Annotated in this window: 52 protein-coding genes and 2 tRNA genes (1 of these 54 only partly in view); 33 read left to right on the top strand and 21 right to left on the bottom strand. The window is 66.9% G+C overall.

Annotation, left to right across the window (positions count from 1 at the left end; all coding sequences use genetic code 11):
- Both A5733_RS06335 and glpK read right to left on the bottom strand, forming a co-directional pair.
- Positions 1-1224 carry the 5' portion of a glycerol-3-phosphate dehydrogenase/oxidase gene (locus A5733_RS06335; protein ID WP_076239497.1) on the bottom strand. Its footprint begins 507 nt before the window's first position, so the window shows 1224 of its 1731 coding nt (coding positions 1-1224); its start codon is at positions 1222-1224; its stop codon lies off the left edge, out of view.
- A gap of 56 nt (positions 1225-1280) precedes the next feature.
- A complete protein-coding gene (glpK, locus tag A5733_RS06330) occupies positions 1281-2795 on the bottom strand; it encodes a glycerol kinase GlpK (protein ID WP_076239496.1) in 1515 nt (504 codons plus the stop codon).
- A 235-nt stretch (positions 2796-3030) separates the two neighbouring features.
- Here glpK and A5733_RS06325 point away from each other — a divergent pair, with 235 nt between their 5' ends.
- From A5733_RS06325 to ligA, 4 genes are all read left to right on the top strand, one after another.
- Positions 3031-4377, top strand: a complete 1347-nt coding sequence (locus A5733_RS06325) for an MFS transporter (protein WP_083666030.1) — start codon at positions 3031-3033, stop codon at positions 4375-4377.
- A 71-nt stretch (positions 4378-4448) separates the two neighbouring features.
- Positions 4449-5861 (top strand): FAD-dependent oxidoreductase, encoded by a 1413-nt coding sequence (locus A5733_RS06320; protein WP_076239495.1) that lies wholly within the window; start codon positions 4449-4451, stop codon positions 5859-5861.
- Between the two features lie 122 nt (positions 5862-5983).
- The gene (locus A5733_RS06315; protein WP_076239494.1) at positions 5984-6760 is read left to right on the top strand and encodes an IclR family transcriptional regulator; all 777 of its coding nucleotides are present in this window, start codon (positions 5984-5986) and stop codon (positions 6758-6760) included.
- A 98-nt stretch (positions 6761-6858) separates the two neighbouring features.
- Complete coding sequence (ligA, locus tag A5733_RS06310; protein WP_198938745.1) at positions 6859-8934, top strand: NAD-dependent DNA ligase LigA; 2076 nt, start codon at positions 6859-6861, stop codon at positions 8932-8934.
- 7 nt (positions 8935-8941) lie between these two features.
- Here ligA and A5733_RS06305 read toward each other — a convergent pair whose 3' ends face one another.
- The gene (locus A5733_RS06305; RefSeq protein ID WP_076239626.1) at positions 8942-9601 is read right to left on the bottom strand and encodes an amino acid-binding protein; all 660 of its coding nucleotides are present in this window, start codon (positions 9599-9601) and stop codon (positions 8942-8944) included.
- Between the two features lie 128 nt (positions 9602-9729).
- Here A5733_RS06305 and gatC point away from each other — a divergent pair, with 128 nt between their 5' ends.
- The 4 genes from gatC to gatB all read left to right on the top strand — a co-directional run bounded on the left by gatC (position 9730) and on the right by gatB (position 14216).
- The gene (gene gatC, locus A5733_RS06300) at positions 9730-10029 is read left to right on the top strand and encodes an Asp-tRNA(Asn)/Glu-tRNA(Gln) amidotransferase subunit GatC (protein WP_076239492.1); all 300 of its coding nucleotides are present in this window, start codon (positions 9730-9732) and stop codon (positions 10027-10029) included.
- 4 nt (positions 10030-10033) lie between these two features.
- Entirely contained in the window at positions 10034-11515 is a 1482-nt protein-coding gene (gene gatA / locus A5733_RS06295) for an Asp-tRNA(Asn)/Glu-tRNA(Gln) amidotransferase subunit GatA (protein ID WP_076239491.1), read from the top strand.
- A gap of 54 nt (positions 11516-11569) precedes the next feature.
- On the top strand, positions 11570-12601 hold the full coding sequence (locus A5733_RS06290) for an ATP-dependent 6-phosphofructokinase (protein WP_076198361.1): 1032 nt from the start codon (positions 11570-11572) through the stop codon (positions 12599-12601).
- Between the two features lie 103 nt (positions 12602-12704).
- Positions 12705-14216: an Asp-tRNA(Asn)/Glu-tRNA(Gln) amidotransferase subunit GatB gene (gene gatB, locus A5733_RS06285; protein WP_067771539.1), complete on the top strand. Its 1512-nt coding sequence runs from the start codon at positions 12705-12707 to the stop codon at positions 14214-14216.
- A gap of 18 nt (positions 14217-14234) precedes the next feature.
- Here the strand turns inward: gatB and A5733_RS06280 are convergent, their stop codons facing one another.
- Together A5733_RS06280 and A5733_RS06275 are read right to left on the bottom strand one after the other, a co-directional pair.
- Positions 14235-14864 carry a TetR/AcrR family transcriptional regulator gene (locus tag A5733_RS06280; RefSeq protein ID WP_076239490.1) on the bottom strand — a complete coding sequence of 210 codons (630 nt, stop codon included), beginning with the start codon at positions 14862-14864 and terminating at the stop codon, positions 14235-14237.
- 131 nt (positions 14865-14995) lie between these two features.
- Entirely contained in the window at positions 14996-16117 is a 1122-nt protein-coding gene (locus A5733_RS06275) for a PQQ-dependent sugar dehydrogenase (protein WP_198938740.1), read from the bottom strand.
- A 134-nt stretch (positions 16118-16251) separates the two neighbouring features.
- Here A5733_RS06275 and A5733_RS06270 point away from each other — a divergent pair, with 134 nt between their 5' ends.
- On the top strand, positions 16252-17097 hold the full coding sequence (locus A5733_RS06270) for a DoxX family protein (RefSeq protein WP_067771535.1): 846 nt from the start codon (positions 16252-16254) through the stop codon (positions 17095-17097).
- Between the two features lie 3 nt (positions 17098-17100).
- Here the strand turns inward: A5733_RS06270 and A5733_RS06265 are convergent, their stop codons facing one another.
- Entirely contained in the window at positions 17101-17442 is a 342-nt protein-coding gene (locus tag A5733_RS06265) for a PH domain-containing protein (RefSeq protein ID WP_142253831.1), read from the bottom strand.
- Positions 17443-17812: 370 nt separating this feature from the next.
- On the opposite strand from A5733_RS06265, the gene A5733_RS06260 reads away from it, so the two are divergent.
- The 3 genes from A5733_RS06260 (at position 17813) to ilvC (ending at position 21257) form a co-directional block, all read left to right on the top strand.
- Complete coding sequence (locus A5733_RS06260) at positions 17813-19675, top strand: acetolactate synthase large subunit (RefSeq protein ID WP_076239489.1); 1863 nt, start codon at positions 17813-17815, stop codon at positions 19673-19675.
- The gene (ilvN, locus tag A5733_RS06255) at positions 19675-20190 is read left to right on the top strand and encodes an acetolactate synthase small subunit (protein ID WP_067771528.1); all 516 of its coding nucleotides are present in this window, start codon (positions 19675-19677) and stop codon (positions 20188-20190) included. The genes A5733_RS06260 and ilvN overlap by 1 nt, the downstream gene beginning before the upstream one ends.
- A gap of 65 nt (positions 20191-20255) precedes the next feature.
- Positions 20256-21257: a ketol-acid reductoisomerase gene (gene ilvC, locus A5733_RS06250; protein WP_197508326.1), complete on the top strand. Its 1002-nt coding sequence runs from the start codon at positions 20256-20258 to the stop codon at positions 21255-21257.
- Between the two features lie 77 nt (positions 21258-21334).
- On the opposite strand, the gene A5733_RS06245 is transcribed toward ilvC, so the two are convergent.
- The 3 genes from A5733_RS06245 to A5733_RS06235 form a co-directional block, all read right to left on the bottom strand.
- The gene (locus A5733_RS06245; protein ID WP_142253830.1) at positions 21335-21700 is read right to left on the bottom strand and encodes a hypothetical protein; all 366 of its coding nucleotides are present in this window, start codon (positions 21698-21700) and stop codon (positions 21335-21337) included.
- 69 nt (positions 21701-21769) lie between these two features.
- Positions 21770-22381, bottom strand: coding sequence for an NAD(P)H:quinone oxidoreductase (gene wrbA, locus A5733_RS06240; RefSeq protein ID WP_076239487.1), 612 nt, complete (start codon positions 22379-22381; stop codon positions 21770-21772).
- On the bottom strand, positions 22378-23808 hold the full coding sequence (locus A5733_RS06235) for an NAD(P)/FAD-dependent oxidoreductase (protein ID WP_076239624.1): 1431 nt from the start codon (positions 23806-23808) through the stop codon (positions 22378-22380). Before A5733_RS06235 ends, wrbA begins: the two co-directional genes overlap by 4 nt.
- Positions 23809-23868: 60 nt before the next feature.
- On the opposite strand from A5733_RS06235, the gene serA reads away from it, so the two are divergent.
- From serA to A5733_RS06220, 3 genes are all read left to right on the top strand, one after another.
- Positions 23869-25455 carry a phosphoglycerate dehydrogenase gene (serA, locus tag A5733_RS06230; protein ID WP_067771515.1) on the top strand — a complete coding sequence of 529 codons (1587 nt, stop codon included), beginning with the start codon at positions 23869-23871 and terminating at the stop codon, positions 25453-25455.
- The gene (locus A5733_RS06225; RefSeq protein WP_067771513.1) at positions 25452-26462 is read left to right on the top strand and encodes a 3-isopropylmalate dehydrogenase; all 1011 of its coding nucleotides are present in this window, start codon (positions 25452-25454) and stop codon (positions 26460-26462) included. Before serA ends, A5733_RS06225 begins: the two co-directional genes overlap by 4 nt.
- Positions 26463-26524: 62 nt before the next feature.
- Positions 26525-27109, top strand: coding sequence for a hypothetical protein (locus A5733_RS06220; protein ID WP_369830910.1), 585 nt, complete (start codon positions 26525-26527; stop codon positions 27107-27109).
- 40 nt (positions 27110-27149) lie between these two features.
- Here A5733_RS06220 and A5733_RS06215 read toward each other — a convergent pair whose 3' ends face one another.
- Together A5733_RS06215 and A5733_RS06210 are read right to left on the bottom strand one after the other, a co-directional pair.
- Entirely contained in the window at positions 27150-29009 is a 1860-nt protein-coding gene (locus tag A5733_RS06215; protein ID WP_142253829.1) for a hypothetical protein, read from the bottom strand.
- A gap of 285 nt (positions 29010-29294) precedes the next feature.
- A complete protein-coding gene (locus A5733_RS06210) occupies positions 29295-30485 on the bottom strand; it encodes an MFS transporter (RefSeq protein ID WP_067773303.1) in 1191 nt (396 codons plus the stop codon).
- Between the two features lie 86 nt (positions 30486-30571).
- Here A5733_RS06210 and A5733_RS06205 point away from each other — a divergent pair, with 86 nt between their 5' ends.
- The 5 genes from A5733_RS06205 (at position 30572) to A5733_RS06185 (ending at position 34416) form a co-directional block, all read left to right on the top strand.
- The gene (locus A5733_RS06205) at positions 30572-31750 is read left to right on the top strand and encodes a S9 family peptidase (RefSeq protein WP_142253828.1); all 1179 of its coding nucleotides are present in this window, start codon (positions 30572-30574) and stop codon (positions 31748-31750) included.
- Positions 31751-31809: 59 nt separating this feature from the next.
- Positions 31810-32586, top strand: a complete 777-nt coding sequence (locus A5733_RS06200; RefSeq protein WP_067773304.1) for a fumarylacetoacetate hydrolase family protein — start codon at positions 31810-31812, stop codon at positions 32584-32586.
- Positions 32587-32595: 9 nt separating this feature from the next.
- Positions 32596-34062 (top strand): glutamate--tRNA ligase, encoded by a 1467-nt coding sequence (gene gltX, locus A5733_RS06195; protein ID WP_076239485.1) that lies wholly within the window; start codon positions 32596-32598, stop codon positions 34060-34062.
- A gap of 138 nt (positions 34063-34200) precedes the next feature.
- Positions 34201-34275: transfer RNA gene (locus tag A5733_RS06190), tRNA-Gln, on the top strand.
- A gap of 68 nt (positions 34276-34343) precedes the next feature.
- A tRNA-Glu gene (locus A5733_RS06185) sits at positions 34344-34416 on the top strand.
- A 179-nt stretch (positions 34417-34595) separates the two neighbouring features.
- Here A5733_RS06185 and A5733_RS06180 read toward each other — a convergent pair.
- Entirely contained in the window at positions 34596-35297 is a 702-nt protein-coding gene (locus A5733_RS06180; protein ID WP_067773307.1) for an IclR family transcriptional regulator, read from the bottom strand.
- 118 nt (positions 35298-35415) lie between these two features.
- Here A5733_RS06180 and leuC point away from each other — a divergent pair, with 118 nt between their 5' ends.
- The 3 genes from leuC (at position 35416) to A5733_RS06165 (ending at position 38280) form a co-directional block, all read left to right on the top strand.
- On the top strand, positions 35416-36870 hold the full coding sequence (leuC, locus tag A5733_RS06175) for a 3-isopropylmalate dehydratase large subunit (RefSeq protein ID WP_076239484.1): 1455 nt from the start codon (positions 35416-35418) through the stop codon (positions 36868-36870).
- A 13-nt stretch (positions 36871-36883) separates the two neighbouring features.
- On the top strand, positions 36884-37477 hold the full coding sequence (gene leuD, locus A5733_RS06170; protein ID WP_067773311.1) for a 3-isopropylmalate dehydratase small subunit: 594 nt from the start codon (positions 36884-36886) through the stop codon (positions 37475-37477).
- A gap of 215 nt (positions 37478-37692) precedes the next feature.
- On the top strand, positions 37693-38280 hold the full coding sequence (locus A5733_RS06165; protein WP_067773313.1) for an HU family DNA-binding protein: 588 nt from the start codon (positions 37693-37695) through the stop codon (positions 38278-38280).
- A 74-nt stretch (positions 38281-38354) separates the two neighbouring features.
- On the opposite strand, the gene A5733_RS06160 is transcribed toward A5733_RS06165, so the two are convergent.
- The 3 genes from A5733_RS06160 to cofC are packed head-to-tail and all read right to left on the bottom strand — an operon-like array spanning position 38355 to position 42304.
- On the bottom strand, positions 38355-39371 hold the full coding sequence (locus A5733_RS06160; protein ID WP_369830912.1) for an NUDIX domain-containing protein: 1017 nt from the start codon (positions 39369-39371) through the stop codon (positions 38355-38357).
- Positions 39372-39403: 32 nt separating this feature from the next.
- Positions 39404-41611: an RNA degradosome polyphosphate kinase gene (locus A5733_RS06155; RefSeq protein ID WP_076239483.1), complete on the bottom strand. Its 2208-nt coding sequence runs from the start codon at positions 41609-41611 to the stop codon at positions 39404-39406.
- 27 nt (positions 41612-41638) lie between these two features.
- Complete coding sequence (gene cofC, locus A5733_RS06150) at positions 41639-42304, bottom strand: 2-phospho-L-lactate guanylyltransferase (RefSeq protein WP_067773316.1); 666 nt, start codon at positions 42302-42304, stop codon at positions 41639-41641.
- 82 nt (positions 42305-42386) lie between these two features.
- On the opposite strand from cofC, the gene A5733_RS06145 reads away from it, so the two are divergent.
- The 3 genes from A5733_RS06145 (at position 42387) to A5733_RS06135 (ending at position 45670) form a co-directional block, all read left to right on the top strand.
- Positions 42387-43367 carry an NAD(P)H-dependent glycerol-3-phosphate dehydrogenase gene (locus tag A5733_RS06145; RefSeq protein WP_076239482.1) on the top strand — a complete coding sequence of 327 codons (981 nt, stop codon included), beginning with the start codon at positions 42387-42389 and terminating at the stop codon, positions 43365-43367.
- A 13-nt stretch (positions 43368-43380) separates the two neighbouring features.
- A complete protein-coding gene (locus tag A5733_RS06140) occupies positions 43381-44487 on the top strand; it encodes a cystathionine gamma-lyase (RefSeq protein WP_076239481.1) in 1107 nt (368 codons plus the stop codon).
- Between the two features lie 61 nt (positions 44488-44548).
- On the top strand, positions 44549-45670 hold the full coding sequence (locus A5733_RS06135; RefSeq protein WP_067773322.1) for a D-alanine--D-alanine ligase family protein: 1122 nt from the start codon (positions 44549-44551) through the stop codon (positions 45668-45670).
- 4 nt (positions 45671-45674) lie between these two features.
- On the opposite strand, the gene A5733_RS06130 is transcribed toward A5733_RS06135, so the two are convergent.
- Together A5733_RS06130 and A5733_RS06125 are read right to left on the bottom strand one after the other, a co-directional pair.
- Positions 45675-46253 (bottom strand): DUF3515 domain-containing protein, encoded by a 579-nt coding sequence (locus A5733_RS06130; protein WP_076239480.1) that lies wholly within the window; start codon positions 46251-46253, stop codon positions 45675-45677.
- A 10-nt stretch (positions 46254-46263) separates the two neighbouring features.
- The gene (locus A5733_RS06125) at positions 46264-46506 is read right to left on the bottom strand and encodes an Lrp/AsnC ligand binding domain-containing protein (protein WP_067773328.1); all 243 of its coding nucleotides are present in this window, start codon (positions 46504-46506) and stop codon (positions 46264-46266) included.
- Positions 46507-46614: 108 nt separating this feature from the next.
- On the opposite strand from A5733_RS06125, the gene A5733_RS06120 reads away from it, so the two are divergent.
- A complete protein-coding gene (locus A5733_RS06120) occupies positions 46615-47586 on the top strand; it encodes a thiamine-phosphate kinase (RefSeq protein ID WP_076239479.1) in 972 nt (323 codons plus the stop codon).
- An 84-nt stretch (positions 47587-47670) separates the two neighbouring features.
- Positions 47671-48378 carry a uracil-DNA glycosylase gene (locus A5733_RS06115; RefSeq protein ID WP_076239478.1) on the top strand — a complete coding sequence of 236 codons (708 nt, stop codon included), beginning with the start codon at positions 47671-47673 and terminating at the stop codon, positions 48376-48378.
- A gap of 6 nt (positions 48379-48384) precedes the next feature.
- Here A5733_RS06115 and A5733_RS27435 read toward each other — a convergent pair whose 3' ends face one another.
- Both A5733_RS27435 and rpmB read right to left on the bottom strand, forming a co-directional pair.
- Positions 48385-48546, bottom strand: coding sequence for a hypothetical protein (locus A5733_RS27435; protein WP_158070588.1), 162 nt, complete (start codon positions 48544-48546; stop codon positions 48385-48387).
- Between the two features lie 150 nt (positions 48547-48696).
- The gene (gene rpmB / locus A5733_RS06105) at positions 48697-48891 is read right to left on the bottom strand and encodes a 50S ribosomal protein L28 (RefSeq protein WP_003881125.1); all 195 of its coding nucleotides are present in this window, start codon (positions 48889-48891) and stop codon (positions 48697-48699) included.
- A gap of 259 nt (positions 48892-49150) precedes the next feature.
- On the opposite strand from rpmB, the gene A5733_RS06100 reads away from it, so the two are divergent.
- Genes A5733_RS06100 through A5733_RS06090 form a run of 3 tightly spaced genes read left to right on the top strand, consistent with a single transcriptional unit; the run spans position 49151 to position 53744 of the window.
- Positions 49151-50791: a DAK2 domain-containing protein gene (locus A5733_RS06100; protein WP_076239476.1), complete on the top strand. Its 1641-nt coding sequence runs from the start codon at positions 49151-49153 to the stop codon at positions 50789-50791.
- On the top strand, positions 50791-53040 hold the full coding sequence (gene recG, locus A5733_RS06095; RefSeq protein WP_076239475.1) for an ATP-dependent DNA helicase RecG: 2250 nt from the start codon (positions 50791-50793) through the stop codon (positions 53038-53040). The genes A5733_RS06100 and recG overlap by 1 nt, the downstream gene beginning before the upstream one ends.
- Positions 53037-53744, top strand: coding sequence for an HNH endonuclease family protein (locus tag A5733_RS06090; protein WP_076239474.1), 708 nt, complete (start codon positions 53037-53039; stop codon positions 53742-53744). Before recG ends, A5733_RS06090 begins: the two co-directional genes overlap by 4 nt.
- Before the next feature lie 11 nt (positions 53745-53755).
- On the opposite strand, the gene A5733_RS06085 is transcribed toward A5733_RS06090, so the two are convergent.
- Positions 53756-54598, bottom strand: coding sequence for an aldo/keto reductase (locus tag A5733_RS06085; protein ID WP_076239473.1), 843 nt, complete (start codon positions 54596-54598; stop codon positions 53756-53758).
- Positions 54599-54603: 5 nt separating this feature from the next.
- Positions 54604-55431, bottom strand: a complete 828-nt coding sequence (locus A5733_RS06080; RefSeq protein WP_076239472.1) for an aldo/keto reductase — start codon at positions 55429-55431, stop codon at positions 54604-54606.
- 13 nt (positions 55432-55444) lie between these two features.
- Here A5733_RS06080 and A5733_RS06075 point away from each other — a divergent pair, with 13 nt between their 5' ends.
- Both A5733_RS06075 and A5733_RS06070 read left to right on the top strand, forming a co-directional pair.
- The gene (locus A5733_RS06075) at positions 55445-56581 is read left to right on the top strand and encodes an alpha/beta hydrolase (RefSeq protein ID WP_083666022.1); all 1137 of its coding nucleotides are present in this window, start codon (positions 55445-55447) and stop codon (positions 56579-56581) included.
- Between the two features lie 27 nt (positions 56582-56608).
- On the top strand, positions 56609-57429 hold an 821-nt coding region (locus tag A5733_RS06070), incomplete at its 3' end, for a DsbA family protein (RefSeq protein ID WP_142253827.1).

The following is a 57429-nucleotide window of genomic DNA, read 5'->3' as shown; positions in this document are numbered from 1 at the left end:
CCGTTCAGTGCGCGACTCCTCGCAGTTGCGGTCGCGCAGGGCCTCATCCACCGCATCCTTCGCCATCACCCGGTAGGTCGTGTACTTGCCGCCCGCAACGACGACCAGCCCGTCGGCCGGACTCACGACGGCATGTTCCCGCGACAGCTTGGTGGTTTCATCCGAGCGCCCGGCCAGTAGCGGGCGCAATCCCGCGTAGACGCCCACGATGTCGTCCCGAGTGATGGGGTTCTCCAGCAGTCTGTTCACCTGCGCGAGGATGTAGGCGATATCGGAGGCGGTGGCGGCGGGATGGGCGAGATCCAGGTCCCAGCCGGTGTCGGTCGTGCCGATCAACCAGTGCTGTTCGCTCCACGGGCAGGGGATCACGAACAGCAGACTTTTCTCGGTTTCGGTGATGATGCCGACGTGGGAGTCGATGGCCGCACGCGGAACGACGATGTGCACGCCCTTGGAGGCCTTTACCTGGAATTGCCCCTGCTTCCCGAGGGCTTTTTGCGTCTCGTCGGTCCAGGCCCCGGTGGCGTTGATCGTTGCCTTGGCGCGGATCTCGATCTCGCTGTCGCTCTCCAGATCGACCACGCGGGCACCGACGACCCGGTTGTGCTCCTCAAGAAATCCGATCACCCGGGCGCTGTTGGCGCACAGTGCCCCGTAACTGGCCGCGGTTCTGGTGACCATCATGGTGTGCCGCGCATCGTCGAGGTGACCCTCGTAGAAGCTCACACCGCCACGGACGGCGCCGCGCTTTCCGCCGGGAAACGCCTGCGCTGTCTTTCGCTTTCCCAAGTGCCGGTGGTGGGCGGGTACGCCGCGGCCGGCGCCGAGCACGTCGTACACGCCGACTCCCGCCCCCACCCACGCCCGATCCCGCGCCACCCGGGTCAGCGGGTAGAGGAACTCCACCGGCCGAGCCAGGTGGGGCGCGAGAGTTTCCAGGATCAGCGACCGCTCCCGCAGGGCCTCGAAGACCAGAGCGAAGTCGAGCTGCTTGAGATAGCGCAAGCCGCCGTGGACGAGTTTCGACGACCGGCTGGATGTTCCCGACGCATAATCGCGCGCCTCGACCAGACCGACGGTCAGCCCGCGGGTCACTGCGTCGAGCGCCGCTCCCGCACCGACCACACCGGCGCCGATGACCAGGACGTCGAGTTCGGTATTGGCCATGGCGGCCAGTGCGTCCCGACGGTATTGCGGACTGAGGGCGACGGGGGACAGTGACATCAGTGCATCCGTTTCTTGAGAAGGGTTGGCAGGCAGGGGCTTGCTGGGCCGCTGGGTCAGTCGAGTTCGACCCAGTCCAACGCACGGTCGACGGCTTTGCGCCAGCCTCGGTGGCCGCGTTCGCGCTCGGCGTCGTCCCAGCGGGGATGCCAGCGCTGGCTTTCATGCCAGTTCTGACGCAGGTCGTCGGTGGTCTCCCAGAAACCCACTGCCAGGCCGGCGGCGTAGGCTGCGCCCAGGGCGGTGGTCTCGGAAACCACCGGCCGGCTCACCGGCACTCCAAGCACATCCGCCTGGATCTGCATGCACAGATGGTTTGCGGTCACTCCACCGTCGACGCGGAGGACCTCGAGCCGTACCCCGGAATCCTGGTACATCGCGTCGGCTACGTCGCGGCTCTGATAGCAGATCGCCTCGAGGGTGGCGCGGGCAATGTGGGCATTGGTGTGGTATCGGGTGAGGCCCGCGATGGTGCCCCGGGCGTCCGAACGCCAGTACGGTGCGAACAGGCCGGAAAACGCAGGGACGAAATACAACCCGGCCGAATCACTGACCTGCGCCGCCAGCGACTCGCTGTGTTCGGCACCCGAGATGATGCCCAACTGGTCGCGCAGCCACTGCACCGCTGACCCGGTGACCGCGATCGATCCCTCCAGCGCATAACACGGGGGGTCGTCACCGAATTGGTAGCACACCGTGGTGATCAGCCCGTGTTCTGAACGAACCAGCTGTCCGCCGGTGTTGAGCAACAGGAAGTTGCCGGTTCCGTAGGTATTCTTGGCGTCGCCCGCCGACAGGCACAGTTGGCCGATCATGGCGGCCTGCTGGTCGCCCACGGTCGCGGCGATCGGCAGCGCGGCGCCCAGCGGGCCATGGGATGTGGTGTAGCCGTAGAGGTCTGGAGCGGACGACGGCCGAATCTGCGGCAGCATCTGGCGAGGAACCCCGAACAGTGCCAGCAGTTCGTCGTCCCAGTCCAGGGTCTGCAGATCCATCAGCATCGTCCGGCTGGCGTTGGTCACGTCGGTGGCGTGGACACCGCCGTCGACGCCACCGGTCAGATTCCACAGCAGCCAGGAGTCGATGGTTCCGAACAGTGCGTCGCCGCGGTCCGCGGCGGCGCGTAGACCGTCGACGTTGTCTAGGAGCCAGGCCAGCTTGCCTCCGGAAAAGTATGTCGCCGGTGGCAGACCGGCCTTGTGCCGGATGGTGTCCCCCGCGGAGGCGCTGAGTCCCGCGACGACCCGGTCGGTGCGCGTGTCCTGCCAGACGATGGCGTGGTGGTAGGGCCGTCCGGTGCGCCGGTTCCACACCACGGTGGTTTCGCGTTGGTTGGCGATGCCCAGCGCCGCGAGGTCGGACGAGATCAGGCCGTGTTCATTCAGCGCGGTCTGGAGGGCGGAGGCGGTCCGCTCCCAGATCTCCACCGGATTATGTTCGACCCAACCGGGTTTGGGCATTATCTGGAGGTGTTCGAGTTGGCTGTGGGCGACTACCCGGCCACCGTGATCGAAGATCATGAACCGGGTACTGGTGGTGCCCTGGTCGATTGCGCCGACGAAATCGGGCATGAGGCAAGTCCTTCCGTGATCGGTGGACGGTTCGCAGGGACGTGAGATTCGGCCGAATGCCGAGAGGTCGGCCGTGGTCCCAGCGATCAGACATTTGTGCTGGTGAATTCGCCAAAGTCGTTGACACCGTTTTCACCACGCGATTACAGTAACTTGCATCCCGATTATCGGGATGAAATTCCAATAATCGGAATATCGTCTCCTGTCCTCAACGTGGAGAAGGGTGGACATCCTGATGGAGTCAGCCGGGCCCGTTACAGCCCACGAGGTCGAATCGTCGCCGATAAAACGGGTAGCGACCGCAAGTCTGATCGGTACCACGATCGAGTGGTACGACTTCTACATATACGGAGCGGCCTCGGCGACGGTCGTCGGCGGACTTTTCTTCCCCGACTTCTCCCCGCTGGCAGGTACTTTGGCTGCATTCAGCACATTCGCTGTCGGTTTCATCGCCCGCCCGTTGGGCGGGGTCTTCTTCGGCCATTTCGGCGACCGGATCGGCCGCAAGCGGATGCTGATCCTGAGCCTGCTCATCATGGGTCTGGCCACGTTCGCCATCGGATTACTTCCCACGTTCGACTCGATCGGCGTATGGGCGCCCATCGCCTTGGTGGCGTTGCGATTCATCCAGGGCTTCGCCGTCGGTGGTGAGTGGGGTGGCGCGGTGATCATGGCCGTCGAGCACGCACCACCGAACCGACGCGGGTTCTACGGCAGCTGGCCGCAGATGGGCGTGCCCATCGGCCTGCTGATGTCCACTGGCTTGTTCGCCTTGTTCTCGTCCATGCCGTCCGATGACTTCGAGTCCTGGGGATGGCGAGTTCCGTTCTTGCTCAGCATCTTCCTGGTGGCCGTGGGCTTGTTCATCCGGTTGCGGGTGGTCGAGACACCGGTGTTCGCCGAAGTGCAGAAGGCCGGAACTGTGGCGAAAGTGCCGTTCCTGGAGATGATCCGCTCCGACCTGCGCAACGTTGTGCTGGCGGCAGGTGTCTACCTCGGGCACGGCGTGATGTTCTACGTGCTGAGCGTTTTCACCCTGTCGTACGCCACTACGCAGCTGGGTCTGGAGCGCAGCGTCATCTTCACCGGCACGATGCTGGCCGCGGTGTTCCAAGCGTCGTTGGTGCCGGTCTTCGGCCGGCTCTCCGACAGTCTGGGTCGACGCCGGGTCTATGCGGGTGGCGCAGTGTTCACCCTGCTGTTCGCGTTCCCGCTGTACTGGATGATCGGCACCGGACAACCGCTTCTCGTGTGGACCTCGGTGGTGCTCATCCTGGGTATCGCCCATCCGGCGATGTACGCGCCGACGGCAGCGCTGTACGCCGAGATGTTCCCGCCGCGGGTTCGCTACAGTGGCGCCTCGGTCGGATACCAATTAGGCGGAGCCACTGTGGGTTTCGTCCCGCTGTTGGCCACGTCGCTGGTCGGTCTGGGGCACGGCGCATCCTGGCCGATCTCACTACTGATCGTGGTCAGCGCGGTCATCGGCCTGGTGTCGGTGTTCAGCGCCAGGACGGACTACCAGGACGAGTCGCCGGCCCCGACCGGAGCCGTCCGGAGAACCGAATCACTGAACGGGTGACCGGGCCCTGCCGACGGTGGGCGCACGGTGGGCGAGTCGAATATCGAGAATATGAAAGTGAGAAGATAAGAATGCCAAACGAATACGATTACGATGTCGCGGTGATCGGCGGTGGCACCGCCGGTGCTTTCGCCGGGATCGCAGCCGCGGCGACGGGCGCCCGCACTGTGATCATCGAGCAGTACGGTTACCTCGGAGGCATCCTCTCCCTTGGCATGAACCTTCTGGGGTCCGCTGACGCCGAGGGGTATTGGGCGATGGGTGGCTACCCCCGCGACATCGTTCGCGACCTGATCAAGAACCAGCATGCCACCCCGCCGGTGAAGGACAGCCTGTTCGGGTCGATCCTGGCCCAGGACCCGGAGCCGTTCAAGATCTATCTGCTCCGGGCGGCCAAACAGTATGGTGCGGACCTTCTGTTCCACACCATGTTCCTCGATGCCGAGACCGAGGATGGTCGGATCACCAAGCTGACCGTGGCCAACAAGGCCGGTATCTCGGTGATCCGGGCCAAGTACTTCGTGGATGCGTCGGGTGATGCCGATGTCGTGGCCCGGGCCGGCGGAGAATTCGTCTTCGGCAACGGGCAGGACGGCGTCACCCAGCCCGTGAGCAACATCTTCCGCGTCGGCGGCGTCGACTTGAGCAAGCTGTGGGACTACCTGGAGGAACATCCGGAAGACCGCACCGTGCCCACGGGCTGGTCCGGCCAGGCCTACGAGATGGACTACATCCGCAACACCCCGGGCGTGCACCTGATGGCTTTCGGAAACCTGATCAAGGAAGCCAAGGCGGCGGGCGATTTCACGTTGCCGCGGAACCGGCTCGGTATCTACACCCTGCCGGAACGTGACGACGTGGTGATCAACCTGACCCGGGTGCACGGCATCGACGGCACCGATCCGTGGGATGTCAGCCGGGCCGAGGCCGAAACCCAGCTGCAGACCTACGAATCCCTGTACTTCCTGCGCAAATACGTGCCCGGATTCCAGCGGTGCTACCTGGCCAACCTTCCACATCAGCTCGGCGTCCGGGAGTCACGGCACATCGTGGGCGAGCACACGCTGACCCGCCACGACGTGCTCGCCGGACGTGATTTCGACGACCAGGTCGGCCGAGGCGCCTACCCGCTGGACATTCACGACACTGGCATCGGTGCCAAGGTACTCGGGGCCAAGGTGGAGGGCGGTGGCATCACCTTGAAGTATCTGTCGCGCTCCTACGGGATTCCCAAGCGCGCGCTGATACCGAATGGCTTGGACAACGTCTTGGTGGCCGGGCGCTGCATCAGCGCCGACCATGAGGCGGCGGGTTCGGTTCGCGGACAAGCGGTATGCATGGTCAGCGGCCACGCGGCCGGCACGATTGCCGCAATCGGCGCCAAGTCCGGCGCCGCCGCTGCGCGCGATATCCCACACCGTGAGGTGCAGGACGTGCTGCTGCAGCAGGGTGCGGTGCTGACCCGCAATGAACTGATCGACTAGCAATTGTCTTGCGACGGTGGCCATGTCGGCCGTTTCCAAACTTCGAACACCGCAACCGCGAGCCGGATTCGAACCCGTTACATGCGAACTCCGGGTGCGGACAGGGACGTTAAGATACCGGCATGGCCACCGACGGCACGCTAGCCAAGGGCTTCATCCTGCTGCAGGTGCTCGTCGAGCATCCTGACGGCGTGACGGTGACCGGGCTGGCCAAGGATGTTGGCCAGCCGGCCAGCACCGTGCATCGGCTGCTCACCGAGCTGGTCCGCATCGGCCTGGCCCGGTTGGACGAGCGCAGCCGGCGGTATCAACTGGGCACCAAGCTGTTCGAGCTGCATCAGCGCGCTTCTGAGGTGCGGACCCTCCCCGAGGTCATGCTCGCGGTGATGCGTCGGTTGGCCGACAGCACCGGGCGGACCATCTTCATGGGGGCACGGGAGGGCACGGAGTACTTCTACGTGGAACGAATCGGTGGCTCCGACCGGGTGCAGATCCGGGCGTACGTCGGTGAACGCCTGCCGATCCATGCTTCCTCGGGCGGCAAATGCCTGTTGGCCTTCCTGCCGCATGCCGAGCAAGACGCCATCATGCGGACCCTGCACTGGGAGAAACTGACTCCTAACACCCACATCGACGAGGCGGAATTCCGGGCCGAATTGCAGCAGGTGGTCGAGGACGGCTACGCCATCAACAACGGCGAGATCCAGGACGGTGTGCGGGCCATCAGTGTGCCCATCATGCGGGCCGGCAGGCCCGCATACGCGCTGACGGTCGCCGGCCCGGAATTCCGGATGCCGCTAGAAGAGATCACCGGCTTTCTGCCCACGCTGCGTGAGGCTGCCCGTGAGATCGAGTTGCACATTCCCCGCGACGATGACCGGCCCGCGCACAGCGCATGAGTGTCCATCGGTGGTGCCGCCGATGACCCGGGGTGTCGGTTCGCTCGACTAGCCTGCTCAGAGTGAGTGAGAAGCCAACCGGAGATGCCGAGGCCGCGCTGCCCGAACAGCCTGACGCCGACCTGCGCCGCCGCTGGCAGGAGCTTGCCGACGAGGTGCGTGAACATCAGTTCCGCTACTACGTCAAGGACGCGCCGATCATCTCAGATGCCGAGTTCGACGCCCTGCTGCGGGAACTGCAGGACATCGAATCCACAATTCCGGAACTGCGCACCCCGGACTCGCCCACCCAATTGGTCGGCGGGGCCGGATTCGCCACCGACTTCGCTCCGGCCGAGCATCTGGAACGGATGCTGTCCCTGGACAACGTGTTCGACTCCGACGAGCTGTCGGCCTGGGCGGCACGCATCAAGGGGGAGATCGGCGACGCCGCCCACTACTTGTGCGAGCTGAAGATCGATGGCGTCGCGCTGGCGCTGGTCTACCGGCAGGGCCGGCTGGTCCGGGCCGCGACCCGCGGCGACGGGCGCACCGGTGAGGACGTCACGCTCAACGCCCGCACGATCGCCGACATCCCCGAACAGTTGACGCCCTCGGACGAGTTCCCGGTGCCCGAGGTGCTTGAGGTGCGCGGGGAGGTGTTCTTCCGGGTCGCCGACTTCGAGGACCTCAACGCCGGTTTGGTGGCCGAGGGCAAGCCCCCGTTCGCCAACCCCCGCAACAGTGCCGCAGGCTCGCTGCGACAGAAGAACCCGGCGGTCACCGCGCGCCGCAAGTTGCGGATGATCTGTCACGGGCTCGGTCACATCGAAAGTGCCGGTGGGTTTCCGTTCACCTCGCTGCACGACGCCTACCGCGCGCTGGGCCAATGGGGCCTGCCGGTGTCCGCCCACACCGCCAAGGTTTCCGGCGTCGCCGCGGTCGCCGAACGGATCGCCTACTGGGGCGAGCACCGTCACGACGTCGACCACGAGATCGACGGGCTGGTGGTCAAGGTCGACGAGGTGGCGCTGCAGCGTCGGCTCGGCTCGACATCACGCGCGCCGCGCTGGGCGGTGGCCTACAAGTACCCACCGGAAGAAGCCACCACCAAGCTGCTCGATATCCGGGTCAGTGTGGGCCGTACCGGCCGGGTCACCCCGTTCGCCTACATGGAACCGGTCAAGGTGGCCGGCTCGACCGTCGGCCTGGCCACCCTGCACAACGCCACCGAAGTCGAGCGCAAGGGCGTGCTGATCGGCGACACCGTCGTGATCCGCAAGGCCGGCGACGTCATCCCCGAGGTGCTCGGCCCGGTGGTTGACCTGCGCGACGGATCCGAGCGCCCGTTCGTCATGCCCACCAACTGCCCCGAATGCGGTACCCGGCTGGCCCCGGCCAAGGAGGGCGACGCCGACATCCGCTGCCCCAACACCCGTAGTTGCCCGGCGCAGTTGCGGGAGAGGGTGTTTCACGTCGCGGGCCGTGGTGCGTTCGACATTGAGGGGCTGGGCTACGAGGCGGCCACCGCGCTGCTGCAGGCCGGGGTGATCGCGGACGAGGGCGATCTGTTCACCCTGACCGCCGACGAGTTGCTGCGCACCGAGCTGTTCACCACCAAGAAGGGTGAGCTTTCGGCCAACGGCAAGCGCCTGCTGGCGAACCTGGACAAAGCCAAGGCCCAGCCACTGTGGCGGGTTCTGGTGGCGCTGTCGATCCGCCATGTCGGTCCCACGGCGGCCCGTGCGCTGGCCACTGAGTTCGCCAGTCTGGACGCTATCGTCGCGGCATCCGAGGAGCGGTTGGCCGCGGTGGAAGGGGTGGGCCCGACCATCGCCGCCGCGGTGGTGGACTGGTTCACCGTGGACTGGCATCGCGCCATCGTGGACAAGTGGCGCGCGGCCGGGGTGCGGATGGCCGACGAGCGCGACGCCAGCATCGAGCGGACGTTGGAGGGCTTGTCGATCGTGGTGACCGGGTCCCTGCCCGGGTTTTCGCGTGACGAGGCCAAAGAGGCGATCATCAGCCGCGGTGGCAAGGCCGCCAGCTCGGTGTCGAAGAAGACCGCGTACGTCGTGGCCGGGGATGCGCCCGGATCCAAGTACGACAAGGCCGTCGAGCTCGGTGTTCCGATCCTCGACGAGGACGGCTTCCGGACACTGCTGGCCGACGGCCCGCCGGCGGCCGGGGACTGACCCGGTCTCAGCGCAGGATCGTCGCGACGATCCCGGCCAGATAACCCAACCGGGCCACCTCCGAGGGACGGAAGCCCGGTCCGCCGGGCCGTCCCAGCACGACGGCGGTGTCGTGGTCACCCAACGGTGCGGCCGCCAGGCTGGTGTCCATGTCGCGCCACACCTGCGGCACCCAGTCGTCGGTGCCGTCGAGCGCAGTCGCCCGCTGCAGCGGCAACCAGGGCGCAGACTCGGCCCGCGTCTCGGGGGCGCCGTGGCTGGCGGCTAGGCGTTCCACGCCCGTCGGGATGGAGCGGACCACCGTGCACCAACCGACGCGGAGCACCCGAGGCGCCTCCTCGGCGAGCACCTGCAGGCGATCGGCCCTCGAGTGGGCCGCGGCGACGTGGTCGATCAATTCAAGTTCACGATGTGCTTCCAGCAGCCCGGTGTGCGGTCGAATGCTGTCGACGTAGACCCCGGACAGGTTCTCGGCGGCGGTGATCAGGGTGTCCGGCATCGAGCCCTGCGGCAGCTCGACGACGAGATCGTCGATCGCGTAGCCGGCGCCCCGCTCGACGACGTCGAGCGACAGGATGTCGGCGTTGACCGAGCCGAGCGCCACGGCGAGCGAGCCGAGGCTGCCTGGTCGGTCCTCAAGCTGGACCCGCAGCAGATACGAAGGCACGCGCATCACTGTTTCACAGGGGCCGGGGATGGGCATGCCGGTGCACTGCCGAGCAGACATGTCGATTCCCCGGGTCGCTGCGCTCCTGCCCGCCGAACGATTTGGTGGCGTGACTAGGCTGCTTTGTCGTGTCGAAGATCTCCCGAGACGAGGTTGCCCATCTGGCGCGTCTGGCGCGTCTGGCGCTGACCGATGACGAACTGGACAGTTACGCCGGCCAGCTGGATGCCATCCTCGGCCACGTCAGCCAGATCCAGTCCGTCGACGTCACCGGCGTCGAGGCCACCGACAACCCGCTCAAGGATGTCAACGTGACCCGGCCCGACACCGTCGTGCCCTGCCTGACGCAGGAGGAGGCGCTGGCCGCGGCTCCGCGCGCTGAAGATGGACGCTTCGCCGTGCCGCGGATTCTGGGAGAGGGTGAATAAGAGCATGAGTGAGCTGATCCGTCGTGATGCGGCGACCCTGGGCGCCCAGATCGCGGCCAAGGAAGTCTCGTCGACCGAGGTGACCCAGGCCCACCTGGACCAGATCGCGGCCACCGATGACCGGTTCAACGCGTTCCTGCATGTGGCCGCGGACGCCGCGCTGCAGACCGCGGCCCGCATCGACGCCGCCGTGGCCGCCGGCGAGACACTGCCCTCACCGCTGGCCGGCGTGCCCCTGGCGCTCAAGGACGTCTTCACCGCCACCGACATGCCGACCACGGCTGGGTCCAAGATCCTCGAAGGGTGGCGTGCGCCATACGACGCGACGGTGACCGCCAAGCTGCGCGCCGCCGGCATCCCGATCCTGGGCAAGACGAACATGGACGAGTTCGCCATGGGCAGCTCGACGGAGAATTCGGCCTACGGCCCGACCCGCAACCCGTGGAACACCGAGCGGGTGCCCGGCGGTTCGGGCGGCGGCAGTGCCGCCGCACTGGCCGCCTACCAGGCGCCGCTGGCCATCGGTACCGACACCGGCGGGTCGATCCGGCAGCCGGCCGCGCTGACCGCGACCGTCGGCGTCAAACCGACGTACGGCACGGTCTCGCGCTACGGCCTGATCGCCTGTGCGTCCTCGCTCGATCAGGGCGGCCCCTGCGCTCGGACCGTGATGGACACGGCGCTGCTGCACCAGGTGATCGCCGGCCACGATCCGCGGGATTCCACCTCCGTCGATGCCGCGGTGCCCGATGTGGTCGGTGCCGCCAAGGCCGGTGCGGCAGGCGATCTCACGGGCGTGCGGGTCGGCGTGGTCAAGCAGCTGCGCGGGGAGGGATACCAGCCCGGCGTGCTGGAGTCGTTCAACGCCGCCGTCGCCCAGCTGACCGCGCTCGGTGCCGAAGTCACCGAGGTCGACTGCCCGAACTTCGACCACGCGATGGATGCCTACTACCTGATCCTGCCGTCAGAGGTGTCGAGCAACCTCGCCCGCTTCGACGCGATGCGGTTCGGCCTGCGCGTCGGCGATGACGGCACGCGCAGCGCCGAAGAGGTCATGGCGCTGACCCGGGCGGCCGGATTCGGACCAGAAGTCAAGCGCCGCATCATGATCGGCACCTACGCACTGTCGGCGGGCTACTACGACGCCTACTACAACCAGGCCCAGAAGGTGCGGACGCTGATCGCTCGCGACTTGGAGCGGGCCTATCAGAGCGTGGACGTGCTGGTGTCTCCGGCGACCCCGACGACGGCGTTCCGGCTGGGGGAGAAGGTCGACGATCCGCTGTCGATGTACCTGTTCGACCTGTGCACGCTGCCGCTGAACCTGGCCGGGCACTGCGGCATGTCGGTGCCGTCGGGTCTGTCACCCGACGACGGCCTGCCCGTCGGTCTGCAGATCATGGCGCCCGCCTTGGCCGATGACCGGCTCTACCGCGTCGGCGCAGCCTACGAGGCGGCTCGCGGACCGCTGCCCAGCGCTTTGTAGCCCGCACGCCCTTATCCACGGCACGGTCCTGTCAGGCGAGGCAAGATGGTGCCCATGCGCATCGGAGTTCTCACCGGCGGCGGTGACTGTCCTGGCCTGAATGCGGTGATCCGGGCGGTGGTGCGTACCTGCGACCAGCGGTACGGCTCGTCGGTGGTCGGATTTCTCGACGGTTGGCGCGGCCTGTTGGAGGATCGGCGCATCCAGCTGGCCAACGACGATCGCAACGATCGGCTGCTGGCCAAGGGCGGCACCATGTTGGGCACCGCGCGCGTCAACCCCGACAAGCTGCGGGCCGGGCTGGACCAGATCAAACAGACGCTGGAAGACAACGGGATCGACGTGTTGATCCCGATCGGTGGTGAGGGCACCCTGACGGCCGCGCACTGGTTGTCCGAGGAGAACGTGCCGGTGGTCGGGGTGCCCAAGACCATCGACAACGACATCGACTGCACCGACGCGACTTTCGGCCACGATACGGCCCTTCAGGTGGCGACCGAGGCGATCGACCGGCTGCACAGCACCGCCGAATCGCACCAGCGCGTGATGCTGGTCGAGGTGATGGGCCGCCACGCCGGCTGGATCGCGCTCAACGCCGGACTGGCCTCCGGCGCACACATGACGCTGATCCCCGAGCAGCCCTTCGACGTCGAGGAGGTGTGCCGGCTGGTCAAGAAGCGGTTTCAGCACGGATCGGCCCACTTCATCTGCGTGGTGGCCGAGGGGGCGAAACCGGCCGAGGGCACCATGCAGTTGCGTCAGGGTGGGATGGACGAGTTCGGTCACGAGAAATTCACCGGCGTGGCACAGCAATTGGCGCTCGAGGTCGAGAAGCGCATCAAGAAGGATGTGCGGGTGACGGTGCTGGGGCACGTCCAGCGGGGCGGTACGCCGACGGCCTACGACCGGGTGCTGGCCACCCGGTTCGGAGTCAACGCCGCCGACGCCGCCCATGCCGGCGAGTACGGGATGATGGTGTCGCTGCGGGGCCAGGACATCGGCCGGGTGTCCCTCGCCGACGCGACGCGTCAGCTCAAGCTGGTGCCGCAGTCCCGCTACGACGACGCCGCGGAGTTCTTCGGCTGATCTCACACCGGCGAACAGACACAGATGTAGCGGTTCACCTGCGATAACGGGTACATCTGCGTCTGCTCGCCGAGGAGAATCGGACCCAACTAGGATCGACAGCATGTCTGTCGCCACCGCTGAACTCGTCGACTACGACGACGTCATCGCCACCTACGAGCCCGTGATGGGCATGGAGGTGCACGTCGAGCTGTCCACGGCCACCAAGATGTTCTGCGGCTGCGCCAACCGGTTCGGCGCCGAGCCCAACACGCTGGTCTGCCCGGTGTGCCTGGGCCTGCCCGGCTCGCTGCCGGTGCTCAACGAGGCGGCCGTCGAGTCGGCGATCCGCATCGGTCTGGCGCTCAACTGCGACATCGCGCCCTGGGGTCGGTTCGCCCGGAAGAACTACTTCTATCCCGACCAGCCCAAGAACTATCAGATCTCGCAATACGACGAGCCGATCGCGATCAACGGCTACCTCGACGTGCCGCTCGATGACGGCACCACCTTCCGCGTCGAGATCGAACGTGCGCACATGGAAGAGGACACCGGCAAGCTGACTCACCTGGGCAGCGACACCGGCCGCATTGCGGGTGCGACGACCTCGTTGGCCGACTTCAACCGGGCCGGCGTTCCGCTGATCGAGATCGTCACCAAGCCGATCGAGGGCACCGGCGCGCGGGCACCGGAAATCGCCCGGGCGTACGTCACGGCACTGCGAGACCTGCTGCGCGGCCTGGGTGTGTCAGACGTGCGGATGGACCAGGGGTCGATGCGGTGTGACTCGAACCTGTCACTCAAGCCCATCGGCGCCGCAGAGTTCGGCACCCGCACCGAGACCAAGAACGTGAACTCGCTCAAGAGCGTCGAGGTGGCCGTCCGATACGAGATGCGCCGCCAGGCCGCCGTTCTCGATGCCGGCGGCACGGTCACCCAGGAGACGCGACACTTCCACGAGGACGGCTACACCTCGCCCGGCCGCAGCAAGGAAACCGCGCAGGACTACCGCTACTTCCCCGAGCCCGACCTGGAGCCGGTGGCGCCCAGCGCCGAGCTGGTCGAGCGGTTGCGTCAGACCATTCCCGAGCTGCCGTGGTTGTCGCGCAAGCGGATTCAGCAGGAGTGGGGCATCTCCGACGAGGTGATGCGCGACCTCGTCAACGCCGGGGCCGTCGAGCTGGTGGCGGCCACCGTGGAGCACGGTGCCTCCAGCGAGTCCGCGCGGGCCTGGTGGGGCAACTTCCTGGTGCAGAAGGCCAACGAGTCAGAGGTCGAGCTGGAGGCATTGCCGATCACGCCGGCGCAGGTGGCCGCGGTGGTCAAACTGGTCGATGACGGCAAGCTGTCGAACAAGCTGGCCCGCCAGGTCGTCGAGGGCGTGCTGGCCGGCGAGGGGGAGCCCGAGCAGGTGATGACCGACCGTGGTCTGGCGCTGGTGCGCGATGACTCGGTGATCCAGGCTGCCGTCGACGAAGCGCTGGCCGCCAACCCGGACGTCGCCGACAAGATCCGCGGCGGCAAGATCCAGGCCGCCGGCGCGATCGTCGGTGCGGTGATGAAGGCGACAAAGGGATCGGCCGACGCGGCCCGCGTCCGTGAGTTGGTCCTGGCCGCCTGCGGCCAGAGCGGGTGACGGCGCGCTATTGGCGCGCTATTTGACGGCTCCGGCGAACATGGTCATCGCCGCGGCGGCGTATTGCTCCAGGCGCTCACGCGGGTAGCTGTCCGGGTCGTGCGCGGCGAGCCGGCCGAGCATCTCGGCGAACGACAGCAACGTATGGCCCAGTAATTCCGGGTCGAGCGCCGACAGGCGCGGATCCACCGCGATGCCGGCTTTCGCCATTTGCTCGACGTGCGTGAGGATCTGACTGCGGGCGTTGCGGACCGCCGCGCGGTAGTCGCGGGGTGCACTGTCGGGCACGGTCAGGATGAGGCGCCAGCGGGTCGGGTTCTCCAGCACGCAACGCAGGAACGCGGTGACCGTCGCGGTATAGGCGTCCGTCGGTCCGGAAGCCGACAGGTCCGCGGGCAGGGCGGCGATCACCTGGTTCAGGCCGTGGTGGTGCTCGCGGATGAGCAGGGCGGTGACGAGTTCGGTGCGCGTGCGAAACGCGGTGTAGAGCACGGGCTTGCCGACGCCGGCCGCCTCGGCCACCGCCTCCATCCGCAACTCGTGCAGGGGACAGTCATGGAGCACGGTCAACGCTGCGTCGAGCAGTTGCTCGCGCCGTTCTTCACGCGGTAGCCGCGGTGCATATCTGCGGCGCTGGCGGTCAGGCACCCGGCCAATGCTACGTCATCGTTATCTGATCGTGATACTCACCGCAGGGTCTTTGGATTCATGGTGACGCGCCCGCGGCGGCCGACCAGCCACATCCTCGCCGGCCGGCTTAGCGTGGAATCTGTTGTGCGTCAGGTCTTGTCGGCACTGCTACGCGGGAAGCCGCCGCCCTGCGGGAAGAGCGGGAAGACGACGTCGTCGAAATTCTCGGCATCTCCGACGGTCCGGTTCACCGTCGCTCCCCACACGTTGCCGTCGGGGGACACCTGCAACGCCCAGGCGTGCCCGCGCACGTTCTCGCGGACCACCTCGGGGTCGCCTGTGACCGCGCCGGTATCCGGCGCCAGCCGCACAGCGACGGTCATCTTCGTGTTGACCAAGTTGACCAACACCGTGCCCTCCAGCGCGGCGCACCCGGCCACGCCCGGCCGATCCGGCCACGTCCACACCGTCGACACCTTCGAATCCTTGGTGATCCGCTGCAGACGGTCGGCAGTCGGTGTGCGGTCGGTGATGTACAGCGAGCCGTCCGATGGGTCGACGCACATGCCGCCGCCGGCGCCGAGACCGCTCAGCGCCGTGGTGATCGGCGCCTGGTTGACCGTGGTGGGCTGTTCGATGCGTAGGACCTTGCCGGCCAGCGAGGCGGGATCGGCCGCGGCCGCCGGATTCCCGGCATCACCGGTCTGCACCAGCAGCGTGGTCTTGCTGGTGAACGTCAAAGAGCCGGTATTGCCGACAGCGCCCTTGGGGATGCCGGTCAGGATCGGCTTCGGCACGTCGCCGTCGGCGATGCGGATCACCCGGTTGTCGCTCGGTGTGCTGACGTAGGCGTACATCAACCGGTCCTGGCTGTAGGTCGGCGACAGCACGATGTCCATCAGGCCGCCATCTCCGGACGGATCGACCGGGAGGACCACCTTGACCTTCGGCTCGGCCTTGACCGACACCTGCTTGACCGCGCCGGTGAGACGCTCGGCCACCAACGCCGACTGGCTGTCCGGCAGCATGATCAAACCGCTCGTGCTGTCCAGGCAGCCCTGCATCACCCCCTGGGCCTTGCATTCCTTGGGGAACGGTTTGGCAGGCAGCGGTGGCGGCGGCGGTGGCGTGGTCGTCGGCCCCGGCGCCATCTTGGGTTCGGTCGTGAAGGGCTCGGACTGGGCCGCGTCGAACCGGGCACATCCCGAGCCGACCAGCATCGCGGCACACAGAACGGCGGCCACCCCCGTCATCCGCCGACGCGATTTCATGCCGCCAGATTACGGATCGCTCGGCAGTGCGCGCCACGTCGGGACCGCCCGGCGTGCTCATCCGTGCCGATACCAGGTGGAAGCGCCGGGGTAAATACCCGGATCGGACCGAACTTGCACTTACCCTGGCAGCTGTGACCAGTCACCCGCAGGACCCTCAAGCCTGGCAACGACCGGGTTACTCGGACGATTCCGCCAGGCCGGCCGGGGCCAGCCTGGTCGACCCCGAAGACGATCTGCCGTCGGCGACCTACGGCGGCGACTTCGAAACCACCGCGATCCCGCGCTACGACTCCGCCAAGCCGGAGGATCAGTCGGCGTTCAGCCTGGTCTCCGACCCTGAGCCGCTGCCGTACCTGCAGCCGGGCGCGCCCGGCCCGGTGGGGCCGTTCTCGGCGGAACCGGCCGAGATCGAACGTGACGAGTTCGTCGACGACCGCATCAAAGCGGCCGGGCGGCGCGGCACCCAGGATCTCGGTCTGCTGATCCTGCGGGTGGCCCTGGGTGGGTTGATGGTGATCCACGGCCTGCAGAAGGCCTTCGGCTGGTGGGGCGGCCCGGGACTGGACGGGTTCAACGCCTCACTGGGCGAGATGGGTTACAAGAACGCAGACATCCTCACCTACGCGGCCACCGGTGGACAGATCGCCGCCGGGGTGCTGCTGGTGCTGGGGCTGTTCACGCCCATCGCGGCGGCCGGTGCACTGGCCTACCTGATTAACGGGGTGCTCGCCGCGGCGATGGCCGCCCACGAAGAGGCCAGGCTCTCGGAGCTGCTCACCGACGGAACCGAATACCGGCTCATCGTCGTCGCGGCTGCCGCCGCGCTCATCCTGACCGGCCCGGGCCGCTATGGATTCGACGCCGGCCGAGGCTGGGCCCGGCGGCCTTTCGTCGGATCGTTCGTGGCCCTGCTGCTCGGCATCGGCGGCGGCATCGCAATCTGGGTGTTGCTCAACGGCGGCAACCCACTCGGCTGACGCTCAGGCGTACGGATTCGGCACGCGACCATTGCTCACCTCGGTGAGCCGCGGCAATGTCGCGAATGTCACCGCGGGCAATCGCAGGCCGGTCCCGTCGACGAGTTCGGCGAGCGCCCACGACGACCGGTCGAATCGCAGGCCCTTGATGTCGCCCCACGCCACGGTGCGGGCGCCGGTGAGCGTCCGTGCGGTCACGGTGTCGGCGTCGGCGGTGGTGCGATAGCGGATGATCGCGGTGGACAAGGCAATTGGGATCACCAGAAGAATTCCGAACCAGGCCGGGTTGCTGAGCACCAGTGTCAGCAGGCCGAGGGTCAGGAAGCCGACTGCCAGGTGCGCCATGGGCGATATCCGGACTACGACAGGGGCGGTTGCCGATCGTGCGCTCACCCTTTCATCCTGCACCACCGCAGGCATCGGACCTGCCGGCGTCACCGCGATAGCCGTGCCGGGGCAGGGGCAATTTGACCTTTAACCTGTACGGCAGCTACCGTCGGGTGCTATGCAGACCCCCGGAATGCTCGTAGTAATTGGTTGGCGCGTTGATGCCGCGCTGGCCCTCTGCCGGGCATAGCCAACCGCATCGACGCGCCACCCTCGAACAGCTACCGGCTGTCGGGGGTTTTTTATTTGCCACAAAGCACGTCGCCACCAGTGAAAAAGTTGAAGACTTTCTGAATAGGAATGTGACGAAGACCGTGAAGAGGACATCGTGAGCGCACCGACAACGCGACCGACAACCCGGTCGGCAAGCGCGCCCGCCAACGGCGCGGCAAAGACCAGATCAGATTCGGCACAGCCCAATCGGGTTGCGCCCCAGCAACTCACCGGCGCGCAGGCCGTCGTGCGGTCGCTGGAAGAGCTCGGCGTGGACGTCGTCTTCGGCATCCCCGGCGGCGCGGTCCTGCCGGTCTACGATCCGCTTTTCGATTCACAGAAGCTGCGCCACGTGTTGGTCCGTCATGAGCAGGGTGCCGGCCACGCGGCCAGCGGCTACGCCCACGCCACCGGCAAGGTCGGCGTGATGATGGCGACCTCGGGTCCCGGCGCCACCAACCTGATCACCCCGCTGGCCGACGCCCAGATGGACTCCATTCCCGTGGTGGCCATCACCGGGCAGGTGGGCCGCAGCCTGATCGGCACCGACGCCTTCCAGGAAGCCGACATCACCGGCATGACCATGCCGATCACCAAGCACAACTTCCTCGTGCGCAACGGTGACGACATCGCGCAGGTGATGGCCGAGGCGTTCCATATCGCACGTTCGGGCCGCCCGGGCGCCGTGCTGGTCGACGTCCCGAAGGACATCCTGCAGGGTCAGTGCACGTTCTCCTGGCCGCCGCAGCTGGACCTGCCCGGCTACAAGCCGAACACCAAACCGCACAGCCGTCAGGTGCGCGAGGCGGCCAAGCTGATCGCCGCGGCACGCAAGCCGGTGCTCTACGTCGGCGGCGGCGTCATCCGCGGTGAGGCCAGTGCCGAACTGCTCGAGTTGGCCGAGCTGACCGGCATCCCCGTCGTCACCACGCTGATGGCCCGCGGCGCGTTCCCCGACAGCCACCAGCAGAACCTCGGGATGCCGGGCATGCACGGCACCGTGGCCGCGGTGGGCGCCCTGCAGCGCAGCGACCTGCTGATCGCCCTGGGCACCCGCTTCGACGACCGGGTGACGGGTCAGCTGTCGTCCTTCGCGCCCGAAGCCAAGGTGATCCACGCCGACATCGACCCCGCCGAGATCGGTAAGAACCGGCATGCCGACGTGCCGATCGTCGGTGACGTCAAGGCCGTCATCGCCGACCTCATCGAGGTGCTGCGCCGTGACGACACCACCAGTGCCACATTGAAATTGGACAGCTGGTGGGAGTACCTGTCCGGTCTCAAGGCGACCTACCCGTTGAGCTACGGCCCGCAGAGTGACGGCAGCCTGAGCCCCGAATATGTGATCGAGAAGCTGGGACAGATCGCCGGCCCGGACGCGGTGTACGTGGCCGGGGTGGGCCAGCACCAGATGTGGGCCGCACAGTTCGTCAAGTACGAGAACCCCAAGACCTGGCTGAACTCGGGTGGCCTGGGCACCATGGGCTTCGCCGTTCCGGCGGCCATGGGTGCCAAGTTCGCCCGGCCCGAGGCCGAGGTGTGGGCCATCGACGGCGACGGCTGCTTCCAGATGACCAATCAGGAGCTGGCCACCTGCGCCATCGAGGGTGCGCCCATCAAGGTGGCGTTGATCAACAACGGCAACCTCGGCATGGTGCGGCAGTGGCAGACCTTGTTCTACGACCAGCGCTACAGCCAGACCGATCTGGCCACGCACTCCCGTCGGATTCCCGACTTCGTCAAGCTGGCCGAGGCGCTGGGCTGTGTGGGGCTGCGCTGCGAGCGGGCCGAGGACGTCGAGGACGTCATCAACCAGGCCCGCGCGATCAACGACCGCCCGGTGGTCATCGACTTCATCGTCGGTGCCGACGCCCAGGTGTGGCCGATGGTGGCCGCCGGTACCAGCAACGACGAGATCATGGCAGCGCGCGATATCCGGCCGCTGTTCGATGAGGACGACAACGAGGGGCATGCCTGATGAGCAGTAACACCACCCCCACCCACACCCTGTCGGTGCTGGTCGAGGACAAACCCGGCGTGCTGGCCCGGGTGGCCTCGCTGTTCTCTCGCCGCGGCTACAACATCCAGTCGCTGGCGGTCGGTGCCACCGAGCACAAGCACATGTCACGCATGACGATCGTGGTCAGCGTCGAGGAATCACCGCTCGAGCAGATCACCAAGCAGCTCAACAAGCTGATCAACGTGATCAAGATCGTCGAGCAGGAGGAGGACAACTCCGTCTCCCGTGAGCTCGCCCTGATCAAGGTGCGCGCCGACGCGAGCAACCGGGGACAGGTCATCGAAGCGGTGAACCTGTTCCGCGCCAAGGTCGTCGACGTTTCGACCGAGTCCCTCACGGTCGAGGCGACCGGTACGCCGGAGAAACTCGAGGCCCTGTTGCGGGTCCTGGAGCCGTACGGTATCCGCGAGATCGCACAGTCGGGCATGGTCTCGGTGTCCCGCGGTCCGCGTGGCATCAGTGCCGTCAAGTAGCGTTATTCGCCGCATAGCGCTGAACAGCTAGGAAGAGAAGGAAGAAGTTTCGCATGGCAGTTGAGATGTTTTACGACGCCGACGCGGACCTGTCGATCATTCAGGGTCGCAAGGTCGCCGTCATCGGCTACGGCAGCCAGGGGCACGCGCATTCGCTTTCGCTGCGCGACTCGGGCGTGCAGGTCAAGGTCGGCCTGAAGGAGGGCTCGAAGAGCCGCGTCAAGGTCGAGGAGCAGGGCCTTGAGGTCGACACCCCGGCCGAGGTGGCCAAGTGGGCCGACGTGATCATGGTGCTCGCCCCTGACACCGCGCAGGCCGAGATCTTCAAGAACGACATCGAGCCCAACCTCGAAGACGGCAACGCGCTGTTCTTCGGCCACGGCCTGAACATTCACTTCGGTCTGATCAAGCCGCCGGCCAACGTCACCGTCGGCATGGTCGCCCCCAAGGGCCCCGGCCACCTGGTGCGTCGTCAGTTCGTCGACGGCAAGGGTGTGCCCTGCCTGATCGCCATCGACCAGGACCCCAAGGGTGAGGGCCAGGCCCTGGCGCTGTCGTACGCGGCGGCCATCGGTGGTGCCCGCGCCGGCGTCATCAAGACTACCTTCAAGGAAGAGACCGAGACCGACCTGTTCGGTGAGCAGGCCGTGCTGTGCGGTGGCACCGAGGAGCTGGTCAAGGCCGGTTTCGAGGTCATGGTCGAGGCGGGCTACGCCCCGGAGATGGCCTACTTCGAGGTGCTGCACGAGCTCAAGCTCATCGTCGACCTCATGTACGAGGGCGGCATCGCCCGCATGAACTACTCGGTGTCCGACACCGCGGAGTTCGGCGGCTACCTGTCGGGCCCGCGGGTCATCGACGCCGACACCAAGAAGCGCATGAAGGACATCCTGACCGACATCCAGGACGGCACCTTCGTCAAGCGCCTCGTCGCCAACGTCGAGGGTGGCAACAAGGAGCTCGAAGGCCTGCGCAAGGCCAACGCCGAGCACCCGATCGAGGTCACCGGCAAGAAGCTGCGCGACCTGATGAGCTGGGTCGACCGGCCGATCACCGAAACGGCTTAGTTTCTGACGACGACTGGCCAGTTATTGCACGCAAGCTTCGAAAAAGCGTGCGATAACTGGCCTTTCGGCGTTTCAGGTCAGGTCGCGCAGCCGATGGGCGCCTGGCCCTGACCGTTCTGGGCGGCCGCACACGCTTCTCTGAACCAGGCGCCGCCCGCGTCCCCGGTCAAGTACCCGCCACCAGCGATGCCGCGCGCGTAGCCGCCACCGGCCGCGCCTTCGCGTGAGAACGCCCCACCGGCGCTGCCCGTGGCATAACCGCCACCGGCGTCGCCGCGTGAAAATGCCCCGCCGCCGCCACCGTTCGCGTAGGCACCACCACCGGGATCACCCGGGGCAGCGAATGCCTGGGCCGGTAGCGACAGCCCGGTGAATGCGAGCGCCCCCGCCGCAGCGATTCCACCGAACAGCATCTTCAGTTGCGTCGTCTTTCGGTGCCTCATCGTCAGCCCCCTGAGCCTGGCCCGAATGGTCAAGCCCCCATTTTACGTGGCGTGCGTCACATCGGCCAGCTATGCGTTCAACCGCGTCGCCACACTGACCACGCGCCGGGCCAGGTGATCCAACGCGTCGTTCGTCGTGTCGTCGAGGTGCTCGATGTTCTCGCGGTTGGCGGTCAGGCTCACGCCGTAGGGATTGCCGTCGGCGAATTTCACCTGATCGGTGTAGCCGGGCGGCACGATGATCCCGCCGAAGTGCATCAGCGACACATACAGGTTCAGCAGCGTCGCCTCCTGACCGCCGTGGGTGGTCTGCGCCGAGGTGAACCCCGCATAGACCTTGTCGGCCAGCTTGCCCTCTGCCCACAGACCGCCCAGTGAATCCATGAACGCGCGGAACTGGGCGGTCGGAGACCCGAAACGGGTGGGGGAGCCGAAGATGACCGCGTCGGCCCACACGATGTCCTCGCCGGTGGCGGTCGGAAGGTCTTTGGTCGCTTGATAATTGGCGGTCCAAGCCGGGTTGTGGGCGAAGGACTCCGGATCCTGGGTTTCGGCGATGTGGCGCAGCCGCACCTCGGCTCCGGCCGATTCCGCGGCGGCGGTTACCCGCCTGGCCATGGTGGTGCCGTGGCCGGTGGCGGAGTAGTAGATGACGGCGACCTTGGGGGCAGAGTTGGTCATGGTGCCAGCTTAGGTAGATCACGGATCCCGAACTCGCGTTTGAGCATGGTGCGGGCGGCGTAGAACCCGGCCATCCCGTGCACCCCGCCTCCCGGTGGGGTGGCCGACGAGCACAGGTAGGCCCGCGGTATCGGCGTGGTCCACGGGTCGAGGCGGGGAGTGGGTCCCAACAGTGCGCTGGCCATGTTGTTGCCGCCGACGCCGATGTCACCGCCGACCAGATTTGCGTTGTGCTCGTCCATCCGGGACGCGGGCACGCTGCGCACCGCGACGACGATGTCACGGAAACCCGGGGCAATTCGCTCGAAGATCTCGGTGACGGTCTCGGCCATGTCCGACGTGGAGTTGTTGGGCACGTGAACGTAGGCCCACAGCGGCCGCCGCCCGGCCTCGTCGATGCGCGACGGGTCGGCAAGGTGGGGGAGCGCCGCCAAGACCATGGGCCACTCAGCGTGGCGTCCCGCGGCGATCTCGCGCTCGGCCAAGGCCATCTGGGCGCGTCCACCACCGAGATGCAGCGTCGGTGCCTGAGCCAGACGTGCATCCCGCCAAGGGATTTCGTCGCTCAACACAAAGTCGACCTTCGCCACGCCGGGGCCATAGGTGTATCGGCTCAAGGCTCGCGCGTAGCGGGCGGGCAGAGACTTGCCATAGATCGACAACAGGGCGGTGGGTGCGGTGTCGTAGAGCACGACGCCGGCGGGCGGCTCGGTGACTTCCTGTCCGAGTATCAGTTCGCCGCCGTGGGCGAGAAGATCGGCGATCAGCGCATCTGGGATCGCCTGGGAGCCGCCGATCGGAATCGGCCACCCCACGGCATGTCCCAACGTCGCCAGCATCAACCCGGCCCCGCCCGAGACCAACGACGGCATCGTGGAAATCGTATGGGCGGCAACGCCGCTGAACAACGCACGGGCGTCGTCGCCCGCCAGGGAGCGCCACAACGGTGTGCCTTGGGCCAGGAGCCGTGGCGCGACGCGTGCCGCCGCACCCAGCGATGGGGGTATCGACCGTTTGTCCCCGAGGATGAGCCCGACGACGCCATCGCAATCGGCGGCCAACGGCCCCAACAGCCGTCGCCATGAGTCGCCGAACTCCAGTTCCGCACAGGTCCGCTCGATATCGCGGTACCCGATGGCCGCCGGTCGGTCCGGCAACGGGTTGGCATAGGCGATCTCGGGCACGGCCAGCTTCACACCGCGGGCGGTCAGGTCGTAGGCGGCGAAAAACGGGGACGCCAACGCCAACGGATGCACCGCAGAACAGATGTCATGGCTGACCCCGGCGAACTCCGGGTCGGGCAATGTACGGGCGCCGCCACCGGCGGTCGACTGGGCTTCGATCACACGCACGGCAAGTCCGGCCCTGGCGCAGATGACAGCGGCGGACAGACCGTTGGGCCCGCTGCCGACGATTGTGACGTCCACGCCCACCAGTACACCGCACGCGGTTCGGCTGTGGTAGGGCCCACACACTAGGCTGTCCGCGTGAGTCTTCCCGTTGTTTTGATTGCCGACAAGCTCGCGGAATCGACCGTTGCCGCCCTCGGTGACCAGGTAGAGGTCAGGTGGGTCGACGGCCCGGACCGCGAAAAGCTGCTCGCTGCGGTACCGGACGCCGACGCGCTGCTGGTGCGTTCCGCGACGACGGTGGACGCCGAGGTCATCGCCGCGGCCCCCAAACTCAAGATCGTCGCCCGCGCCGGCGTCGGCCTGGACAACGTCGACGTCGACGCTGCGACCGCCCGCGGCGTACTCGTCGTCAACGCGCCGACCTCGAACATTCACAGCGCCGCCGAGCACGCGCTGGCGCTGCTGCTGTCTGCGGCCCGCCAGATCCCGGCCGCCGATGCCACCCTGCGTGAGCACACCTGGAAGCGGTCGTCGTTCTCCGGCGTCGAGATCTTCGACAAGACCGTCGGCGTCGTCGGCCTCGGTCGCATCGGCCAGCTGGTCGCCCAGCGTCTCGCTGCCTTCGGCGCCCACATCGTGGCGTACGACCCCTACGTGTCCCAGGCCCGCGCGGCCCAGCTGGGCATCGAACTGCTGCCGCTGGACGAGCTGCTCGGCCGCGCCGACTTCATTTCGGTGCACCTGCCCAAGACCAAGGAGACGGCCGGTCTGCTCGGCAAGGAGAACCTGGCCAAGACCAAGCCGGGCGTTGTCATCGTCAACGCTGCCCGCGGTGGCCTGATCGATGAACAGGCGCTGGCCGACGCGATCACCAGTGGCCATGTGCGCGCCGCCGGCCTTGACGTGTTCGCCACCGAACCGTGCACCGACAGCCCGCTGTTCGAGCTGCCCCAGGTCGTCGTCACCCCGCATCTGGGCGCGTCGACCGCCGAGGCGCAGGATCGGGCCGGCACCGACGTGGCCGCGAGCGTGAAGCTGGCTCTGGCCGGCGAGTTCGTGCCGGACGCCGTCAACGTCGGCGGCGGAGCCGTCGGTGAAGAGGTGGCGCCCTGGCTGGACCTGGTGCGCAAGCTCGGCCTGCTGGCCGGTGCGCTGTCGGATGCCGCTCCGGTGTCGCTGAGCGTGCAGGCGCGTGGCGAGCTGGCCTCCGAGGACGTGGAGATCCTGAAGCTGTCGGCACTGCGCGGGTTGTTCTCGGCCGTGGTCGACGAGCAGGTGACGTTCGTCAACGCTCCGACGTTGGCCGCCGAGCGTGGCGTGACCGCCGAGATCAGCACCGCGACCGAGAGCCCCAACCACCGCAGCGTGGTCGACGTGCGCGTGGTGCACGCCGACGGTTCGGCGATCAACGTGGCCGGCACGCTGTCCGGGCCGCAGCTGGTGGAGAAGATCGTCCAGATCAACGGTCGCAACTTCGATTTGCGCGCCGAGGGGTACAACCTCATCGTCCACTACAACGATCAGCCGGGCGCCCTCGGCAAGATCGGCACCCTGCTGGGTGGGGCGAACGTCAACATCCTGGCCGCACAGTTGAGTCAGGACGTCGAGGGTGACAGCGCCATCGTGATGCTGCGCCTGGATACCGATGTGCCCGAGGATGTGCGTTCCGCGCTCGCCGCCGCGGTCGACGCCACGACGCTGGAAGTGGTTGACCTGTCATGAAACTCGCCGTAATCGCCGGTGACGGCATCGGACCCGAGGTCATCGCCGAGGCGCTCAAGGTGCTCGATGCGGTGCTGCCCGGCGTGGACCGCACCGAATACGACCTGGGCGCGCGGCGCTACCACGCGACCGGCGAACTGCTCACCACCGAGACCATCGAGGAACTGCGCGGGTACGACGCGATCCTGCTCGGCGCCATCGGTGACCCGTCGGTGCCCAGTGGTGTCCTCGAGCGTGGCCTGCTCCTCAAGCTGCGGTTCGCCCTCGATCACCATGTGAACCTGCGGCCGGGTCGGCTGTATCCCGGTGTCAGCAGCCCACTCTCGGGTGTCACCGACATCGACTTCGTCGTGGTGCGTGAAGGTACCGAGGGTCCCTACACCGGCAATGGTGGCGCGCTGCGTGTCGGCACGCCGCACGAGGTGGCCACCGAGGTCAGCGTCAACACCGCGTTCGGTGTCGAGCGGGTGGTGCGGGATGCGTTCGCTCGCGCGCAGTCCCGCCGCAAGCATCTGACCCTGGTGCACAAGACCAACGTGCTGACCTTCGCCGGCTCGCTGTGGTCGCGTGTTGTGGCCGAGGTGGGCGCGGAGTATCCCGACGTCGAGGTGGCCTATCAGCACATCGACGCCGCGACCATCCACATGGTCACCGATCCCGGCCGGTTCGATGTGATCGTCACCGACAACCTGTTCGGCGACATCATCACCGATCTGTCGGCCGCGGTGTGCGGCGGCATCGGGCTGGCGGCCAGCGGCAATATCGACGCCACCCGGACCAATCCGTCGATGTTCGAACCCGTCCACGGCAGTGCACCCGACATCGCGGGGCAGGGGATCGCCGATCCGACCGCCGCCGTGATGAGCGTGGCGCTGCTGCTCGGCCACATCGGTGAGACCGATGCGGCGGCCCGGGTCGACAAGGCGGTGTCCGAGCACCTCGCGACCCGTGGGGACGCCAAACTGTCCACCTCGCAGGTCGGCGAGCGGATCCTGTCGCTGCTGTAGTTCTTTGTGAGTCTGCGCGCCGACTCGATCGCCTACCAGCCGAGTGCCCAGCGAGGTTCGCCGTGATTGACCGGTTCGCCACGCTGACCCGTCAGTGCTGGCTGTTCGCGATCGGGTCGGCGTTCTTCGCGGTCGCCACCATGCCCGGGTTCCCGATGGTGGCCGGCGCAGGTACGACAAATGTGCTGTGCTTCCTCGGCTCCTGGTTCTTCACGACGGCGGCGTGGATGCAGCTGGTGTTGGCTGACCGCGGGGCCGGATGGTGGTCGGCCGCCACTCAATTCGCCGGCACCCTGCTGTTCAACGTGAGTACCGGGGCGTCGGTGTGGGCGCACGCCGTTCTGGCCGAGCGCCGGTTCGTGTGGGTACCCGACGCCACCGGGTCCTTGGCGTTTCTGATCAGTGGGGTGCTGGCGGTGGCAGCCGTCGGCCTGTGGTCACCGAAATCGGTTGACTGGCAAGCGAGCTGGGTCAACCTGGCCGGGTGTGTGGCGTTCGGGATTTCGGCCCTTGCGGCATTTGTTCGCAAGACCGGGGTGACCGTCGACGAAAGGCTGGCCAACTTCGGCACATTCGTTGGTGCACTGTGCTTTCTGGTGGCGGCATTGATGTTGCGGCCACGGTCTGCGGCATCGACTCTGCCCTGAGGGCGTGGGCTACTCACACTTTTGTGCCCTGGCTGCAGTCTCAGTGCGGGTTGGCCATCCAACTCCGGTGTTTGATGGCCGCTTTGCGGGCTTGTTTGGCCAGTGACCGGTCGGGCAGGTGTCGTCCCAGGACATCGAGTACCTGTGCGGTCTCGGGTGCGGGATGACGCCAAAAGGACTCCAGCATTCGAAGGGGGTCGTGGCCCTGCATGAATTGTTCACAGAGCAGGTCAGGGTGATCGACAAGCTGAGACATGATGTCGACCATGATCGTCGGGGTGATGAAGCTACCGACTGCATCACCGGTGGCGAGGCCGTGGTCGAGTAGCCAGATGGCGGCGTGTCCGGCCGCCGGTGTGTCGAGTAACTGCCGCATGTAAGGCTCGCCCACTTCGACGTCGAACATCCCCAGCAGGCGCAATCCGACGAGCCGAGACGTTGCATCCTCGGCTTCCGCGGCCATCGCCGCTACCAGTGCCGCACGTTCGGATGGCGGCACTGACGGCTTCCACGCGGCCAGCACATCTGAATGTTGTTCTGAGGGGATCGAATTCAAGGCTTCAAGAAGCTCGGGCAAGGTCATTTCGGTCAGATCGTCGGCCCTTCGGAGCCGGAGACCGGCGGCGGCCAGATAATCCGGCAGAATCTGGCGGCCGAATGCAGTCACAGAGACTATGCCGTCAGACCAGACCCGGTGTCCGTAGGGGTTCACCGATTCGGTTCTTTCGGTCCACTCCACCGCGCCAGTCATGTCCAGCATCGCCAGGATGTCGCTGAGGTCGTCGGCGAGGTGGTCGCTTGAAATGTAGTAGTTGATCTCCTCGGCATCGAACTCGCTGAGCACCACCCGCGCGTTGAGGTCGACGATGTCGTCGAAGTGCGCGTGCGAGCTCGCGGGGATCAGACCGGCGAGCCAGTGCACCACGCCTTCATCGAGCAGCTGGTGCAGTCGACCGTAGAATGAGATTCCCCGACGCGTTGACGACAGCACACCGGCCTCAAGCACAATCTGGAAAAGCGTGGTGGCCTTGGCAACCGGTGACTTTCGGGACCACGCTTGGACGGGGACAAGTCGATTCTTCACATGGCGCGTTGCGCCGGCTTCCTCGGCGAGCGCGAGCAGGTAGGCCAGGTGCCGCAGAGTTTCCGTCGACTTTGTCTTGAAGGTCTTGTCGCCGATTTTTGGGTCGATTTGGTCTCCGGTGTCGAGGAGCTCGACCAGTGCGCGTCCATCGGCAAGCTTCAGGTTTCCCTTGGGGGTCAGCGCCTTGCCCGTGTCGCCGAGATAGTCACAAAGGGCTTGGACCTTGGCCGGTAACGCCGCAGCCGACGCCACGGACACTACGTCGGCCTCGGTGGGCGGAATATAGACAAACGGCAGGTCGACCGGTGCCGGTTGTTCTATCAGGTGGTCGGTGCGGGCTCGGCGCTCATCGAGGGGCAGGGCATTGTGTTCGTCGATGCGCTGCTGCATGGCTGCCAGCAGTTCCTGCTCTGTCATGGATTCGGCGCCTTCGATCCCGACGAACAGCGCTTTGGCCATCCCGTAATTGCTGGGATCGGCCATCTTCGCGCGCATGGCGTCGGCCATGCCATTGGTGTCCCGCGCCAGCCGGCGTCCCGCGTCGGGACCACCACGGAGCTTGTGGGTGTGGCCGAGGAACAGGATGAATTCGACGAGAGCGTCGCATACCTCCCACGAGTCGTCGGCGGGCAAGCTCAGGTGGCGGGGGCACCATTCCAACAGAAACGTGCGGACGGTGCCCTCGTCGAGGCTCGTCAACGGCGCGGGCGCTCGCCACTCCAGGAATGCCTGTGTATGCCGTATGGCAGTGGACACGTTGCGGTTGCCACTCTCGGTGAGCCAATCCTCGAACTCGCCAAGCAGTTCGTCCGTCATGTCGGTCATCGTGGCACGCGGCTCCGACAATCGGCGGCAAGGAAAAGACAGCTGCGGGTGGCGTCCGGACGTCGGCCGGTGCGACCGAGCCGTTGCAGGAACGATGCGACGGTGCGGATCGAGGTCGCCGACGTCGATCCCGAGTTCCCGCGTGGAGATGGCGACGGTGTTGCGGGCTTCGGCGAAGTGGTATCGCCGGTGATATCAGGTTTTCAGAGTGGGTAATGTCCGCTCACCGGATGCTGTAGTGATGCGTGTGACTCGGAGGCCGGAGACGTCAGCGCCTCAGCGCTCGTCACGCACCGGATCCGCCGGCACCAGCGGCACCGCCAACAACGGCAACAACGCACACACCGCGAAGGCCGCCGGGTAACCGGCCACGCCGATCAACGCCCCGAAAAGCGGTGCCGAACTGGCGGTGGCGAGATGCTGGCTGGTGTTCTGTGTCCCCAGCGCGCGTCCGCTCCAGAACGGGCCGGCGATCTCGGCGATCGCCGTGAACGCCAAACCGTTGTCGGACACCGTGATCACCGAGGCGATCACGATCAACGCGACACTGATCGGTGAGCCCAGCCAGTCGGTGAGCGCCAGGAGCGCCATCGTCGCTGCGGCCGCCAGCGCGATGGTGCGGATGGGCCGAAGCCGTTGGCCCACCACATCAGACCATCGGCCCGCGGCTATTCGGCCGGCCGCGCCGAGCAATTGGGCGACGGTGACCAAGGTGCCTGCGGAGGCAGCGGACCAGCCGCGGTCGCTCATCAGCCACACCAGGGTGAATGTCCACACCATGCCTTGGGGAACCACCAGCAGCACCGACACGGCGTGGATGCGCCACAACACGTTCGAGCCCCGATACGGATTGGCCAGGTGCTCGGCAGGTGCTTCGTGGCGGGGTGGCCGTGGCGGATCCAGCACGCCGACAGCACACATCACCGCCGAGACAAGGCACACGATCGCCGGGAAGAGCAACGCCGTCGTCACCCCGTGTGACTCGGCGAGCCGCGGAATGACCAACGCGCCCAAACCGACTCCCAGAGGCGTTGCCGTCTGCCGGATTCCCATCGCCAGCCCACGCTGTTCCGGCGGAAACCAGCCGACCACGACCCGCCCGCTGGCCGAATTGCTACTGGCCGCGGCCATTCCGCCCAGGAGCAGGAAGGCGCCCACCGCCACCAGTGAGTCGGCTGAGGCCGCCGCGAACGCCGCCGCGGCGGTCAACGCCGAGCCGACCGTCAACACGATCCGCTCGCCGAACCGGTCGACGATGTATCCCCAGGCGATGAGGGTGAGCACCAGCCCGAAGCTCGGCATCGACGACAGCAGACCCGCTTTCGCCAGATCCAGACCTCGCTCGGAATGCAGGGTGGGGATGAGGAATGCCGCTCCGTTGATGAATACGTTGGCGCATGTGGTCGCGGTGAGTGCGAGCGCCAACATCGACCAACGGCGGAACGTGCCGATCGATGAAACGGGCATGACTGCATGGTTTCATGGATGTCCCAAGATATTGAACTCGAATTCCATTATGTGAGATCCAGTCTCGGTTGCCATAGGCTGTGCCGGTGAAGTTGTGGCTGATAGCAATCGTCTTACTCATATGTGGATTCCTGGCGGCGCCGACCGCAGCAGCGGCGGTGCCGAACTGGTCGGGACTGGATGCCCGCCACTACGACGCGCCGATTCCCCCGGCCGGCACCCTGATCCAGGCGGTGCCGTTGGATCCCGCGCTGTCGGTGCCCGGCGCAGAGCGCGCCTACCGCATCCTGTATTCGACCGTCGATCAACATGATTCGCGCGCCGTGAGCACCGCCGCGGTGTTCGTTCCCCGGGGCGAGGCGCCGGCGGGCGGCTGGCCCACCATCGCATGGGCGCACGGCACCGTCGGGCTCGGCGACGATTGCACCCCCTCCGCGCAACCGCGCAGCGAACGGGATGTCGAGTACCTGACGCACTGGCTCGATCAGGGCTACGCCATCGTCGGCTCCGACTATGCCGGGCTGGGCACACCCGGTCTGATGAGCTATCTCAACAGCGTGGCGACCGCCCACAGCGTCGTCGATTCGGTGATCGCGATGCACGAGATGGACCTACCGTTGTCGCGCAAGTGGGCGATCGTGGGGCAGTCCCAGGGTGGTGGTGCCGCGGTCAACAGTGCCCGCTGGGCCACCGAGTTCAGCCGGGGCACCGGTCTGGACTACCGCGGGGTGGTGGCCACGGGAACGCCGTTCAACGTCGAGAGCGTCGTCAAGCAGGCCGGGCCCGACATGGCGTTGCCGCCGAACCTGGGGCCGGCCGCCAACAGCTACACCGGCTACATCTTGGCCGGCTTGCGCGAGGCACGTCCCGATCTCGACATCAACAGCGTGCTCACCCCGGCGGGCCGTGCCGCCGTCGACAAGGCCGAGGTGTTGTGTAAGCCGGACCTCGACCAGCAGCTCACCGGTATGACCCCGACCGGGTACTTCAGCGCGCCCCTGGCCACCCTGCCCGGTGCGGGGGAAGCGATCGACGCTTACCTGGGCACACCGACCAGCGGTTACGACCGGCCGATCTTCCTCGGCGTCGGGATGCTCGATCATGATGTCCCGCCGAACATGTCGCTGCAGCTCGACGAGCAGCTACGGGCCAACGGTCAAGACGTCACACTCAAGGTCTATCCCGAGGAAGATCACTCCGGCACTGTGCTGGCGTCGATTCCGGACTCCACCCCGTTCCTCGCCGCGGTGTTCGACGGTGACTGACAAAATCTGACAGGAGGCGTCAGCACTGGACGTCAACCGCCGCGCACTACCCTGGACAAATGCGCTTAGGTCGAATCGCCAGTCCGGACGGCGTCGCTTTCGTCAGTGTTGAAGGCGACGGCGCCGACACCGTCTGTAAAGAGATTGCCGAGCATCCCTTCGGCAACCCCAACTTCACGGGACGGAGCTGGCCGCTGGCCGACGTCCGGCTGCTGGCGCCGATCCTCGCCAGCAAGGTCGTCTGCATGGGCAAGAACTACGAGGCCCACGCCGCCGAGATGGGTGCCGTGGCGCCGGAGGATCCGGTGATCTTCCTCAAGCCCAACACGTCGATCATCGGACCCAACGTGCCGATCCAGCTGCCGGCCGACGCCAATCCTGTTCACCACGAGGGCGAACTGGCGATCGTGATCGGGCGGCCATGTAAGGACGTACCTGCCGCGCGAGCCGCCGAGAACATCCTCGGCTACACGATCGCCAACGATGTGTCCGCACGTGACCAGCAGGCCAAAGACGGTCAGTGGATGCGGGCCAAGGGGCACGACACCTTCTGCCCCGTCGGTCCGTGGATCGTCACCGGCCTGGATCCCTCGGATCTGGAAATCCGCACCGAGGTGAACGGGGAAGTGCGCCAGCGCAGCCGGACATCGCTGATGATCCATGACGTCGGTGCCATCGTCGAATGGGTGTCAGCGGTGATGACGCTGCTGCCGGGCGACCTGATCCTCACCGGAACTCCTGAGGGTGTCGGCCCGATCGAGGACGGTGACACGGTCAGCATCACCGTCGAAGGCATCGGCACCCTGACCAATCCCGTTGTACGCAAGCAGAAGTAGAGGTAAGTGATGACATCCCCGTCTGGTCCGGTCAGGGTCCGTTTCTGCCCGTCTCCGACCGGCACCCCGCACGTCGGCCTGGTTCGCACCGCGCTGTTCAACTGGGCGTACGCCCGGCATACCGGCGGCACGTTCGTCTTCCGGATCGAGGACACCGACGCCGCACGCGACAGCGACGAGAGCTACGCCGCGATCCTCGACGCGCTGCGCTGGTTGGGCCTGGATTGGGACGAGGGGCCCGAGGTCGGTGGCCCGTACGAGCCCTACCGGCAGTCGCAGCGTAGTGAGATCTACCGGGATGTGATCGCCCGTCTGCTGGCGGCCGGTGAGGTGTACGAGGCGTACTCGACGCCAGAAGAGGTCGAGGCGCGTCACGTGGCGGCGGGGCGCAATCCCAAACTCGGGTACGACAATTACGATCGCGACCTCACCGACGATCAGCGCGCGGCGTTTGCCGCCGAGGGCCGTAAGCCGGTGTTGCGGTTGCGCATGCCCGACGAAGACCTGTCCTGGAACGATCTGGTGCGCGGGCAGGTCAGCTTCCCGGCCGGCTCGGTCCCGGATTTCGCGATCACTCGCGCCAACGGAGATCCGTTGTACACCTTGGTCAATCCGGTCGACGACGCGCTGATGAAGATCACCCACGTCCTGCGCGGCGAGGACATCATGCCGTCGACACCGCGCCAGATCGCGCTGTACCGGGCACTGATGCGGATCGGGGTGGCCGAGCGGGTCCCCGAATTCGCGCATTTGCCAAGTGTTCTCGGTGAGGGCAACAAGAAGTTGTCCAAGCGCGATCCGCAGTCGAACCTGTTCCTGCACCGCGACCGCGGCTTCCTGCCCGAGGGGCTGCTGAACTACCTGGCGCTGCTCGGTTGGGGCATCGCCGACGATCACGACATCTTCAGTCTCGACGAGATGGTGGCCGCTTTCGACGTGGCCGATGTCAACTCGAATCCGGCGCGGTTCGACCAGAAGAAGGCCGACGCGATCAACGCCGAGCACATCCGGCTGCTGACGCCGGAGGATTTCACCGCCCGATTGCGCGCCTATCTCGATGCGCACGGCCACGACACCGGTCTGGGCGACGCCGCATTCGCCGAAGCCGCCGCGCTGATCCAGACCCGCATCGTGGTTTTGGGTGACGCGTGGGGGCTGCTGAAGTTCTTCGACGACGGCTCGTACGAGATCGACGAGAAGGCGGCGGGCAAGGAGCTGCGCGCGGAGGCCGCGCCGGTCCTGGACGCTGCGCTGAGCGCCCTGGAGGGCGTCGGGGAGTGGAACACCGCGAACATCGAAGCGGCGCTCAAGGCGGCCCTTCTGGACGGCCTGGAGCTCAAGCCCCGTAAGGCGTTCGGGCCGATCCGGGTCGCGGTCACCGGTGCCACGATCAGCCCGCCGCTGTTCGAGTCGATGGAGCTGCTGGGCGCCGATCGCAGCCTGACGCGGTTGCGGGCCGCCCGCGCCGCGATGTGAAGCGCGGCAGGGCCGGGCTTGGTAAAGCGGGCCCAAAATCTTTGGTAGTCTGCTCGTCGGCCCGAAAAGCAAAACGGGGAAGCCCCCGCTGAGCCGATCGGATCGAAATTGCCTTGACCTGCAGTGATGGGCAATTGATGGGGTATGGTGTAATTGGCAACACAGCTGATTCTGGTTCAGCCATTCTAGGTTCGAGTCCTGGTACCCCAGCCATCCGGAGCGGATCAGCCGGATTAGGTGAGTAGGACCGCCTGAGCTATGCTGACCATCCGGAAGTTCTAGCCCCCGTCGTCTAGCGGCCTAGGACGCCGCCCTCTCACGGCGGTAGCGTGGGTTCGAATCCCATCGGGGGTACAGAAGTAGAAGCGCCCAGTTCCGGAGAACTGGGCGCTTCTACGTTGTGTGGGTTTTGGGGTCTGCGCGGTAGTGGAGTGACCGTGGGTGGCGAAGGTCACTCTGGCGTGACGCTCGGCGGGTTGGGCGTCGAACCGGGCTCGGCGCGCCGATGCGTCAGCGGTGAACTGAGATTCGCCTCACAGTCGACGGGTGAGGGCGTCGGCGGCGGCGAGCAGATCGGCGGCCCAACGGGCCCCGGGGCGACGGCCCATGCGGTCGATCGGCCCAGACACCGACACCGCGGCGATCACGGCGCCACGGCCGTCCCGCACCGCCGCCGAGACGCTGGCCACGCCTGGCTCACGTTCGGCGGCACTCTGAGCCCAGCCGCGCTTGCGGACCTCTGCCAGCGCGCGATCGGTGAATTTGGCGGCCGGCAGCACCGCCTGCTGGGTGGCCGGGTCGGCGTAGGCAAGTAGCACTTTGGCTCCCGAGCCCGCCGTCATCGGCAGATGGGTGCCCACCGGCACGGTGTCGCGCAGCCCGGCCGGGGGTTCCAGTGCGACCACGCATACCCGTGATTGGCCCTCACGCCGGTACAACTGCACGCTCTCGCCGGTGATCTCACGCAGCCGGGGCAGCACCGCGGCCCCGGCGGCCAGCAGCGGATCGTTGACGTGCGAGGCCAATTCGGTCAGTGCCGGGCCGAGGCGCCAGCGGCCGTCGCCGTCGCGGGCCAGCAGCCGGTGGGTTTCGAGTCCCGCGGCCAGCCGGTGCGCGGTCGCTCGGGGGAGTCCGGTCCGCTCGCAGAGTTCGGCCAGCCCGCAAGGTGACTCGGCCACGGTGTGCAGCACACCCACCGCTTTGTCGAGAACGCCGATGCCGCTATCATTTCTCACAGAGAGATACTAACGTCTCGCATTGTGAGATGACAGGCGAGATGACGACAGTACCGCCCAGCCCTGGCGGACTCTTGATGCCAGCCCGCATTGCCGTTAATCGAATCGAGAAGTAGCGATGGACCAACCGACACAGACATCCGTAAAGCCTCGCACCCTGGCCGAAAAGGTTTGGGACGACCACGTCGTGGTGCGCGGCGAGGGGGAGGGCGCGGCCAAAGAGCCCGACCTGATCTACATCGACCTGCATCTCGTGCACGAGGTCACCAGCCCCCAGGCCTTCGATGGTCTGCGGTTGGCCGGCCGCCCGGTGCGACGGCCGGATCTGACGATCGCCACCGAGGACCACAACGTCCCCACGGTCGACATCGACAAGCCGATCGCCGATCCGGTGTCACGCACGCAGGTCGAGACATTGCGCCGCAACTGCGAGGAATTCGGTATCCGCCTGCATCCGATGGGTGATGTCGAACAGGGCATCGTTCACATCATCGGGCCCCAACTCGGCCTGACCCAGCCGGGGATGACGGTGGTGTGTGGGGACAGCCACACCTCGACTCACGGTGCGTTCGGCGCCATCGCGATGGGCATCGGTACCTCCGAGGTCGAACATGTGATGGCCACACAGACGCTGCCGCTCAAGCCGTTCAAGACCATGGCGGTCAACGTCGACGGCGTGCTGCCGCCCGGGGTGAGCGCCAAGGACATCATCTTGGCGGTGATCGCAAAGATCGGCACCGGCGGTGGGCAGGGGCATGTCATCGAATACCGGGGCAGCGCCATCGAAGCGCTGTCCATGGAAGGTCGGATGACGATCTGCAACATGAGCATCGAGGCCGGGGCGCGGGCCGGCATGGTCGCCCCTGACGAGACCACCTTCGAGTTCCTCAAGGGTCGCCCACACGCTCCCACGGGCGCTGATTGGGATGCCGCCGTGGCCGCGTGGAGCCAGTTGCGTACTGACGAGGGCGCCGAATTCGACACCGAGGTCTATCTGGATGCCGCCGCCCTGAGCCCCTTTGTGACCTGGGGTACCAATCCGGGTCAGGGCGTGCCGCTGTCCGCATCGGTTCCCGATCCGGAGTTGATGGGCGACGACGGAGAGCGGCAGGCGGCGGAGAAGGCTTTGGCCTACATGGATCTGCGCCCCGGGATGGCGATGCGGGACATCACCGTGGACACCGTGTTCGTCGGGTCCTGCACCAACGGCCGCATCGAGGATCTGCGGGTGGTGGCCGAGGTTCTGCGTGACCGCAAGGTGGCCGACGGGGTGCGGATGCTGGTCGTGCCGGGCTCCATGCGGGTTCGGGCCCAGGCCGAATCGGAAGGCCTCGACGCGATATTCACCGCCGCCGGTGCGGAATGGCGTCAGGCCGGCTGCTCGATGTGTCTTGGGATGAACCCGGACCAGCTGTCTCCGGAGCAGCGCTGTGCCTCGACGTCCAACCGGAATTTCGAAGGCCGACAGGGCAAGGGCGGCCGGACCCACCTGGTCTCCCCGGCTGTCGCCGCTGCCACCGCCGTCCGCGGAAAACTGGCCTCGCCTGCCGATCTGCCCGCCGCGGCCCGCTGAGAGGAACCCAAGAATGGAAGCGTTTAGCACTCACACCGGCATCGGCGTCCCGCTGCGGCGGTCGAACGTCGACACCGACCAGATCATCCCGGCCGTCTATTTGAAGCGGGTCACCCGAACAGGTTTCGAGGACGGATTGTTCGCCGCCTGGCGTTCAGATCCGTCGTTCATTCTGAATCTGCCGCCATTCGACAAAGGCTCCGTGTTGGTCGCCGGCCCCGATTTCGGTACCGGATCATCGCGCGAACATGCCGTCTGGGCGCTCATGGACTATGGCTTCCGGGTGGTTATCTCATCCCGTTTCGCCGACATTTTCCGCGGCAACGCCGGCAAGGCCGGGCTATTGGCGGCCGAAGTCGCCCAAGACGATGTCGAGCTCTTGTGGAAGCTCATCGAGCAGAATCCGGGGCTGGAAATCACTGTGAATCTTCAAGATCGCAATGTTGTCGCCGGAACGGTTGTGGTGCCGTTCAGAATTGACGATTACACGGCCTGGAGACTGCTCGAGGGGCTCGACGATATAGGCCTTACGCTGCGGAAACTCTCCTCCATCGAGGATTACGAGAAGCGCCGGCCGGCCTGGAAGCCGCGTACTCTGCCGGCCTGATTTTCGGGCCCGTAGGGGTGCTTCGGCACCCGAATTCGCCGCCTGCCTAACCGGTTCTGGACCCTCCCGGGGGGAGTCGGTGTGGGGCAAGCGGATTGCCGGATTGTTCGCTAGCTACGCCTGAAATTGCGCGTGGCTCTTGGAAATCAGTGGTCACAGGGTTTACCGTGTCCTCTAGTCGGTCCAAGGAGGACCACTGGTTTCGGAGGTTTTGGATGAACAAAGCGGAGCTCATCGACGTACTCACAACCAAACTGGGCACCGATCGTCGGCAGGCTACCGCCGCGGTGGAGAACGTTGTGGACACCATCGTCCGCGCGGTGCACAAGGGCGACAGCGTCACGATCACCGGCTTCGGTGTTTTCGAGCAGCGTCGCCGTGCTGCCCGGGTGGCGCGTAACCCGCGTACCGGCGAGACGGTGAAGGTCAAGCCCACCTCGGTGCCGGCATTCCGGCCGGGCGCACAGTTCAAGGCGGTTGTTTCTGGGGCACAGCGCCTCCCGGCCGACGGCCCGGCCGTCAAGCGCGGGGTCACGGCAGGCCCGGCCAAGCGCACTGCCGCCAAGAAGACCGCCGCCAAGAAGGCACCCGCGAAGAAGGCTGCGACCAAGGCACCGGCGAAGAAGGCCGCGACCAAGGCGCCGGCCAAGAAGGCTGCGACCAAGGCGCCGGCGAAGAAGGCTGCGACCAAGGCGCCGGCCAAGAAGGCTGCGACCAAGGCGCCGGCCAAGAAGGCCGCGACCAAGGCACCGGCCAAGAAGACGGCTGCCAAGAAGGCACCGGCCAAGAAGGGCCGCAAGTAATTTCCGGCAAAGGCACGTCGTGAGCCCAAGATCAGCTCACGACGTGCCTTTCTCCGTGTCTGAGCCCGGTGCGGCTAGGTCCGATGCGGTTTCGACAGCGGACTGCACATGTGGTCGGCCGCGATGAGCCGGCCGCCTGCCAACGACAGAACCCAGCTGCTCCCTTTGCGATTTCCGGTCGTGGTGGGCCGGACCCCCTCGCGTTCGCACCACCAGGAGATCAGCCCCGGGATCACCTTGCCCTGTGAGCAGATCACCGGTGTGCCTGCGCGGGCAGCGATATCGAGCAGACGGCTCCGTGCCGCCTTGTGGTCGTGCGCGTAGCCCTCTTCCGACAGGGCCGGCTCATTGTGAATGTCCACGCCGAGTTCTTGGGCCAACGGCGTAATCGTCTGATGACAGCGCAGACGGTCCGCGGCGTACAACGTCGTCGCACCGAACGCGAGCAACTGGCCGACCAGTGACTCGGCCTGGGCACGCCCCTTCTTGTCCAGCGGCCGCTTACGGTCGTCACCCTTGAATCGGGACCTCCGGCCGGCGGACCCGTGTCGTACCACGATCACGGTCTTGGTATCCGGCGGGTATTTCGCGAAGCGGCGCAACACTTTTCGATCGTGTTCGTAATGAAGCTCGGTGGCCGCCGCGTCGATCGGCAGCCAGACCAGCTTGTCCACCTCGTCGTTGGGCGTGAACTCGCCGGCCGTCGCGCGGGCGGCCCAGTACCAGACTCGCTTCTTGCCTTCGGGCACATCGTAGGAGATCGAACCGAGGCGTCGGCCCAAAACCGCGTGATGGCCGGTTTCTTCGTTGACTTCGCGGACCGCGGTCACCGGTTCGATCTCACCGGGATCCAGCTTGCCTTTGGGAAACGACCAATCGTCGTAGCGTGGACGGTGAACCAGCGCGACCTCGATGTCGCCGCCGGCGGAGCCGGCAAAACTGGCACCGCCGGCGGAGCCGGCAAAACTGGCACCGCCGGACGGACTCGTCACGTCGGTACGTGGCCGCCAGAGGACCGCACCGGCCGCCGACACGGTCGGAACCGACTTGTCCGCTGTCGTCTTGTCGTTCGACACCCTCAACTCCTGCAGGTCGTGCACCGGTACCCCGTACCAGACCCGGGTCAGGGTTGCCGGCGGCGTTCCATCAGCGATACCTGGTGATCGCGTACGGTCTGTCCTTCCTGTGGCAGCGCGGTCCAATGGCCGTCCGCCTGCAACTCCCAGCACCGGGTGGCCGGGTCCATGGCGGACTCGAACACCGCGTTGAGTTGGCCGGTCAGTCGCGGATCTTTGACCTGAGCCATCACCTCGACCCGGCGGTCGAGATTACGATGCATCATGTCGGCACTGCCGATCCAGAACTCGTTGATGGCGCGGAAGTGAATTATCCGCGAGTGCTCGAGGAACCGCCCGAGGATCGAGCGCACCGTGATGTTGTCCGAATACCCGGCTACGCCTGGCCTCAAGGCACAGATGCCGCGCACCACGATCTCGATCGGGATCCCGGCCTGCGATGCCCGGTACAGCGCGTCGATGACCTGTTCGTCGACCAGTGCGTTGGCCTTTAACCGAATTCCGCTCGTGGCTCCCTCGTGATGGGCGGCGATCTCGCGATCGATGCGCTCGATGATGCCCTTGCGGACCCCACGCGGAGCCACCAGCAGATTGCGGTAGGAGTCCTTGCGTGAGTATCCGGTCAGGGAATTGAACAGATCGGTGAGATCGGCGCCGATGTCGGGATCGGCGGTGAGCAGGCCGACGTCTTCATACAGCCGCGCGGTTTTCGGGTTGTAGTTGCCGGTACCGATGTGGCAGTAACGACGGATCGTCGACCCCTCCCGCCGCACCACCAGGCAGGTCTTGCAGTGGGTCTTGAGTCCGATCAATCCGTAGACCACATGGACACCGGCCTGTTCGAGTGCGCGGGCCCATTTGATGTTGGCCTGTTCATCGAAGCGTGCCTTGATCTCCACGAGGGCGACCACCTGTTTGCCTGCCTCGGCCGCGTCGATCAGCGCGTTGACGATGGGGGAGTCACCGGAGGTGCGGTACAGCGTCTGCTTGATGGCCAGCACGCTGGGGTCGGCCGCGGCCTGCTCGATGAAACGCTGCACCGTCGTCGAAAACGAGTCATAGGGATGGTGCACCAACACATCCCCGTCGCGCAGCGTCGAGAAAATACTCTTGGGTGTCTCCCGCTCGCCGAAAGCCGGTGGGGTAGCAGGGACGAAGGGGCGATCCTTGAGCGTCGGCCGGTCCACGTCGTAGATCTGCCACAGCGCCGACAGGTCCAGCAGGCCGGGCACTTCGATGACATCGCCGGGGGCTACGTCGAGTTCGCGCAGCAACAGCTCAAGCATGCTCTCGGTCATGTCGTCGGACACTTCCAATCGGACCGGTGAGCCGAAGCGCCTGCGCGCCAGTTCACGTTCGAGGGCCTGCAGCAGGTCCTCGTCGCGATCTTCTTCGACCTCGAAGTCGGCATTGCGGGTGATCCGGAACGCGTGATGTTCGACGATTTCCAGCCCGGGGAACAGCACCGGCAGGAACGCCGCGATAAGCTCCTCCATGGGCAGGAACCGCAGCACTGTGGATCCGTCGGCCGGCGGGCTCAATTGCACGAAACGGCCGACATTGTCGGGCACCTTGATCCTGGCGAAGTGCTGCCCGCCGTCCTCGGGATGCTTGACGGTGATGGCCAGATTGAGGCTCAGCCCACTGACGAACGGGAACGGGTGGGCCGGGTCGACCGCCAGCGGGGTGAGCACCGGGAACACCTGTTCGTGAAAGTACTTCGAGAGTTTCGCGCGCTCAGCCTCGTCGAGCTGGGCCCAGTTGACGATGACGATGCCCTCTTCGGCCAACGCCGGGCGCACCGAACTGAGGAACACCTTGGCGTGGCGGTTGGCGATCTGCTGGGTGCGTTCGTTGATGCGGCGCAACTGCTCCCGCGGCGAGAGGCCGTCGGCCGAGCGCACCGACAGCCCCATCTCGTCGCGCCGTTTGAGACCGGCCACCCGGACCATGTAGAACTCGTCGAGATTGGATGCGAAGATCGCCAAGAACTTCGCCCGCTCCAACAGCGGGAGCGACGGATCGGCGGCCAGGGCCAGCACCCGGGCGTTGAAGTCCAGCCAGCTCAGTTCGCGGTTGAGGTAGCGGTCCTCGGGCAGCGCATTGTCCACCGCCGGTGAGGTCGCCGCCGGCGGGGCTTCAGGAGTCGACGACTCGACCGGCGGCCCCGATGCGGCTGCGGCGACGTCCCGTTTGCCGTCGGCTGGCCTGGTTCCGGGTTCGGCTTCGGTGGCTTCGCTCACCCATCCGATCATTCCTTATCGCGCGGGTCCGCGGCTACCTCAGCGGTGGTGCCTGCCGAGCGTGCGTGCGGTTGCCGGGCCGACGCCGAGGCGGCGCGCGGTCTGAAGATCGTCGGGTGTGTCGATGTCGCAGCGCAGACCGGGCCAGGCGCCGGTCAATTCGATTGCACCGGAGTGTCGATGGCGCGCAGCAGAATCGGACCCGAAATGTGGGGCCAGCGCCGTGCCGAAGGCGAACAGCGCCGACGTGCCCGTCCCGTGCCGGTCGCCGACGAAGCTGCGCCGGTGGCCGCGGGCCAGTGCCAGTGCCTCGGCCAGCTCCTGGGGCTGCAGGGCCGGCAGATCGCCCTGAAGAACAACGATATTCGGTGCGGTGGCGCGTAATTCGGTTTCAGCCGTGCTGATGGCGTTGTTGAGCGGGTCGCGATGGTCGGCCGGTGTCGGATCCACCAGCACCGCTGCCCCCAACTCCCGTGCAGCATCCGCGGCGGTGTCGTCCGGGGTTACGACGGTCACCGGGGCGATGACCGACGCGGCGGTGATCGTGTCGACGAGCATGGCCAGCACGACGGCTTCGCGGGTGGCCGCAGAGAAGATGGGCGCCAGCCGCGTCTTGGCAGCCGACAGCCGCTTCACCGCGATCACCAGGGCGACGTCGGTGGCCTGCGTTGCTGCCGCGGCGGTGTCGCTTCGGAAGCCGCTCATGGGTTCATCCTGCCAGCCCGGCTGGTGACGGCGAGTGGCACCGGAGCCGGGATAGGGTGAACGGGTGGTAGAGGCTGCGGTTATGGGTGCGGGTGCGTGGGGGACGGCGCTGGCCAAGGTCCTGGCGGACGCCGGTAATCCGGTGACGATGTGGGCCCGACGCCCCGAGGTTGCCGACGAGATCAATTCCGACCATCGCAACAGTCGTTACCTCGGCGACGTGGTGCTGCCGGCCTCGATCAAAGCCACCAGTGATCCGGCCGAGGCGTTGGCCGGCGCGTGCACGGTGCTGCTGGGTGTTCCGGCGCAACAGTTGCGGGCGAACCTGGAGGGCTGGAAGCACCTGATCGATGACGACGTCACCTTGGTGAGCCTGGCCAAGGGCATCGAGCTCGGCTCGCTGATGCGGATGAGCCAGGTCATCGTCCAGGTCACCGGAGTCGACCCGTCCCGGGTCGCGGTGGTGACCGGTCCCAACCTGGCCAGCGAGATCGCCGAGGAGCAGCCGGCGGCCACCGTTGTCGCCTGCAGCGACTCCGGCCGCGCGGTGGCTCTGCAGCGGGCGTTGACCACCGGATACTTCCGGCCCTATACCAACGCCGACGTGGTCGGCGCCGAGGTGGGCGGTGCCTGCAAGAACGTCATCGCCCTGGCCTGCGGCATGGCGGTGGGAGTCGGGTTGGGGGAGAACACCGTTGCCGCCATCATCACCCGCGGCCTGGCCGAGGTGATGCGGTTGGGTATCGCCCTCGGTGCCACCCCGGCCACGCTGGCCGGATTGGCCGGCGTCGGGGATCTGGTCGCCACATGCACCTCCGGCCATTCCCGTAACCGCACCTTCGGTGAGCGACTGGGCAAGGGCGGCACCATGGAATCGGCCTTGGTGGCCGCCGGCGGGCACGTGGCCGAAGGTGTCGCCTCATGCGAGTCGGTGCTGGCGCTGGCTTCCAGTTGCGGCGTCGAGATGCCGTTGACCGACGCGGTTCATCGGGTGTGCCACAAGGGATTGTCGGTGCACGAAGCAGTCGCGTTGCTGTTGGGTCGCAGCACGAAACCGGAGTAGGTGAGGCGCAGCTATGGACGGCTGGTACGGAGATTCCACGCGTAGCGTCAAAGCCGTTGGCGTGGAATCGATCCCCGGACAACCGGTGGCACCGATCCCGGTACCGGCGTCGGCGTACCATCTCTCGCCCGATGAGACCGAGCCGCTGGACAGCTACGGCCGCAGCTCGAATCCGTCTTGGCGTCAGCTCGAAGCGGCGCTGGCCGAACTGGAAGGCGCGGTAGGCGCACTGACATTCGGCTCCGGGATGGCCGCGATCACGTCGACACTTCGGGTGCTGGCCACACCCGGCACCACCCTCGTCGTCCCTGCCGACGGTTACTATCAGGTCCGCCGCTATGCCGCCGAATACCTTTCCCCACAAGGGGTTACGGTGATCGAGGCGCATACGCACGATATCTGCGAAGCGGCCGCGGGTGCCGACGTGGTGCTGGCCGAGACGCCGGTCAACCCGGGACTCGACGTCGTCGATCTGCACCGCCTGGCGATGATCTGCCGTGGCAACGGCGCCACTCTCGTCGTCGACAACACCACTGCCACACCGCTGGGGCAGCAGCCGCTGGCCCTCGGTGCCGACCTCGTGGTGGCCAGCGCCACCAAAGCGCTGTCGGGGCACAGCGATCTGGTTGCCGGCTATGTCGCGGGTAGCCAACGAGAACTGATGGCCGCCGTGGAACGCGAGCGGTTGCTGTCCGGATCGATCCTGGGTGCATTCGAGGCCTGGCTGGTGTTGCGCAGCCTCGGCAGCGCCGGGCTGCGGTTCGAGCGGCAGTGCCAGAACGCGGTCGCCTTGGCGATGATGCTGCGTGACCATCCCGCGGTGCGCTCGGTGCGCTACCCCGGATTGCCCGACGATCCGGCACACGAGCTGGCCGCCGCGCAGATGAGACGGTTCGGCGGCTTGGTGTCCATCGAGTTGTCCGACGCCGCCGCCGTGCACGCCCTGGTGGAGCGCAGCGCGCTGCTGATCGCGTCGACCAGCTTCGGCGGGATACACACTTCGGTCGACCGCCGGGCCCGCTGGGGCGACCCGGTACCGGCCGGGTTCGCCCGCATCTCGGCGGGAATAGAGGACACCGAAGACCTCCTCGCCGACGTCGACCGCGCACTGCGGGGCTGAAACACCAGGTCGGGATGTGCCGGAAGGGACCGACCGCCCGGGACGGTAGCCTCTCTAGGTTGTGAGCGCCCGCAATCAGACCGGATCCCGCACCCGCGTCGCCGTCGTCTACGGCGGGCGTAGCTCTGAGCACGCCATCTCATGTGTGTCGGCGGGCAGCATCCTGCGCAACCTCGATCCGGAACGGTTCGAGGTGGTGGCGGTGGGAATCACTCCTGGCGGTTCCTGGATGTTGACCGACGGCAGGCCCGATACGCTCGCGATCACCGACGGGCAGCTGCCCGAGGTCACCGAGACATCCGGTACCGAGCTCGCGTTGCCGGCCGCGCCGAACCGCAGCGGTCAGATGCTGGCGCTGGGCAACGGCCCCGGCGAGCTGCTCGCCGCCGTCGACGTGGTGTTCCCGGTGCTGCACGGACCGTACGGCGAGGATGGCACCATCCAGGGCCTGCTGGAGCTGGCCGGGATTCCGTACGTCGGCTCCGGCGTGCTGTCGAGCGCCGCCGGGATGGACAAGGAGTTCACGAAAAAGCTGCTGGCCGCCGAGGGGCTGCCGATCGGCGACTTCGTGGTGTTGCGGCCCAGGGACGTGACGGTCGACCTCGAAGACCGCGCACGTCTCGGCCTGCCGGTGTTCGTCAAACCCGCCCGGGGTGGATCTTCGATCGGCGTCAGCCGGGTCACCGCGTGGGACGAGCTGCCCGCCGCGATCGAGCTGGCGCGTCGTCACGATCCGAAGGTCATCGTCGAGGCCGCAGTGCCGGGCCGCGAGCTGGAATGCGGTGTGCTCGAGTTCCCCGACGGCAGCGTGGAAGCCAGCACCGTGGGCGAGATCCGGGTGGCCGGCGTGCGGGGCCGCGAAGATGGTTTCTACGATTTCGCCACGAAATACCTTGTCGATGCGGCCGAGCTGGATGTCCCCGCCAAGGTCGACGACGACATCGCCGAGGAGGTCCGCCGGCTGGCCGTGCGTGCCTTCACCGCAATCGACTGCCAAGGACTGGCCCGCGTCGACTTCTTCCTCACCGACGACGGCCCGGTGATCAACGAGATCAACACGATGCCAGGCTTCACCACGATCTCGATGTTCCCGCGGATGTGGGCCGCCAGCGGCGTCGACTATCCGACGCTGCTGACCGCGATGGTCGATACCGCCCTGGCCCGGGGTACCGGCCTGCGCTGACGGATCACCCAGCCGGGGCCGGCGCAGGTTCCTGGGCAGCCATCGTGCGCGCGATCTGACCGGAGATCTGCTGAATAGGTGTCGGTCCCGAACCGGCCGGCAACGTCAGGGCGACATACACCGGGCGGTCCACTGCATACCAGGTGCTGCGGCTCTGATCGTCGGCCTCGCCGCCGGGACTCCCGATGCCGGACTCTCCCACCCGGAACCACTGGATCTCGTCGACGACCTGGAGTGGAGCGCCCACGACAAAGTCCGACGGCCGTTCCAGACCGCAGCGCAGCACGACCGGTTCGGTGTCCGGCTCCGCGCGCCAGGCCGCGGTGCCCGGCGGTGTCGGCTCGACGGTCGGCGCCCGGCGAAAATCGCCGAGCTGCTCGGGAAGCGCACCGATCAGGTCGTGACATTGCTGGCTGTCGGCCTGGGGGGCGGGCACCGACGGAATCGCGACCGGTTGTTGTTCGGGGGAGCGTTGCCGTGACGCCGCGATACCCAGCACGGTGATCAGCACCGACACCGCCACCACCACCGCAGCGATCAGTAGGGCACGGGGTGGGCCATCGGTGGAGGGCGAGTCGGTCACACCACCAACTCTATGGCCGGCCGCCGCCCGCGATCGGGCAGGTCAAGGTCCGGGTGATCCCGGAGACCTGCTGCACCGCGGGCACCACATCGGACTGCAGGGCTGACAGGGTGTCCGCGCTGATGCGCAAGACCACGTCGTAGGGCCCCGTCACATACTCTGCGGAGACCACACCGGGCAGCGCAGCGAGTTGCTTGGCGACGACCTCGGCGCGGCCCACCTCGGTCTGGATCAGCACGTAAGCCTCCACCACCGGCTGTCTCCTCCGTCTCGCTGCATAAACTGCTGGCCGCAGGCACCAAACGTACCGCAGGTCCGGTCCGGGCTCGCCGGATGCGGCACCCGACCGGCAGGAGACGAGATGACAGGCGATGTGCACGGTCCGGACACGGGCGACACCCTGGCGACCGCCGGCGAATTCGTCGTCATCGACCGGCTCGTGGCCGGACGCACACAATCTTCGGCCGTCATGCTCGGGCCGGGCGACGATGCCGCGGTGGTGACGACGACGGATGGGCGGACAGTGGTGTCCACCGACATGTTGGTGCAGGACCGCCACTTTCGCCTCGACTGGTCCTCGCCGCACGACATCGGCCGCAAGGCGATCGCGCAGAACGCCGCTGACATCGAAGCGATGGGCGCTGCGGCCACCGCCTTCGTGGTGGCATTCGGCGCACCGGCGGACACCTCGGTGACCGCCGCAGCCGAAGTGGCTGACGGGCTTTGGGACGAGGCGCGGTTGGTGGGCGCCAGCATCGCCGGCGGCGACCTGGTTCGCGCGCCGCTGTGGGTGATATCGGTCACCGTGCTCGGTGATCTGAGTGGCCGCGAGCCGGTGCGGCGCAGCGGCGCCCGCCCCGGCGACACCGTGGCGATCGCCGGCGAATTGGGCCGCTCGGCCGCCGGATTCGCGGTCCTGCGCAACGACATCGACGGGTTCGCGGAACTGCGACAGCGACATCGGACCCCACAGCCGCCCTACGGCCAAGGTGGGGTTGCCGCGGCGGCAGGTGCCTCGGCGATGACCGACGTCTCCGATGGTCTGCTCGCCGATCTCGGCCACATCGCAACGGCTTCGGGGGTCGGGATCGACGTGGATCGCGATGCGCTGGACGACGACCGGGCGGCCGTTGCCGCGGCTGCGGCGCAGGCAGGTGAAGACCCGTGGGAATGGGTGCTGGGCGGTGGCGAGGACCATGCGCTGGTGGCGACGTTCCCGGGCGCGGTGCCGCCTGGCTGGCGGGTCATCGGTCGGGTGCTGGACGGCCCAGGGGTGGTACTCGTCGACGGCGCCGCGTGGGCGGGAAGCCGTGGATGGCAATCGTTTGACTGACCCGGACCGCTAAGTTGGTTTCCTGTGACTGCGGACGCGAGGAGCAATTTGGCGGCGGTGGACGCGAGGAGCAATGCGGCGGGTGTGGACGCGAGGAGCAATGCAACAGCGGGTGCCCGTCCGTTGAACGAACTCGTCGAGGCGGGATGGGCCCACGCGCTCGAGCCGGTGAGTGCGCATGTCGCGCAGATGGGGGAGTTCCTGCGGGAAGAGTTGGCCGCCGGTCGACGTTATCTGCCTGCAGGCCAGAATGTTTTGCGCGCCTTCACATTTCCGTTCGATCAGGTGCGTGTGCTGATCGTCGGTCAGGATCCCTACCCGACTCCGGGACACGCCGTCGGCCTGAGTTTCTCGGTGGCTGCCGATGTCCGTCCGCTGCCACGCAGTCTGTCGAACATCTTCAAGGAGTACACCGACGATCTGGCCTACCCGCTGCCGACCAACGGTGACTTGACCCCGTGGTCGCAGCGCGGCGTCCTGTTGCTCAACAGGGTCCTCACGGTCTCTCCGGGCACGCCGGCCTCACATCGTGGCAAGGGCTGGGAGGCCGTCACCGAGTGTGCGATCCGGGCTCTGGTGGCCCGCAAGCAGCCGATGGTCGCGATCCTGTGGGGACGCGATGCCTCGACGCTCAAACCGATGCTGGCCGAAGGTGACTGCGTGACAATCGAATCGCCGCACCCGTCGCCGTTGTCGGCCTCGCGGGGTTTCTTCGGGTCACGCCCGTTCAGCCGTGCCAATGAGCTGCTGCAGCAGTTGGGCGCCGATCCGATCGACTGGCGCTTGCCCTGAGTGCGGTCAGGGCAGCGGCGGCGGAGACGGGATCGAAGGCGAGGGGATTCCCGGTGAGGGGATCTCGATGGTCACGTCACCGTCGCCTTCGGAGGGAGTCTCCGAGGTCGTGGAGATCTCCACCGTCGAATCGTCATCGCTGCCGCTGCCTCCGCACGCGGTCAGCATGGCGCCGACGGCGAGGGCAGCCGCGAAGACACCGAGCGACGATTGTGATGCACGACATGGAAACATGCCGACGGCAGATACCCGGCCTACCGCTCGGGTAAACAAAGAGAGTCCGCGCACCTGATCAGATGCGCGGACTGGTACGCGACGTCAGCCGCGGGAGACCTTGCCGGCCTTGATGCAGGAGGTGCAGGCGTTCACGCGCTGCTTGTTGCCACCCGGACGCGCCACGGCACGGACCGACTGGATGTTCGGATCCCAGCGCCGGCTGGTCCGCCGATGCGAGTGCGACACCGACTTGCCGAAGCCGGGCGCCTTTCCGCAGATATCGCACACGGCAGCCATATCAACAACTCCTCGAAATCAGTTCTTGGGGGTCTGGGCTTGCTCGCCGCAAACCGACGCGGCTCGACCCGACAACCTGATCAGAATACCGGGAGGGCCAACGAACGCCAAAACGGCTCGTGAACACCGCTTCAGGTTGTCCACAGCCGGCGATGCTGTGATCGGGTTTGTCGTTGCCACTGGATAGGCTGGCGCCGACGGCGGTGCCCGGGTCGCGCACTGAGAGGCACCGCAATTCTGAAGGGGATTGGGAGGTCGGATGTCGGCTCGGCGGCTGGACGCCTCCGCTCTGCGGTCGTGGGCCCATGCTGCCGTCGACGACCTGATCACTCACACCGACGAGATCAACCGGCTCAACGTGTTCCCGGTGGCCGATGCCGATACCGGGACGAACATGCTGTTCACCATGCGATCGGCGTGGGCGCATGTGGCGGCCGAGCCGACCGGGGGCGACATCGTGGCAGTGGCCAGCGCCCTGGCCGCCGGGGCGCTGCAGGGTGCACGCGGCAACTCCGGGGTGATCCTGTCGCAGATTCTGCTGGGCCTGGCCGAGGTCATCACCGCGGTGGCCGCCCAACGCCACGGGGATCTCTCCGAGATCGACAGCGCGCTGTTCGGAGCGGCGCTGCGGCACGCCGCCACCCTGGCCGTCACGTCGATGGGTGATCCCGTGCCGGGCACGATCGTCTCGGTCCTGCAGGCCGCCGCCGAGGCCGCGGAACATTGCGCGGCCGAAGGTGGCGACGTGGCCGATACTGCGGCAGCCGCGGGCGAGGCCGCGTCGGTTGCCCTGGAACGTACGCCCGAGCAACTCGATGTCCTGGCCAAGGCGGGTGTCGTCGATTCCGGGGGCCGGGGCCTGCTCGTCCTGCTCGACGCGATGACCGCCACGCTGGCCGGGCACGCGCCGCACCGCCCGGTCTACGCCCCGGCCTCGCCACAGGCCGCGCGCGCGGCCGCCGATCTTGCCGCCACCGGGGCGCCGCCGCAGTTCGAGGTCATGTACCTGCTGAGCGGTTGCCGGGCCCGGGCCGTCGAAGGGTTGCGCGCCGTGTTGGACGAGATGGGAGAGTCGGTGGCGATCGCGGCCTCCGACCGGGATCACTACTCGGTCCACGTCCACGTCGACGACGCCGGGGCGGCGGTCGAGGCGGGCCTGGCGGTGGGATCGCTGAGCCGCATTCAGATCACCGCGTTGACTGCCGGCCCCGGTGTCCGGCCGGCCGGTGGGTGGGCGCGAGAGCGCGCGGTGTTGGCCGCCGTCGACGGTGACGGTGGTGTCGATCTGTTCGCCGGCGAGGGCGCGCACGTGCTGCGGCCCGAGCGTGGCGAGCCGATCACCGCCCAGCAGTTGTTGCGTGCCCTGATCGATGTGGGGGCGGCCCAGGTCATGGTGCTGCCCAACGGATATGTCGCCGCCGAGGAACTGGTGGCCGGATGCACGGCCGCGATCGGATGGGGCATCGACGTGGTCCCGGTGCCTGCCGGCTCGATGGTGCAGGGCTTGGCCGCCCTGGCCGTCCACGACGAGGGCAGACAAGCGGTCGACGACGGCTACACGATGGCGCGTGCCGCGGCGGGCGCGCGCCACGGTGCGGTGCGGATCGCCACCGAAGACGCCCTGACCTGGGCCGGAGCCTGCAAACCCGGTGACGGTCTCGGTATCACCGGCGACGAGGTGCTCATCGTCGGACCTGACATCACCGCGGCGGCGGCCGGGTTGATCGACCTCATGATGGTGGCCGGGGGAGAGCTGATCACGGTGTTGACCGGTGAGGGCGTTGACGGCGCCGTCGGGGAAGCTCTGCAGGCCCACGTACACCGCGCCCACCTCGGAGCCGAGCTGGTGACATACCACACCGGCCACCGTGGCGACGCGCTGCTGATCGGGGTGGAGTGATGGCCACCCTCGCCGACCGGCTGGACCTGGTGATCGGGGGGCGCTCGGCCAAGCCGCTCGAGGAACACTTCGGCATCGTCACGGTCAACGACCTGCTGCGGCACTACCCCCGGAAATACAGCGACGGCATGTCGATTCGCGGTGAAGGCGAGGCCCTCGATCTGGAAGAGGGCGAGCACGTCACGTTCATCGAGGTGGTCACCGAAACGAAGACCGGTGAGATGAAGCCGGGCTTCAGCAAGAAGACGGGCAAGCCGATCACCCGGAAGTGGCTGCGAGTCACCCTCGGTGAGCACCGGCCCGCCGTGACGGCGACGTTCTTCAACGCGGGGTGGATGGCGGACAAACTGTCGACCGGCACGCGGCTCATGCTTTCCGGCGAGGTCAAGTACTTCCGCAAGGCCCTTCAACTGGATCATCCGGCATTTCTGGTCCTGAATGCGCCGTCGGGCAAGCAGATCGGCACCAAATCGCTCAAGACCATTGCCTCGGCTTCTGGGGCCTCCGGCGAGGACATGCTGGCCGAGTTCGAGCGCGACTTCTTCCCCATCTATCCGGCCTCGGCCAAGGTGCAGAGCTGGGACATCTACGCGTGCGTGCGGCAGGTCCTCGACGTTCTCGACCCGGTTTCCGATCCGCTACCGGAAGCCTTTGTGCGCCAACACGGTCTGCTGTCCGAGGATGAGGCGCTGCGGGCAATTCACCTGGCCGACAACGCGACTCAACGCGAGCGCGCCGCCGAACGGTTGACCTATGACGAGGCCATCGGGCTGCAGTGGGGGTTGGTGGCGCGGCGTTACGGTGAGTTCAGTGAATCCGGGCCCGCCGCAGGACGCTCCGACCACGGGCTGGCCGCCGCGATGCGCAGCCGGCTGCCGTTCGAGTTGACCGCCGGGCAATCCGAAGTGCTGGAGGTGATCTCGGACGAGTTGGGCTCGACGCGTCCGATGAACCGGATGCTGCAGGGCGAGGTGGGGTCCGGCAAGACCATCGTGTCGGTGCTGGCGATGCTGCAGATGGTCGACGCGGGTTACCAGTGCGCATTGTTGGCGCCCACCGAAGTGCTTGCCGCCCAACATGCCCGCTCGATACGGGACGTGTTGGGGCCACTGGCGATGGCCGGTCAGCTCGGCGGTGCGGAGACGGCCACTGGGGTGACACTGCTGACCGGTGCGATGACTGCGCCGCAGAAGCGCGCCGTGCGCAGCGACGTGGCATCCGGCCGGGCCGGCATCGTCGTCGGCACCCACGCGTTGCTGCAGGAGGCGGTGGAGTTCCACAACTTGGGGATGGTGGTCGTCGACGAGCAGCACCGGTTCGGGGTGGAGCAGCGGGATACGTTGCGCGCCAAGGCGCGGGATGGTCTGACGCCGCATCTGCTCGTGATGACGGCCACGCCGATCCCGCGGACCGTCGCGCTCACCGTGTACGGCGATCTGGAGACCTCGACGCTGCGCGAGCTGCCCCGGGGTCGCCAACCCATCACCACCAACACCATTTTCGTCTCGCAGAAGCCGGCCTGGCTGGACCGGGCCTGGGCCCGGATCCGCGAAGAGGTGGCCGCGGGACGGCAGGCCTATGTGGTCGCCTCGCGTATCGACGAATCGGACAAGCCCGGCGACAAGGGTGAAGACCGCGGTGGCCCGCCGCCGATCACCGTGGTTGATCTCTTCGACAGGCTGAGCGCGGGCCCGCTGTCGGGTTTACGGCTCGGCCTGATGCACGGCCGGCTGCCCGGTGACGAGAAGGACGCGGTGATGGGCGCCTTCCGGGCCGGCGAGATCGATGTGCTGGTGTGCACCACGGTCATCGAGGTCGGCGTCGACGTGCCCAACTCCACCATGATGGTGGTGATGGATGCCGACCGATTCGGTATCAGTCAGCTTCATCAGCTGCGTGGTCGCATCGGCCGCGGACAGCATCCGAGCCTGTGCCTGTTGGCCACCCGTCTGCCCGAGGCCTCCAAGGCCGGTGCACGGATCAAGGCCGTCGCCGCGACGCTGGACGGCTTCGCGCTGGCCGACCTGGACCTCGACGAGCGGCGCGAGGGAGATGTGTTGGGTCTCAACCAGTCCGGACGCACCATCAACTTGCGCTTCCTGTCGCTGCGGGATCATCTCGAGGTGATCCAGGAGGCCCGGTCGTTCTGTGAGCAGCGGTATGCGCAGAGCCAACACGACCCTGGGATGGACCTGCTGGCAGCACAGTTCGTGGACACCGACCGCGTCGAGTACCTGGAAAAGGCATGAGCCGCCGCCGGTTGTTGTGGTTGGCAGCGGCCGTCGTCCTCGCGGTGGTGGTCGCCGTCCAGGTGAGCTGGTCGACGCAACACTCCGACCGGTTCGTCGCGGGGGCGCAAGCGCCCAGCATCGCGGCCGGCGTCGACCTGCTGGCCGGGGTGCCCGAGATCCCAGCGCGGGTGCGCGGCAACGACTACCGCCGTGCGGCTTTCGGTGACGCCTGGGATGACGACAACAGCGCGCCCGGCGGTCACAACGGCTGCGACACCCGCAACGACATCCTCAACCGTGACCTCGTCGACAAGACGTTCGTGGCGATCAAGCGGTGTCCGGTCGCCGTGGCAACCGGAACCCTGCACGATCCCTATACGAACGCGGTCGTGTCGTTCCTGCGCGGCAACCAGACCGGTGCCGCGGTACAGATCGACCACATCGTGCCGTTGGCGCTGGCCTGGGATCTCGGCGCCCGGAACTGGCCCGATGATCTGCGGCTGCGGTTCGCCAACGATCCGGCCAATCTGCTCGCAGTCGCCGGTAAACCCAACCAGGACAAGGGCGATCAGGAGCCCGCCCGTTGGATGCCGCCCAACCGCGCATTCTGGTGTCAGTACGCGGTGCAGTTCGTCGAGGTGCTGCGCGGGTATGCGCTACCGGTCGACGCGGCGTCGGCGGCGGTGCTGCGCGAAGCGGCGGGCACCTGTCCGACGGGGTAGTGACGGCGGATCTATCCCGCGAACGTCGCCGGATCGGGACGGAACCGGGTGCCGTCATCGAGACCGTTGAGGCTGTCCATCTGCTCGTCGGTCAACTCGAAGCCGAACACGTCGAAATTGGCGGAGATCCGCTCCGGCTTGGTCGACCGGAAGATCACCGAGTTGCCCAGCTGGATGCTCCACCGGATCAGCACCTGGGCCGGGGTCTTGTCGTGGGCATCGGCGATCGCGGTGACGGCCGGGTTGTCCAGCAGGGCACCGACCCCGAGCGGGCTGTAGGCCTGCGTGGTGATGCCGTACTGGGCGTTGCCCGCCCGCCAGGCGCTTTGATTGAGCAACGGATGCAGTTCGATCTGGTTGACCGCGGGCGTCACGAACGTCAGTTCCACGATCGTGGACAGGTTCTCGGGGCTGAAGTTGGCCACGCCGGTGGAGCGGGCCAGGCCCTCCTGCTTGAGCGCCATCAGCCCGCCCCAGCTGTCGACGTACTTGCCGGTGTCCGTGCCCGGCCAATGGATCAGGTACAGATCCACGTAGTCCAGGCCGAGCCGCTCCAGGCTGGCCTTGCCGGCGTCCTGGGAGGACTGGAATCCGTAATCGGGGATGGCCAGTTTGGTGGTGACGTAGATGTCCTCGCGCGGGATGCCCGACGCCGTGATGGCTCGGCCGACACCGGCCTCGTTGCCGTAGGCGGCCGCGGTGTCGATCAACCGGTGGCCGGCCTCAAGAGCGGCGGACACCGCCGCTTCTGCCTCGGAATCCGAGAGTCCGCCGACGCCCAGGCCCACGACAGGGATCGTGCGGTCGTCGTTGAGCGTGACGGTGGGGATCGCAGCCCCGTCCGAGGATGTCATGTCACCTATCCTGTGAAGTTGAAGGTTCGTGGATCGGGTCCCAGGCGTGTGCCTGTGTCCAACGAGGCGATGGCCGACATGTTCGCTTCGGTCAGATCGAAATCGAACACATCGAAATTGCTCACGATCCGCTCTGGGTTCACCGACTTGGGGATGACGATATTACCCAGCTGGATATGCCACCTAATCAGTACCTGGGCCGGGGTTTTTCCGTGTTCTTCGGCAACCCCGGTGACGACCGGATCGGTGAGCAGCGATCCCTGCCCCAGCGGGCTCCAGGCCTCGGTGGCGATGCCGAGCTTCGCGTGGACTTCGCGAAGGGCGTGTTGGGGCAGCAGCGGATGCAGCTCGACCTGATTGACCGCCGGAACGATGCCGGTCGAGTCGATGAGGACGTCGAGATGCTCGGGTTCGAAGTTGCTCACCCCGATGGACCGGACCCGGCCCTGGTCGTGCAGGTGGGCAAAGGCTTTGAAGGTGTCGACGTAGGCGCCGTTGGCGGGCACCGGCCAGTGGATGAGGTAGAGGTCCAGATAATCCACGCCGAGCCGGTCGAGGCTTGCGTCGAAGGCGGCCAGCGCGGCGTCATATCCCTGGTCGCTGTTCCACAGCTTGGTCACCAGGAACACGTCCTCACGGGGGATCCCGGAGTTGCGTATGCCCGCACCGACCTCGGCTTCATTGCGGTAGGCGGCAGCAGTATCGATATGGCGATAGCCGGCCTGCAGCGCCGCGGTCACCGCGCGTTCGGTGTCTTCGGCAGGGGTCTGCCATACCCCCAACCCGACTTGCGGTATCGAATTACCGTCGTTGAGCGTGACACGAGGATTCACAGAGGGAGCAGCCATGACTGAAAGTCTGCCAGGCGGGCAGGCGCTGGTGGGGCACGACGGCCACCAGCAGCAGCGAGCCACACAGCGGCTGCTCGAGCGGGCCACCAAATTGTCCCTCGCTGCGATCCCGCGGATCTCCGATCCGCGCAAGCGTCTGCTCCTGGGTGGGCGCAGCGTGACCGTCGACGGCAACACGCTGGACACCACTCTGCAGTTCACGCTCGCACTGCAGCACGCCTCCGGGACGGGTGAGCTGGTCGCAGACCACAGCCCCGAGACCGGGGTTGCGGTGTCGCGCGCCGCATTACGGGCCACCGCGGCCATGATGAGTCCCCGCATCGATGCCGACGTCACCGACATTTCGATCCCCGGGCCGGCCGGACCGATGAAGGCGCGACGGTACGTCCCGGACGGCTCCGGCGCGTCGACGACGCCGGCGATGCTCCTCTATTTCCACGGCGGTGGATTTGTCATCGGTGATCTCGACACCCACGACAGCCTGTGCCGGTTGATCTGCCGCGACGGCGGCATCCAGGTGGTCTCGGTGGACTACCGGCTCGCGCCCGAGCACAAGGCGCCGGCCGCCCTCGACGACGCCTACGCCGCCTACCGCTGGGCGCTGGACCACGCCGCGGGCCTGGGTGCCACGCAGATCGTCGTCGGCGGTGACAGTGCCGGCGGCAACCTGGCTGCCTTGGTGGCCCTGCAAGCCCGCGACTCGGAGCTGCCGCTGCCTGCCCTGCAGCTGCTGCTCTACCCGGTCACCGACTGGTCCAGCGACACGCGGTCCAAGACGTTGTTCGCCGACGGTTACTTCCTGACCGATCGTGATATGCGCTGGTTCGCCGGGCACTACCTCGACGGCGCGGAGGTGGCGGCCTCGGATCCTCTGGTATCACCGCTGCTCAGCGAAGACCTCTCCGGCTTGCCGCCCGCTCTCGTGATCACCGCGGGCTTCGATCCGCTACGTGACGAGGGGAACCGGTACGCCGAGGCGATGCAGGCGGCCGGTGTGGTGGTGGATCTCCGGGAAGAACGGTCGATGATCCACGCGTTCGCCAACTTCTTCCCGCTCGGCGGCGGCAGTGTCACCGCCACGAGCGCCATGATCTCAGCGGTGCGGGCACATCTCAGCCACGCCGAAAGCTGACCTGGCCTCGCCGGTACGCTGGTCGGCGTGGCCAAACCGAAGAAGACCGCGAAGTACGACCTCAAGGCGGCTGACCGCAAGCGCAACCTGTGGGTTCAGATCGGGCTGACAGCCGTGGTGGTGCTGTTCGCGGTCGGTCTCGTGCTCTACATCGTGATGACGGGCCACAAGCGCCCGGCGTCGGGTGAGGCCCGGGCGGTGCACGTGGCCGCACCGAACGTGATCACCGAAGAAGGAACGTCTGACCCCAAGGTGACGATCAGTCTCTACGAGGACTTCCTGTGCCCGGCCTGCGGCCATCTGGAGCAGCTCTTCGGTCCGACCATCAACAAGCTGATCGACACCGGGGCCGTCGCCGTCGACTACCACATGGTGGCGATCCTCGACAAGGCCGGTAACGGCTACTCGTCGCGCGCCGGTGGTGCGGCCTACTGCATCGCCGACGAGTCCGTCGACGCGTTCCGCCGCTTCCACTCCGCGCTCTACACGCCTGGAATCCAGCCGGAGGAGGGCAGCGGTATCTACCCGGACAACGCCCGGATCATCGAGCTCGCCCGTCAGGCCGGTGCCGGCGGCGACGTGCCCGATTGCATCACCAAGGGCCGCTACGTCGAGATGGTGCAGGGCATGGCCGCGGCCACCGGTATCAATTCGACCCCGACCGTTCAGATCAACGGTGAGGAATACCAGCCCACCACTCCTGACGCGCTGATCGCGAAGGTCCGGGAGATCGTCGGCGACCTGCCGGAGCTGAAGGGCCCCGCGCCCGCCCCGGCGCCACCCGCACCCCCCCCGCCCCCGGCGGCACCCGCCCCCGCCCCGGGTTCCCCGCGCCGGCCCCCCCCGTG

It is taken from the genome of Mycobacterium sp. NS-7484, assembly GCF_001953975.1.
Lineage (GTDB): Bacteria > Actinomycetota > Actinomycetes > Mycobacteriales > Mycobacteriaceae > Mycobacterium.
This window is presented reverse-complemented; position numbering and strand designations above follow the sequence as displayed.

Excerpts from the sequence above, each read along its gene's own strand:
- A5733_RS06140 (WP_076239481.1), top strand. The coding sequence starts at position 43,381 with ATGGACGGCTGGTACGGAGATTCCACGCGTAGCGTCAAAGCCGTTGGC.
- A5733_RS06200 (WP_067773304.1), top strand. The coding sequence starts at position 31,810 with ATGCGCTTAGGTCGAATCGCCAGTCCGGACGGCGTCGCTTTCGTCAGT.
- A5733_RS06165 (WP_067773313.1), top strand. The coding sequence starts at position 37,693 with ATGAACAAAGCGGAGCTCATCGACGTACTCACAACCAAACTGGGCACC.
- leuC (WP_076239484.1), top strand. The coding sequence starts at position 35,416 with ATGGACCAACCGACACAGACATCCGTAAAGCCTCGCACCCTGGCCGAA.
- ilvC (WP_197508326.1), top strand. The coding sequence starts at position 20,256 with ATGTTTTACGACGCCGACGCGGACCTGTCGATCATTCAGGGTCGCAAG.
- leuD (WP_067773311.1), top strand. The coding sequence starts at position 36,884 with ATGGAAGCGTTTAGCACTCACACCGGCATCGGCGTCCCGCTGCGGCGG.
- gatA (WP_076239491.1), top strand. The coding sequence starts at position 10,034 with ATGAGTGAGCTGATCCGTCGTGATGCGGCGACCCTGGGCGCCCAGATC.
- A5733_RS06155 (WP_076239483.1), bottom strand. The coding sequence starts at position 41,611 with ATGATCGGATGGGTGAGCGAAGCCACCGAAGCCGAACCCGGAACCAGG.
- A5733_RS06245 (WP_142253830.1), bottom strand. The coding sequence starts at position 21,700 with ATGAGGCACCGAAAGACGACGCAACTGAAGATGCTGTTCGGTGGAATC.
- A5733_RS06085 (WP_076239473.1), bottom strand. The coding sequence starts at position 54,598 with ATGACATCCTCGGACGGGGCTGCGATCCCCACCGTCACGCTCAACGAC.
- cofC (WP_067773316.1), bottom strand. The coding sequence starts at position 42,304 with ATGAGCGGCTTCCGAAGCGACACCGCCGCGGCAGCAACGCAGGCCACC.
- ilvN (WP_067771528.1), top strand. The coding sequence starts at position 19,675 with ATGAGCAGTAACACCACCCCCACCCACACCCTGTCGGTGCTGGTCGAG.
- A5733_RS06100 (WP_076239476.1), top strand. The coding sequence starts at position 49,151 with ATGTCGGCTCGGCGGCTGGACGCCTCCGCTCTGCGGTCGTGGGCCCAT.
- A5733_RS06120 (WP_076239479.1), top strand. The coding sequence starts at position 46,615 with ATGACAGGCGATGTGCACGGTCCGGACACGGGCGACACCCTGGCGACC.
- A5733_RS06265 (WP_142253831.1), bottom strand. The coding sequence starts at position 17,442 with ATGGCGCACCTGGCAGTCGGCTTCCTGACCCTCGGCCTGCTGACACTG.
- wrbA (WP_076239487.1), bottom strand. The coding sequence starts at position 22,381 with ATGACCAACTCTGCCCCCAAGGTCGCCGTCATCTACTACTCCGCCACC.
- A5733_RS06210 (WP_067773303.1), bottom strand. The coding sequence starts at position 30,485 with ATGCCCGTTTCATCGATCGGCACGTTCCGCCGTTGGTCGATGTTGGCG.
- rpmB (WP_003881125.1), bottom strand. The coding sequence starts at position 48,891 with ATGGCTGCCGTGTGCGATATCTGCGGAAAGGCGCCCGGCTTCGGCAAG.
- recG (WP_076239475.1), top strand. The coding sequence starts at position 50,791 with ATGGCCACCCTCGCCGACCGGCTGGACCTGGTGATCGGGGGGCGCTCG.
- A5733_RS06320 (WP_076239495.1), top strand. The coding sequence starts at position 4,449 with ATGCCAAACGAATACGATTACGATGTCGCGGTGATCGGCGGTGGCACC.
- gltX (WP_076239485.1), top strand. The coding sequence starts at position 32,596 with ATGACATCCCCGTCTGGTCCGGTCAGGGTCCGTTTCTGCCCGTCTCCG.
- A5733_RS06325 (WP_083666030.1), top strand. The coding sequence starts at position 3,031 with ATGGAGTCAGCCGGGCCCGTTACAGCCCACGAGGTCGAATCGTCGCCG.
- A5733_RS27435 (WP_158070588.1), bottom strand. The coding sequence starts at position 48,546 with ATGCTGACCGCGTGCGGAGGCAGCGGCAGCGATGACGATTCGACGGTG.
- A5733_RS06275 (WP_198938740.1), bottom strand. The coding sequence starts at position 16,117 with ATGAAATCGCGTCGGCGGATGACGGGGGTGGCCGCCGTTCTGTGTGCC.
- A5733_RS06315 (WP_076239494.1), top strand. The coding sequence starts at position 5,984 with ATGGCCACCGACGGCACGCTAGCCAAGGGCTTCATCCTGCTGCAGGTG.
- gatB (WP_067771539.1), top strand. The coding sequence starts at position 12,705 with ATGTCTGTCGCCACCGCTGAACTCGTCGACTACGACGACGTCATCGCC.
- glpK (WP_076239496.1), bottom strand. The coding sequence starts at position 2,795 with ATGCCCGATTTCGTCGGCGCAATCGACCAGGGCACCACCAGTACCCGG.
- A5733_RS06145 (WP_076239482.1), top strand. The coding sequence starts at position 42,387 with ATGGGTGCGGGTGCGTGGGGGACGGCGCTGGCCAAGGTCCTGGCGGAC.
- A5733_RS06215 (WP_142253829.1), bottom strand. The coding sequence starts at position 29,009 with ATGACGGACGAACTGCTTGGCGAGTTCGAGGATTGGCTCACCGAGAGT.
- A5733_RS06225 (WP_067771513.1), top strand. The coding sequence starts at position 25,452 with ATGAAACTCGCCGTAATCGCCGGTGACGGCATCGGACCCGAGGTCATC.
- A5733_RS06075 (WP_083666022.1), top strand. The coding sequence starts at position 55,445 with ATGACTGAAAGTCTGCCAGGCGGGCAGGCGCTGGTGGGGCACGACGGC.
- A5733_RS06090 (WP_076239474.1), top strand. The coding sequence starts at position 53,037 with ATGAGCCGCCGCCGGTTGTTGTGGTTGGCAGCGGCCGTCGTCCTCGCG.
- A5733_RS06290 (WP_076198361.1), top strand. The coding sequence starts at position 11,570 with ATGCGCATCGGAGTTCTCACCGGCGGCGGTGACTGTCCTGGCCTGAAT.